The sequence below is a fragment of the Polyangium sp. 15x6 genome, assembly GCF_029960785.1.
Classification (GTDB): Bacteria; Myxococcota_A; Polyangia; order Polyangiales; family Polyangiaceae; genus Polyangium.
In genome coordinates, this window is the sequence record NZ_JASBQE010000027.1 from 1 (window position 1) to 56,377 (window position 56,377).

The window sequence follows — 56,377 nt, forward strand, 5'->3', positions numbered from 1 at the left end:
GGTGGCTCTGGTACGGGGTATGCCGAGCCGGCTGGCACGGTTTTCCCGGACCACGTGGCGCGGGATGTATCCGTATGAAATGCACGGTGTTGGGGTCGCGATCGGGGGCTCGTAGATCCACGGGCTGCTAGCGGGTCGCAGAGAAGCACGTAAGCTCGAAGGCATGACCTTCATGCGAGCTTCGTCCTTCGTCTTCTTTTTGTGCACCGCGGCCGCCTGCGGCGGCGGTCCAAACGATGGAATCAGCGGCGGAGCCGGCGGCGGCGGCTCCAGCCCCGGTCCGGCTCGTTGCGGAGGGGCCGTCAGCGCGGTGGATCTCGACGCCGGCGACTGGGATCGCCGCTTCACCATTGCTGGATTGACCGGACACGACGGCTTCGCGCCGGCCGTCCACGATTTCGCGCGCGAGCCGGACGGCTCGGTGATCGCGGCAGGTCGATTCCAGTGGCACGAGGGCAAGGCGGTCCCGCCGCTGATGCGCTTTCGCGACGGGGCGTGGGAGCCTGCGCGGACCACCTGGGAGCTCCCTGCTCCGCTCGACGGGTTCTCGGCGATCGCAATCGCAGAGAGCGGCGCTCTCGCGCTCGCGACGAACGACTCTTTCGGCGAGCGCGACGGCGAGATCTGGCTCGACGACGGATCCGGTTTGCAATCGATCGGCGCGTTCAAAGGACAGGTTCGCAGCCTCGCCTGGTTCGGCGGACACCTCTGGGTGGCGGGCCTGTTCCAGCTCGACGGCGCGAGCCCGATCGAGGGCCTCGCGACGTGGGATGGCACGAGCTGGAGCGCCGCGCCGGGCGGCGCGCTGCAAGGCTCCGCGTACGAGCTCCTGGTCGACGGCGATACGCTCTTCGTCGGCGGCACGTTCACCGAGATCGGGGGGCTCCCGGCGGCGAACGTCGCGTCGTACGACGGCGCCGCGTGGACGCCGCTCGACTTCGCCGACGCCCAGATCATTTACGCGCTCGCACGCACGGCGGGTGGAGCCCTCTACGCCGGCGGTGTCTACGGTGATTTCATGAAAGCGAGCGGCATTGCGCGGTGGAGCGGCACGGAATGGCAAACGGTGGGCGGCGGGCTCGCGCAGCATGCGACGCGCGGCGTCGTGACCGACCTCGTCGCGCACGGCGAGATCGTCGATGCCACCGGCTGCTTCACGACCGCGGGCGGCACCCCGGGCGAGCCCGGCGCCATTGCCTCGCGCGGCGTCGCTCGCTGGGACGGCAATGCATGGCAATCGCTGGACGAGGGCACCCGGGGCGTCGTGGCGCCCTGGTTCCAGCCGATGGTCTGCGGCGACGAAGGTCCGGCCGCGATCTGGGACGTGCCTCAGCAGAGGCTCGCGCACGACGGGCAGCGGCTGTTCGCGGGCGGCTTCTTCGCCGGCATCGACGGCGTGCTCTCGCAATCGCTCGCCGTGCACGACGGCAGCGGCTGGGTCGCCCAGGGCAAGAGCGGGATCGGGCTCGGCGGCTCGCTCGAGCTCATCGCTGCCGGCGGCGCGACGTGCGAGGTCTATGGCGTCGGCTCGTTCACCCATGTCGCCGGCGCGCCCGTCGCGACGCACGTGGTCCATTTCAATGGTGAAGGCTGGGACGTCCTCGACGATTCCTTGCCCTCGGACGGGGATGTCTGGTGTCCGGCGCTCGACGTCGGCGCCGAAGGACAGGTCGCGGTCGGCTGCGTGGTCATCCCGCCGAACGGGGAGCCCTACGGGCGGGTCCTTTTGCGTGAAGGCAATGCGCTCGTCCCCGTCGCCGTCGAGAATCTCGATCCGGTCTGGGGGCTCGCGTGGACGCCCGACGGCGTGCTCTGGATCGCGGGCGGAGGAACGAGTGGCTACCTCGCGCGCCTCGACGGCGACGAGCTGACCCTCGTCGAGGAGGGCTTCGACGGCGCCGTGCATCACCTCGGCATCGCCGCTGCGGACGACATCATCGTCACCGGCAATTTCGCCAAGGTCGGCGCCGTCGAGGCGTCGCGGATTGCGCGCTGGGACGGCAAGGCCTGGTCACCTCTCGGCGACGGTTTGCCCGGACAGGTGCTCGCGTTCGAGCGCGACGGGACCACCGTCTACGCCAGCACCTACGACGAGGGCAACGGCGCGTACCTGCTCGGCGCGTTCGACGGAACGTCGTGGCGCGAGCTCGCGACGCCCGAGGCGGGTTTGACCCCGCAGACGCATTTCTCGTTCAACGCGATCCTTGCCATCGACGGCGGCTTGATCGTCGCGGGCACGGCCGAGCTCGACGACGGCTCGGGCCGGGGCGCCCTCGTCTACCGTGACGGGAAATTGCGCGCGCTCGGCGGCGGCGTGGGCGCCATCGGTATCAGCGGCGCGGCCGTGATGGGCGACGCGGTCTGGGTCGCGGGCACCATCGCCGAGGCTGGCTTCGGCGCGAATCGTGTCCCGTCCATCGGGGTCGCGCGATATCGGCTCTCACCGTAATCCCTGCCATCTTCCCGACGGCGCACGGACAGACTGCATCAGCATGACAGGTGCAGTTGTACAGAAGCGTTGCGACCAGGTCTCGCGATGCTCCAGTGGCGCACGCAACCATGTCTGATGCAACAAAGTTGCAACTAACTTTCAGATGAGGTAGCAGAGAGCTCATGCGCGACACGATCAAGCTCGTCTCGTCGGCGGGCACCGGGTACTGCTACTACACGACGAAAAACAAGCGGACGACGACCGAGAAGCTCCAGATCAAGAAGTACGATCCGATCGCTCGCAAGCACGTCGTCTTCACCGAGGCGAAGATCTCCAAGGGCGGCGCGAAATGAGCGATCGCAGGCTCCCCGTCACCGTGCTCTCCGGCTTCCTCGGCGCCGGAAAGACGACGCTCCTCAACCACGTGCTCGGAAACCGCGAGGGCAAGCGGGTCGCGGTGATCGTGAACGACATGAGCGAGGTGAACATCGACGCCGAGCTCGTCCGGGGCGGCGGCGCCGCGCTGAGCCGCACCGAGGAGCGGCTCGTCGAGATGACGAACGGCTGCATCTGCTGCACGCTGCGCGAGGACCTCCTGCTCGAAGTGCAAGAGCTCGCGCGCGAGGGGCGCTTCGATTACCTGCTCATCGAGTCGACGGGGATCAGCGAGCCTCTCCCCGTGGCCGAGACGTTCGGCTTCGAGGACGACGCGGGCGCGCGGCTCTCGGACGTGGCGCGGCTCGATACGATGGTGACCGTCGTCGACGCATACAATTTTTCGAAGGATTTCGAGGCGGCCGAGGACCTCGCCGAGCGGGGCGTCGCGGCGTCCGCGGAGGACGATCGGAGCGTCGTCGATCTGCTCGTCGATCAGGTGGAGTTCTGCGACGTCATCGTCCTGAACAAGGTCGACCTCGTCTCGCGAGAGGAGCTCGGGCTCCTCGAGGCCACGCTGCACAGGCTGAACCCGCGCGCGCGGATCGTGCCGGCGAGTTTCGGCAAGGTGCCGATCGACACGATCATGGGCACGGGGCTCTTCGATATGGAAAAGGCGAAGGAGGCGCCGGGCTGGATGGCCGAGCTACGCGGCGAGCACGTGCCGGAGACGGAGACGTACGGGCTCGGGAGTTTCGTCTTTCGTGACAGGCGCCCCTTCCATCCTGCGCGTCTTTACGCGCTCATCCACGAGGAGTGGCCGGGCGTGATTCGATCGAAGGGCTTCTTCTGGCTCGCGACGCGGCCCGAATGGGTGGTGGAATGGTCACAGGCGGGCGGCGCGTACCGGTTCGGCGCCGTGGGGAAATGGTTGGCCGAATCGACGGACGATGGGCCCGAGGACGAGGTCTCGCGGCGTCGGCAAGAGATCGTGATCATCGGAACCGCGGAGCGCGAGGGGCTGCGGGCGCGGCTCGAGGCTTGCCTGCTCTCGGACGAGGAGATGGCGCTCGGACCCGAGGGCTTCCAACAATTCGAGGATCCGTTTCCGCCGTGGGATTGGCCGGAGGGCGAAGAGAACGACGGCTCGCCGCCCGGGGATCCCCGTTTCGCGTCGATGTGGACGAGGGAGGCGGTCGAGGACGCGCGCTGAGGCGGGCGCTCCGCGCGTGAGCTCTGCTCGTCCTTCGCGCCTGGTCGCCCTCAGGGCACGGCTCGTCCGTCGATCATGGCCATTCGTCCGATCGGGATGTCCGCGTCGACCGGTCGTACGGTAAACCGCTCGGGTATGAGCGTCCCTGTGCCCGAGCTGTCCAGAGGCGCGCCGTCCGTGGGCGCCTCGCCCCTGGATGCGCATTTCTTCGGCTGGAAGCGCTTCGTGGCGACGACGGCCGTCGTCCTGGCCATCCTCTTTTTCCCCTTCACGCCCTCCGACCGACAGCGGGACATCACGCCCAACCTGCTTTTCTCGCTCGTCAGCGTGCCCGCGCTCCTGCTCACGCTCTCGGCGGTTTTCCACTGGGCCACGCGCCGGAGCCTCGGCTCGGCGCAGACCCTGCTCGTCAGCCTCGCCGTCGCCTCCGTCGCCGGCGTCGTGTCCATCATGGGCTTCTGGGCCGTGCAGACGTGGCTGCACCTCCCGCGGGCCTCCGGGCAACCCGTGACGTATCCGCTCGCCATCCGGATCGGCGTCATCTTCGGACTCTTCATATGCGCCATCTGGGCGCTGGCGTTCATGTATCCCTTCGCCACGGAGGACGCCCGGCGGCGCGCGCTCGAAGCCGAAAAGCTCAAGCTCGAAGCCGACAGGCTACGAACGGCGGGCGAGCTCGCCCGGCTGCGCGCGCAGCTCGAACCGCATTTCCTGCTGAATACCCTCAACGCCATCGCGGGCCTCGTCACGCAGGATCCCGGCGAGGCCCGCCGCCTGCTCGCTTGCCTGGGCGACCTTTTGCGCGACGCGCTGCACGACGCCGACGAGATGCAGACGCTGGGCGAGGAGATCGCCTGGCTCCGCCGTTATGCCGAGATCCTCGAATCACGTCACGCCGGGACGCTGCGCTTTCAGTGGGACATCGCGGATCGGGCCGCCCAGGTCCTCATGCCCCGGCTGCTCCTGCAACCGCTGGTGGAGAATGCCGTGAAGCACGGCGCCTTGCGCCGACAGGGAGGCGGGCAGGTCGTCGTGCGCGCGACGCTCCGGGAGGCCGGGGGCGGGGCCCAGAGGCGCCTCGTCTGCACGGTCGAGGACAATGGTCCTGGCATGCCGGCGAAGCCGCTGCGCTCGGGGGCCTTTGGCCTGCACGCCGTGCGCCGGCGCCTCGAGCTCAAGTACACGGACGCGGGCTTGCAGATTGATTCTTCGCCCGACGGGACGCGATGCATCGTCGAGCTTCCCTGCCTCACGACGCCCCCGCGCCCCGCGACCCGAGCCACCCCGGAGATGGCATGATGCACGAAATCCCCGCGGCAGGTGATTCGTATCGGCTCCGTGCTCTCGTCGTCGAGGACGAGTGGCCCGCACGCAATTACCTGGTCGAGCTCGTCGAAGCGTCCCAGCTCGCCGAGGTCGTCGGCGCCGTCCCGAGCCTCGCCGAGGCCCGGCAGGCGCTGCAACTCGCGGCCGGCGGGCTCGAGATCGACGCCGTCTTCGTGGATATCACGCTCGGCGGGAGCGACGACGAGACGGGGCTCGATCTCGTGCGCGCCTCGGTGCATCACGCCCGGAGGCCGATGTTCGTACTGGCGACGGCATTCAAGGAGCACGCGATCGAGGCCTTCGAGCTCGGCGTCGACGATTACCTGCTGAAGCCTTTCACGCAAGAGCGCGTCGATCAATGTCTGCGCCGCCTCCACGCCCGGAAGCGCCCGTCGTCGCCTTCGAGCCCGCTGCGCATCGTCGCGCGTCGGGGCAAGAGCCTCGTGTTCCTCGAACCCAAGGAGGCCTGGGCGTTCGAGGCGGCCGATCGGCTCACCTCCGTGCATACGCCGCACGGCACGTTCGACCTCGACCTGTCCTTGTCGTCGATCGAAGCGTCCTTCGGGCGAGCGCTCACGCGTGTCCACAGAAACTGGCTCGTGAACGCGGCCTACATCAAGGAGCTCGAGCGCGAGGGGGGCGAAACACGGATCTTCGTCGGCTTCGGCATCGGTTCCGAGAGGCGGGGCGTGAGCGTCCCCGTCTCGCGCGACCGCGCGCAACCCGTGCGCGAGATGCTGCTCGCGAGCGCGACCGGGCTCCGCCGCGCTTGATCGACGCCCGCCTGGCGCGCGTCCACACCCGAGGCTAGACGAGCCGATGGACGCCACATGCCCTCTGCCATCGAAGCTCGCGACATCCGCGTGATCCGCGAAGGACGCACCATCGTCGACGGCGCGAGCCTCGTGGTCTCGTTCGGCGAGAAGATCGCCATCGCGGGCGCCTCCGGCAGCGGGAAGAGCACGTTTCTGCGGGCGATGGCCACGCTGATCCCGATCGATGGTGGGCACGTGCTGCTCGACGGCGTGGATGCGATCATGCTGCCTCCGACCGTCTTCCGGACCCGCGTCGCCTATCTGCCCCAGGCGCCGCCGATGCTGCCTGGCAGCGTGGCGGACAACGTCGCTGCCGGGCCGGCGCTGCGCGGCGAGACCCTCGCACCTGAGCGGCAGATCGAGCTCTTGCGAGCGGTGGGGCTCGACGAGGCGTTCCTCGCGCGCAGCGCGGCCGAGCTTTCGGGCGGAGAACGCCAGCGCGTCGCGCTCGCGCGCGCGCTCGCGAACGATCCGAAGGTGCTGCTCCTCGACGAACCCACGGCCGCGCTCGATCCGGAGACGGCCCTGCAAGTGATCGATCTCGTCCGCAACCTGGCGATCGCGGGACGCAGCGTGGTGATGGTCACGCACATCGCGGCGCACGCCGAGGCGCTCGCGGGCAAGCGCTACGTCTTTCATGCGGGAAAGCTCTTTGCCGGCGCGGAGAGGCCGTGAGCTACCTCGAGATCCCGCTCCCACGGCTCGCGATGACGCTTGGTCTCGTCGCGCTGGCGATCCTCGCCTCGCGCTGGAAGCGGCTCGACCTCGAGCGTGATCTCGCCTGGGGCGCGCTGCGCGGCGCCGTGCAGCTCCTGGCCATCGGTCACGTGCTGCTCCTGCTCTTCGAGCACGAGCGGCCCGCGTGGGTGGCGCTCGCCCTTTCGGTGATGGTCGGAGTCGCGGCGGCGACGAGCGCGCGGCGCGTGGAGCATGGGCCCTCGGCGCGCACGTTATTTCCTTATGCGCTCGCGGCCATCGTGCTCGGCTCCGTGGTGGCACTGGCGCCGGTTTTCCTGTTCGTGGTGCCTTTGCATCCGAGCTACGAGGCGAGGTACCTCGTGCCCATCAGCGGGATGATGATCGCCAGCGCGATGAATGTCGTGGCGCTGGTCTTCGAGCGTATCTTCGCCGCTGCGCATGCGCACGCGGACGAGATCGAGCAGCTCCTCGCGCTCGGGGCGACGCCCGAGCAGGCGCTCGCCCGGCACGTGCGGGCCTCGGTGCGCGCCGCGATGATCCCCACCATCAACGGCCTGCTCACGGTCGGGCTCGTCGCGCTGCCGGGGATGATGACCGGTCAAATCGTGAGCGGCACGGCGCCCGAGCAGGCGGTGCGCTACCAGATCGTGATTCTGTATCAGCTCGTCGCCGTGGCTGCGGTATCCGGCGTGCTCGCGGGGGGATTCGCGCGGCGCCTGCTCTTCACGCCGCGCGCGCAGCTTCGCCTGCCCCAGCGGGCGCGCAACGAAAAGAAGCGATGAATGCTCCGCCGCCTCCGTGGACAAACCCACGCCCCCACCATCGGCCTTCTCGGGCGCCGCGATTGTCCTTGACCACACGCGGAGCCCCCTGGCATCAACGAACCATTCCCGTGCCACTCGACACCCGCCTGCCGCTCGCCGCGCTCCTCGTCATCTGTGCAGCTTGCAATGGCGCGCGGCCCGCGCCGGCCTCGCCCCTGCCGGCCGCCCCGATTGCGACGGCCATAGCTCCTGCCGAGCCTCCTGTCCCTCCGCCGAGGCTCCTGCTTCGAGCACACCGACGCCCGCCGATCCTCCGCCCTACCCGGAGGCGTGGATCCGCGAAGCCGAGACCACGAACGAATCGCTGAGCTGCCGGGAGGTCATCTACAAGCAGGGCTGCTCGAATACGCGCGTCGGCTCGGTGACGGTGGCGATCACGCTCGCGCCCGACGGGAAGGTCCTGCGCTTGGATCAAATCGACAACACGGTGGAGAACGAGCCGGAGTTCGTATGGCGCTGCCTCGTGCGAAAGCTGCCGATGTGTGTGCGGCGGGCGGAGGTAAAACCTGGGACGCGGCTATGGACACTGTCGTTCGACGCCACCATGGGCACCCCATCGCACGCCGCAACGGACGCGGATGGCAATGTGCTCTGGACCTATCCGCTCTCCGGTTCGGTGAATCTCCCGACGGGCGTCATCTCCACGGATGTTTTCGATGTGCTCGTGGGAAAGGTGTCGCGTCAAGGCACCTTGCTCTGGGCGCGGCCCCTCGACCTGCCATCGCACGAAGTACGGGCCCTCGCCGTCGACGCGGGAGGAGGGCTCGTGCTCGCCGGCATGTTCACCGAGCGGCGTGCGCAGGGCCAGACCGATCAAGGCGGCTTCATCCTGCGCCTCTCCCCCGACGGCGGAATGGACTGGAAAATCGCATTCGACGGCAACGTGGTGCCGGACAACGTCGGTGTCGATGCGCGCGGCGAGGTCACCCTGACCGGTGGAATGCAGGAGACCGTCGATTTCGGCGGCGGGCCCCTCACGAGCCCCTTCTCCCGGAACAGCACGTCGTACACGTGGTTTCTCGCCCGATTCGGACGCGACGGCAGGCACGTCTGGAGCACGAAGACCGATTTCCACCGATTCCCGCCGCATGCGTTCACGTCCGATGGCTCGATCGTGCTCGCACCCGACGCGGCTGCCCCGATGACGCTCTTCGGCGCCACGCTCGATGCCGGTCCGCACCTCGTCCGCATCGACGCCGCTGGGAAGGTCGTCTCCAGCCGACCGCTTTCGGTCAGCGCGACCAAGCTCGCCGCGTCGGATAACCGCGTATGTGCGCTCGCCTGGGACCCACCGCTCACCGGGCTCGGCTACGCGGGCAAACCATCGTCGCGTCTCGCGCTCCAGTGCTTCGATGCTCGAGGCGCTCTGGTCTTCGACCGCACGCTGAGCGACCCCAAAAACCCTCAGACGCGCGACAAACACATCTCCGTGCACGATATGGTGCTCGACCCTTCGGGGTTTGTCGCCATCACCGGCTCGACGGTGGGCGATGCGCCGCTCGACGCCTTCACCCTGACGGGCGGGCAATTCATCGCGGGGCTTCGCCGCCGATGGGAAAATACGCTTCGTCATACAGGCCCCTTGCCCAGGGAGCTTCGGGCTGGGCCCTGATGCCGTGCTCTTCGGGTGGTGCAACGACGAGCGCGGTCGCGCGCGGCGTGACGGAAGCACCGTCGTCCTCACGCGATATGCGCGGTGAGAAACGCCCGCCGCGGGACGCATGCCATGGCTCGCTCGGCAGATCAGCGACGCCGTCCCCCGGGCTCCGTCTGGTCGGCGTGGACGCGGCCGATGGGCTCGACGTGCTCGCCGCCCGGTGGATGTGGAGGGGGCGGCGTGGGCTCGGCTTCCAGCTCTGCCTCGCGCAAGGACGGCCCCTCGGCCGGAGAGCCGATCGACGCCCATCCTTGCTCGCGCACCTCGGTCTCGTCGGCCGAGAGCTCGTGGTAATGCTCCCGGCTGAAGACGGTCTGGCCGGACGGTTTCTGCGGTTTCTGCGGATCCATATGTCGCAGAGCCCCTGGTGCCTCGAAGGCCTCGCGTCGAGCCCCGCCACGAGCGCTTCTGTGTGGCCGAGCGGAGCGGGCTGGTTCGCGCTATCTTTTCCGCATGTCTCGCGCCGCCCGCCTGCTCGATCTCCTGGAGCTCTTGCGCCGCCACCGCGCGCCGATCACGGGCCCGGCGCTGGCCGAGGAGCTCGGCATTTCGATTCGCACGCTTTATCGCGACATCGCGACGCTGCAGGCGCAGGGCGCCGATATCCAGGGCGAACCGGGCCTCGGGTACGTCCTGCGCCCCGGCTTCACCCTCCCGCCGCTGATGTTCTCGGCCGACGAGCTCGAGGCCCTGGTGCTCGGCTCGCGCTGGGTCGCGGTGCGGGGTGACGCGCGGCTCGCGGCTGCGGCGGGCAATGCCGTGGCGAAGCTCCGCGCCGTGCTGCCGGACGACCTCCGCGCGAGCGTCGATACGGCGACGCTCACCGTGCCGATGCTCCGCGGCGAGCCGGTCGCCGTCGACGCCTCGGTGATTCGCGCCGCGATCCGCAAGGAGCACAGGCTCGTCATCATGTACCAGGACCAGAACGGCGAAGGCACGACCCGCACGATCTGGCCCCTCTTGATCGGCTTCTTCGACAAGGTGCAGGTGCTCGCCGCGTGGTGCGAGCTCAGGCAGGACTATCGCGCCTTCCGCGTCGACCGCATCCAGTCGGTCGAGCCGAAGGACGAGCGTTATCCGCGCCGCCGTGCCGTGCTCGTCCAGGAATGGCGAGCCAGGCAGGCCACGCTTGCTCCTGCCGGAAACTGACAGTCGCAAGGCGCACACCCTCCGCGTCCACCACATGGAGATGCTGATGCGTACCCTCAACTACCTGCTGCTTGCCGTCCGTGATCCGCTCCGAAGCGCCGAGCTGTATTCGAAGCTCCTCGGCTGCGAGCCGGTCGAAACATCGAAGACCTTCGTTCTCTACGTGCTCTCGACCGGCATGAAAATCGGCCTCTGGCTCGCCGACGAGGTCGAGCCGACCCCGAAGCCCGCCGGCGGCATCGAGATCTCGTTCCGCGAAACGAGCAAGGACGCCGTCCTCGCGACCTATGCCGAGTGGACCAAGCTCGGGCTCACCGTGGTGCAGGAGCCGACCGACATGGATTTCGGCTTCACGTTCGTGGTCGAGGACCCGGACGGGCACCGCCTCCGCCCGTTCGTCCTCGCCGCGAATCCGCGGTAGTGTTATCCTCCACCAATGCGCGCCACGATCCTTTCGCTGCTCGGCTTCGTGTTCGTCCTCGGTTGTTCGTCCGGTCAGGGCACCGGTTCCCCGACGGGTGCAACGACTTCATCCTCCGGCTCGGGTTCGGGGGGTGGGGGAAGCGGCGGCGCGGGGAGCGGCGGCGCGGGTGGAGAAGGCGGCCTCAATCTCACGACCTCCAGCGGCACCGGCGGCGATACCGGCGAGGAGTGCTTGAGCACCTTGACCATGCGGGTGCGCGACTTCTCCGAGAGCCACCCCGACTTCCAGTGGAGCGGCCATCCCAATTTCAGTGACATCGTCGGTGTTCGCCCGGGCATCCTGGCGGCCGAGCTGGCCGAGCAGCCCGATGGCAGCTTCAAGCCGGTGTACGTCGCCGGGAACGAGGTCAGCCCCGACGGCCCAGCCTACGCGCCCTTCACCGGCGCCGCCCATTTCGATGCGTGGTACCGCGACACCCCCGGCGAAAACTTTGCCACGAACGTGCAGATCCCGCTCACGGGCAATGGCACCACGCTCGTCTACGACGACGCCGATTTTCATCCGATCGACGCGACGTTCGGCTTCGGGAACGAAGGTTTCGAGCTGAATGGCATGCCGAACAACTGGCACTTCACCACCGAAGCGCTCGTCTCCTTCCGTTACAAGGGCGGTGAGGTGTTCACGTTCCGCGGCGACGACGACATCTGGGTGTTCATCAATCACCGCCTCGCCATCGACCTCGGCGGCATCCACGGCCCCGAACTGGGCACCGTCGATCTCGACCAGCGCGCCTCGGATCTCGGCCTGGTCCTCGGCGGCGTGTACGATCTGCAAGTCTTCCACGCCGAGCGCAATTACTCGGGCTCGAATTACCGGTTCGAGACGAGCAACTTCTGCTTCTTGCCGGTGGACCCGCCCAAGTAGCGCTCTCAGGTCGGCTTCATGCGGCCGGGGTCAGGCGCTCCCCTCACGTACATCTTGCGTTTTCTCAGCATTGCGATCCCCGCGGGCGTCACCTGCGTGTCGTGAACGTCGACCCGCTTCAGGCCCGTTGAATCCGCCAGGCTGGCGACCCCTCGATCGGTGACGCCCGTGCCCGCGATCGACAGGCTCCGGAGGCGAGGCATGCCGGCGAGCTGTCGCATGCCGGCATCCGTCACGACCGTCCGATCGAGCGAGAGCATCTCCAGCGTGGTCATGCGGCCGAGATGAGCACAGGTTACATCGGTGATCGCCGTGCCTGCGAGACCGAGCTCACGGAGCGCCGGACAAACCACGAGAAGACGGGCTCCCTCGTCGGTGACGGACGTGTTTGCAAGCTCGAGCCCATGAAGCCTCGACAAACGCCGCACCTGGACCAGCTCCACCTCGACGAGCGGGCTCTGATCAAGCGCCAGCCAACCGAGCGATGGCTGGTTGTCCGGCAAGACCGCGAGCCCATCGATCCGCACGAGCGATCCCGATATCGTGAGATATTGGAGCGCCCCGTGAGGCACGTGGGCGAGACCTTCTCCGCGGACCGAGGTACCTTCGAGTCGGAGCGAGCGCAACCGACGCAGCGAAGCCAATCGCACCAAGGTGTGATCATGGATCCCGGCGCCGCGCAGGCATAACGTCTCTACTTGGTCGCGCCCCTCGAGCTTCTCGAGCTCGTCGTCATGGACGGCCATCGACCAGTAGAGGCTGTACCGCGAGCGGACCGGTGCATCGACATCGACGTCAGGCGGGATCGACGGGCCGAGCACGTGAAAAGGCGGATACCCCTCCCCCAGCATGATAAAACAGCGACTCGTTGGCGGTGAATCGACCGCAACAGAGCACCTCAACAAACGTTCGTCCCCCGCCTTCGTGCGTCACCGCGAGGTTGATCCATTCGGGGACCTTGCCGTCGCGAAAGAGAACGTCTATGACCGTGGCAGCATCGAGGCCCATCAGGTCGGAGCGCGAGAAGCGCTCACCGTCGTCGGGAAAGACAAACTCGTCCGGGTGAAGCGGGTTCTTGTCGTAGGACGCGTCGAGCACGACATCGAAGCGAATTTCGTCCGGCAGCGGCTCGACGACGAGCTCCCGCGCGAAATCGCGGGCCCGGCGGGAGGCGGAGTCGAGGCGAGAGGCGAAGGTTGCTCGGTCCATGGTTCAAGTCATTCCGTTTGCCGGAGTCGACCCCTCGCCCTCTCGGCGAGGATCACCGCGACATCATCATGGAAGTTTCCCGAAGGAAGCTTCACCGCCTCCACGAGCGCCTCGACAGCCGAGCGAACGTCTCCCGCCAAGGCGACCTCGGATAATTTCGGTCGAGGCAAATACTTCAAGAGACCATCCGACGCCAGGAGAAGGCGCCCCGAGAGAGACCGCCGCTCGATTCTCGTGGGCGTACATGCTCCGCTGCCAAGCAGCGGCTTGTGCTTCTGCATTGCGGTCAGCTCCACGACCTGCCCTGCCTCCACGAGCAGCGCGCCCGAATCTCCGATGCTCGCGCCCCAAAGCTCGTTGCCGCTCACCTGGACCACGACGAGCGTCGTCTCCCCGCACTTCGAATCCGCCTCCATTTCGCGGTCGAGCCGCGAGAGCCGTTCGCACCATGCCGCGGGCGTGAGCTCCTCCTCTGCCCCCAGCGCCGACGCCGCCTCTGCCGCCCAGCGCGCTGCGAGCGCGCCGCCGGAAAGCCCGCCTGCGCCGTCGGCGACGACCAGCGTCCACCGGCGGCCACGGCAGCTCGCTTCCAGGCGATCCTCGTTCGCGCGGCCGGCGCGCCGCTCGGACCAGACATGCAGCCATTCCCGCGGAGGAGCCATGGGGACGAAGTCGGCATTCTGCACGGGTACGCCCACGTCGATGCTCTCCACCACGTTGTCCCGGAACCATACGGTTGCCTCGTCCGGCTCGACACCACAGCGGCGGCATCCGCTTTCGGGCGCGCCCGCGACCGCAACCAGACCACCCACGTTTTCCCCCGCGTCGATCAGGGGCGCGCGGCGCCCGGGAGGATCGAACCAGCCAATGGCATCGCCGGGCGTGTACTCGTGCGATCGGCAATAGCCGTACTTGTACTGAATGCGCCATGGTTGCAGCTGGCCACAGCGCGGGCAGATCGCATCGGCGATGACGGTGTCGAAGATGCCCATGACGAGGACGGCGGAGCTCCTCCCCTACCCTCGTTGCGGCAGCCGGAAGCCCTGCTCCACCAGACGCGGCTCGCTCCCCGGAAAAAAACTCCTCTCGAGAAACCGGACTTCGCCCATGTTCGAGAAAGTCACCACCGAGCTCGATCGCGTCCCGTAAAAGGGGGGCGTCCGCGTATCCGAGATGAACAGCGGCGCGAGCATACGCTCCATCTCGAGCCCCACGCCCGTGTCCGGGAGCTCCGCGTCCGGGGCCCCCTGCTCCGAATGTAGCATCTGGAAGAACGCTTCCGCCGCCGGGAGCGGACGCTCCTCGACGAGCTTCGTGAAGGCGCCCTTGCCTTGCACGAGCTTCGGCCAGGGCGTGTCGAGCAGGTGATTGCTGAGCCCGTACACGCCGGGCGCGAGCCGACGCGACTCGCCCGTCTGGCTCGCGAAATAGGCCGCCTCGCCCCGCGTGCCCACGATCAGGTTGAACCCGTTGTATTCACGCGCGCGCGGCCGCAGGCTCTCCGTGTATTCATGCGGCGAGCCCTCGCCCAGGAGATACGCAACCACGAGCGCCCCGCGCGATTTCGCGTCCGCGTGATGCGCCCCGGGATCCCGGAAGTTCGTGATGGCCGCGAAGCGCCCGGACCTCGTCACGCCGAGCCACGTCCCGCCGCTCTGCAGGTCGCGCCCCGCGAGGATCTCGGGATGATCTTCCCAGAAATGCGTCTCCCGCGTCGGACGGGCGAATACCTCGTCGCGGTTGGCCGCCAGCACCACGTCGAAATCGGGATGGACCCCGAAGCCCAGGAACAGCACGCACATACGCGCGAGTCTAGCCGGGCGCGGGCGGATCCGACATCAGCAACGACTCGAGCACGTCGGTCAGCTCGTCCACGCGGACCGGCTTGGTCAGGTACCGGAAGAACCCGGCTTGCTCGGCCCGCTTCTTGTCCCGATCCATCGCCGCTGCGCTCAGCGCGATGACCGGGATCGCTCGCGTCTCCGGCCACTCGCGCAGCTTCCGCAGCGCGTCGAACCCGCTCATCCCGGGCAGGTTGATATCCATCAGGACGACCTCGGGCTTCCGCGCCCGCGCGAGCTCGATCCCGATCTCGGCGTTCGGCGCGGTGAACAGCTCGACGCGCTCGAGCTCCCCGACGAGGGCCTCCATGAACGCGATGTTCGAGGGATTGTCCTCCACGTACAGCACCGTGTACCGCGGCCCCTCGCCGTCCCGCAGCGGCGAACTCTCCTGCGTCGCCGGGTTCGTCGCCTCCACGAGCGCGTGCGCCGCCGCCTGCCGCGCCGGCAGCTCGACCCAGAACGTGGACCCCTCGCCGGCGACGCTGCGAAAGCCCACGCTCCCGCCCATCATCTCGGCGAGCCGCTTGGTGATCGTGAGCCCGATCCCCGTCCCTTCGATGGGCCCCGTCTCCTGACCGGCGCGCTGGAACGGCTGGAAGAGCTTCCCTTGTTTGTCCTCCGGGATGCCCATCCCGTCGTCGACGACGCTGATCCGCACGCGGCCCGCGGCCCCGACCTTCGACTCGAACACGGCGCGCCCGCCCTGCCGACCGTACTTGATCGCGTTCGACCCGAAGTTCATCAAGATCTGGGCGAAGCGCGTCCGATCCGCGCAGACCATCGGCAGATCGTCGGGCACGGGCGCGATCACGAGCTCGACGCCTGCCCGATCGGCCATCGGATCGAGCGCCGCCTTCGCCTCCAGGAGCACGCCGGCCACGCTCACCGGCTCCGGCGAGAGCGGCACGTTCCCCGCCTCGATCCGCGCCAGATCGAGCACATCGTCGATCAGGTGCAGCAGGTGCTCGCCGGCCTTGAGCACCTGGTCCACCATGCCCTTCTGACGCGCGTTGAGCGGCGTCTTCCGATCGCGCTGCAGGAGCTGACCGAACCCGAGGATGGCGTTCAGCGGCGTGCGCAGCTCGTGGCTCATCGACGCCAAGAACTCGCTCTTCGCGGCGCTCGCGGCCTCGGCCGTGGCGCGCGCCTGGCGCAGCTCGTCCTCGCGCTTCGCGTCGTCCGTCACGTCCCAGATCGTCGAGACGGTGCCGCCCTCGGCCGTTCTCCGATCGCTGATGCGCAAGGAGCGATGCTCCGTCGTCCGCACCTCGAGCACACCCTTCGGATCACGCCGATACGCGAGGCGCCGCGCGCGGAACGCGGCCGGCGACTCTTCGAGAGCGAAAAAGCCCCGCGTGAGCGCCTCGTCGAACAGCGCCTCGAAGGTCTTGCCGACCACCGGGCCGGCGACGTGGGGGACCGTCCGGCGAAACGCGCTGTTGCAGAGCACGAGCCGATCGTGCGCGTCGAAGAGGGCGAACGGGTTCTGCACACTCTCGACGGCGCTGAGCAGCCGATCCGAAGCGAGCTTCGCCGCGGCCTCGATCTCCCTGCGCTCGCGGATCTCGCGGATCACGGCGGAGACCACGATGCCGCGCGGCGTGGAGAGCGGGTTCAGGCTCACCTCGATCGCCATCTCGGAGCCGTTCTTGTGGCGGCCGGAGAGCGCCGTCCCGGCCCCCATCGGCCTGACCTTCGGCGCGGCGACGAACCCTGCGCGGTACCCCGCGTGGTTGGGTCGGAACCGCTCTGGAATGAGGATCTCGACGCGCTGACCGAGGAGCTCCGCGCGGTCGTAACCGAAGAGCTCCTCGGTCTGGGCGTTCACGAACTCGATGAGCCCATGCTCGTCCACGATGACCATGGCGTCGGGCGCGGTCTCGAAGAGCTGCCGAAACCGCGCATCGATGGGTTCGTCCTGGCCACCGTCATGCGTCATCACGCACGCATATCATGGCCCCCGGCGCCCTGCATCAGCGCTCCCGCTGCTCGTCCCCGAACCGCTCCAGGAACTCGTCGTACGTCCCATTGAAGAGCCGCGGCCCTTTGCGGGACAGCTCGAGCACGCGCGTCCCGAGCTTGCCGATGAAATGCCGATCGTGGCTCGTCACCACGACGGTCCCCTTGAATGCGATCAGCGCCTGCAGGAGCGCGTCGATGCTCTCCACGTCGAGGTGGTTCGTCGGCTCGTCCAGCACCACCACGTTGTTCTTCAGCAGGATGAGCTTCGCCAGGAGCAGCCGCGCCGCTTCCCCGCCCGACAGGCTCTCCGTCTTCTTGAGCCCCGCCTCTCCGCTGAAGAGCAGCTTCCCCAGCACCGAACGCACGTCCTCGAGCTGCGCCTCCGGATCGAAGCGGTGCAGCCATTCGTACGCGGAGTAGCCGGGTTCGAGCGCCTCGTGATGATCCTGCGCGAAATACCCCACGTTCGTATCGTGGCCCCACACGATGGTCCCCGCGTCCGGCGCGTGCTCCGCGACGAGCAGCTTGAGCAGCGTCGACTTGCCGATGCCGCTCGGCCCGATCACCGCGAGTTTGTCCCCGCGATTCAGGTTCAGACCGAGCCCATCGATCACCCGCAGATCGCCGAAGCTCTTCGCCAGGCCCTCCACGCGCAGCACGTCGCGGCCGGACGGTTTTTCGATCTCGAACTTGATGTAGGGCCGCACCACGCTCGATCGACGCACCTGGATGCTGCTTTCGAGCTTCTCCATCTCCTTCACGCGCGACTGCGCCTGGCTCGACCGGCTGGCGCTCGCGCCGAAGCGGGCCACGAAGTCCTTGAGCTCCGCGATCTTCTTCTTCTTCTGGGCCGCGTCGGCCTCCGATTGACGCTTCCCGGTCGTCTTCTGCTCGATGAAATCGTCGTAATCGCCCGTGTACACGGTGACCGTCTGGTAATCGACGTCGGCGACGTGCGTGGCGATCGCGTTCATGAAATGCCGATCGTGGCTCACGACGAGCAGCGTCCCGCGGAAATCGTGCGTCAGGTAGGATTCGAGCCAGCGAATGGAGTCGAGGTCGAGGTGGTTCGTCGGCTCGTCGAGGAGCAGGACGTCGGCGCCCGCGAACAGCGTCTGCGCGATGAGCACGCGCAGCTTGTACCCGCCCGCCAGCGTGCTGACGGTGTCGAGGTGCCGGGACGACGCGATTCCAAGGCCTTCCAGGATCTCCGCCGCGCGGGCCTCGGCCGTGTAACCGTCTTCCTCGCCGATCGTCCCCTCGAGTTCGGCGAGGCGCATGCCGACCTCGTCGTCCATCTCGCCCGCGAGCAGCCGTTCCTTCTCTTGCGTGGCGTCCCAGAGGATGCGGTTGCCCATGAGCACGGCGTCGAGGATGCGAACGGACTCGTACGCGAAGTGATCCTGCGAGAGCACGCCGACCTTGAGCTTTCCCGGGATCTCGACCGAGCCTTGATCGGACTCGTGCTCCCCCGAGATGACCTTGAGCAGCGTCGATTTTCCAGCGCCGTTCGCCCCGACGAGCGCGTACCGCTTGCCCGGATCGAACCGCATCGAGACGTTTTCGAAGAGAATTTTCGGGCCGAAGCGCTTGGAGAGCTTGTCGAGCGTGATCATCGCGGCGCCCGACCTAGCACGTGTTCCGGACGTTCGCCGCAGCCAACGATGAAGATGGGGAGGAACCTAGCCGGCGGACGTGGGCCGCAGTACGGGCTCAGCTGGACGGCAGGGCGGTCAGGGTTTGGAGAAACTTCTCCCGATCGTACCCCGTGATAATCCACACGCCCGAACCCGGCGACAATCGCGAGCCCCAGGCGCCTTTCTCGCGATAAAGCTCGACCTCGGCCCACTCTCCGATCGAGGGATCGATCGCGCAGCACGCCGCCAATGGATCATGAAACGCCTTGCCGCCCATGGCCTCCGGCGCCGACTCCTCGATCTCGGACGTCGACGGAGGAACGGGCCTCTTCGCCTGCTTCTTCTCCAGATAGACGTCCATCCCCTCCCAGATCAGGCGAAGGGACAGGCTCTTGTCTTTCGAGGTCTCGATCCGAGCGTGCAGCTCGTGGTCGTAGATCACGCCATGACAAACGTTTTTCGAAACGAACCTGCGGCTCCCGATGCCGGGGTACCGGAGCGCCTCCAGCGCCGACTTCGGATCCCCATTGAGGTTGTAGGTCGGGCAGGTGACCATCCCGCGGAACTTGGGGAGCTGGCGCTCCGGCGGCACGACGCCCTCGCCGGCAAAGCCTCCTTGCACGACGAGGCGGCCCACCTGGAAGCCGGGGAGCTTCATGGCGCCGCCCAGGTTCTTGAGCGGGGCGCCCGTGATCAGGGTGGTGTTTGCATCGCAGACGGCGCGCAAGACCTCGGGGCCCGGCGCGGCGTCGCGCGAGGGCGGGATCTCGCCATAGGCCTTGTAATGCCAGGAGGAGACACACACGCCTCGCGGCCCGTGCCGCCCCTCCCCCGGGCCCGTACCCTCCCGGACCGATTTGGGCTGATGATCGAGGTTGAACGCGCCCACCGGGATGTCCCTGCCAAACCACCCGAGGGCCTTTCGCACCACGCCGACCTGGTCGGGCGTGCCCGGGGTGATGGTCACTGCCTTGAGGTTGACCCCGGGATGGCCGAGCAGGAAGAGCAGCGTGATGAAATCATCCGGATCGCCGGTCTCCATGTCCCATACGACGTCGAGCATGTTGCCTCCGCTCCTGCGGGGTGAGATGGGTTCAATCCAATGAATTCCGCTTCAAGCGCGCCGGCGCCGCCGCGCGACGATGAGCGCGGCGAGGCCGAGCGCGGTGAGACCGAACGTGGACGGTTTTTCGGAGCCGATCATTCTGCAGCCGCAGTCACTTTCGGCGCTGGGCTCGCTGCCGCCGCTTCCGCCGACGCCTCCGCTTCCGCCGACGCCTCCGCTTCCGCCGACGCCTCCGCTTCCGCCGACGCCTCCGCTTCCGCCGACGCCTCCGCCGACGCCTCCGCTTCCGCCGACGCCTCCGCTTCCGCCGGCGCCTCCGCCTCCGCCCGCGCCTCCATTGCCGCCTCCGCCTCCGCTACCGCTTCCGTCGACGCAGACGCCGGCCTCACACGAGCCGCCGGGGCAGCTCGAGCCGTCGGGCGTGAACACGTCCGCTGGGCAATCGATCGCATCCCCCGGGCAAACCTCCTCGACATCGCAGGGTCCGTCCGTCGGACGGCAAACGACATCGGCACCTGCGAATGAATCGTCCGGACAAACGATGGTTATCCCATTGCACGTCTCTTCCACATCACACGGGCCTGCGGCGAAGCGGCACGTTGCGCCGGCGGGCGCGACGGCATCCGCAGGGCAGCTCGCCGACTGCCCGCTGCATGTCTCGTCCAGGTCGCAACCGGCCGCCGCGGGGCGGCACATCGAGCCGGCCGCGGCGAGCGCATCGGCGGGGCACGCCGTGCTCACGCCATCGCAAGCCTCCGCGACGTCGCACTCCCCGGCCGCCGCGCGGCATTCGGTGCCCGCAGCGCGGGGCGCACATACGCCGTCGGCCGTGGAGCCGGCCGCCACGCTGCAGGCGCTGCAATCGCTGGGATCGTCACCGCACGCCGCGTCGCAGCAGACGGAATCGGCGCAGTAGCCGCTCTGGCATTGTGCGGCAGCGGAACAGGGCGTGCCGTTCGGCAGGAGCGCGACCGGGAAGACGTACGCGGCGCCGGACGACGTGCCGAAGATCTGGGCGCCAGACGCGCCGGCCACGATCGTGTTTCCGTCGATGGCCACGGCGTCCCCGAGATCATTATTCGTGTAGGCGTTCTTGGCGACGAGCTTCGCCTGCTCGGTCCACACGGACCCGGTCCGCTTGAAAACGTAGGCCGAGCCGGCTGATGAGCTCCCCCCGACGTCGCTGTAACGCGCGCCGATGACGATGGTGTCGCCCTGAATGGCGACGGCCGCGCCGAAATGATCATCATCGTTGCCATCACTCGCGAGGAGCTTCGCTTCCTGCTGCCACATGCCGCCCACCTTGCGGAAGACGTAGGCGGCTCCGGAATCGAACCCCTTGTCGTCATTCCGGAGCTCGCCGACGACGACCGTGTCGCCGGAGACGGCCACGGCATACCCGAATTCGTCGCCAGCACCCGGAACACCCGCGAGCACCTTTGCCTCCTGCGTCCAGACGCCGCCGCTCCGCGTGAAGATGTAGGCCGAGCCGCACGGCGGGTTCGTGGCAATCGCATTGTCGTAAGGCGCGCCCACCACGGCGACGTCTCCGTCGATCGCGCTCGCAAGGCCAAATTGATCACTCGTGGCGCCGTCGCCGGCGAGGAGCTTCGCCTCCTGCGTCCACGTCCCAGCATTCCGGACGAACACGTAGGCCGAGCCGGAGCTCGTGCCCTTGTCGTCGTCCAAGTACGCCCCGATGATCGCAGTGTTCCCCGAGAGATCGGCCGAGCGGCCGAAGTTGTCGCCGATGGCGCCGTCGGCCGGCGAGAGCTTGGCCTCCTGCGTCCACGTACCGCCATTCCGGACGAACACGAGCGCCGATCCCGAATACGTCCCCTTCTCGTCGTCGAGGTTGGCGCCCCCGATGAGAATATCACCCGAAATGGCGACGGACGAGCCGAACCAATCACCGGCCACCGCGTCGGGCATCACGAGCTTCGCCTGCTGCGTCCAGACCCCGCCCCCGCCGGTGAACACGTACGCCGCACCGAGCGGCGAGTTTCCCGGCCCGTCGCCGGAGGCGCCCACGACGATCGTATTGCCCGAGACGTCGACCGCCGCACCGAAATAGTCGTACGACGCGCCCGTGGCGGGGATGAGCTTCGCGATATCGTTCGTGATCGTCGGATCGACGACGACGGGATACACCGCGTCCGACGTATCCACGTGAATCGAGAGCCGCTCCTCCCCCTCGACCTTCGAGAGCCGGATCGGCAGATCCCGGCCGCGCGCATCGAAGGCGTACAGATCACGATACGCGAGCCGCGCCGTCCCCTCGGCGTCGTGCAACGTCGCGCCGCGGCCCGAGGGCCAGACGCGCGCATCGAGCCCGCCGCGCAGCTCGACGTCGATCACGACGTCCCGGGCCCCCTCCCCTGCGCAATCGGGCGCCGAATCGAGCGTGAACCCCTGCTCGATGCCGCGAGAATCACTCACGTACCATTCGACGAGCCCCGGCCCCCCGCCCTGCTGCGCTCGTCTGTACTCGACGCGGCCCGCCTCCGCGACCGGCGCGGGCTTCGAGAGCGGCCAGCGATCGTCTCCACATCCGAGCCGGCTCGCCTCGAACACGGCCTTTTGCGCGAGCCCACGCGCCTCGACCGCGGCGCCGGACGCCGTGAACGTCGCCTCGACGGACACGTTCAGGTTTGTCGAGGCGAGCACGAGCCCCGCCTCGTTCGTGGCCCCGTCCGAAGGGGACGTCGAAGGCGCACACGCCGCAATACACCCCGAGAGGGTCAGCGTCCCAAAACGCAGCGACGCAGAAATCAAAGGAAAACGATCTCTCATGAACGGACGTCAACAGAGTGACGGACCTCTGTCAAGCGCGTGAAGCGCCTTATGCGCGGCGATATCTTGCGCCCGCGCGGCCGTTCAGTTCTGGCCCCAGCGACGCGGCCGGTCGAAGCGGAAGAAGCCGCTCTCCTCCTCGGCGGCGATGACCTCGGCCTCGTCGCCGAAGTACCGCCGCCGGAGCTCTGCGAGCTTCTGCTCCAGCACCTTGCCGCTATAGGCCTCGGTCAGCGCCTTTCGCTCGGCCATGTATTTCTTGCCGTTCTCCCAGCGCGCGTCGCGATCGTGGTCGAGCGTATCCCAGCGCGCGAGCGCCGCGTCGTCGAGGCCCATTCCCTTGCGAATCTCGCGCAGGCTCTCCGCCCGCGCCGCGGCGGACATCGCGTCGAGCTCGGCCTGCACCGATTCGAGCGAGAGGAAGCGGTTCATCACCTCGTGCCGGTGGTTCTCGAGGTACGTATCGTATTGCTCCTCGTAGATCTCCTCGAGGCGCTCCGTGTACGTCGTGAGCTTGTCGCCGAGGCCCTTTCCCGGAAGGCCGTCGATTTCCTTCAGCGTGTCCGCGACGGCCTGGTTCTTCTGCTCCGAGGCCCAGATCTCGTCGGCAGCTTCCTCGCCGAACAGGCGATTGCGCTCCTCCCGGATCGCCGCCCGGCGCTCCTCGGGATCGAGCCCGTCGAGGCGGGCGCGGTTTTCGTTGATCCAGCGCTCGTAGGCCAGGCGATTGTCGAGGTTCTTCGCGATCTCGTCGTACCGGTCGGGGAAGGCCGCGCGCACCGCCGCGAGCAGCGCCTCCCGCCAATGCAGCGGGTCCTGCTTCTGGAAATGGCGCACGAGCGCCTCGATGAGCTTGATCTGGACGTACGGACTGCGGATGTTCGCCCCGTAGCGCGAGCGCAACTGCGCCACGAGCTCGGCATCCGCCATCGGAACGGCGGTCGCGCTCGGCCGCGAGCCCCGCGGCGGCGCGGGGAGATCGGCGCCCGCGGTCTCGTCGGGGGTCGCCGCGGCCGTGGCCACGGGCTCCTGGATCTGCTCCGGGCGCAGCGCGAAATAAAGTGCAAGGACGAGCAGCGGCGCGCCGATCGCGAGGAGCGTCTTCCGCTTCTTCATGGGCGCCGCTTCTCAGTCGTAATACGCCATGTACTCGAAGAGCGCCGCGTAGAACTCCATCTCGTCGAACGTGTCGGGGCCGACGCCGACGACGTCGAGGTGATCCTGATCGATGACGCTCGACATCGAGGTCATCTGCGTCGAGGTCGGCGCATTCAGATCCCCCACGTATCCAGGGCCTGCGTCGTTCGAGATCGAGTCGAGGGCGAGGAGCGTCTCGGAGTATTTGAGCCGGTGGCCCATCTGCTGCGAGTTGACGCCCACGAGCCCGTCGTCGTCCCGCTCGTTACACGTGCCGTCGCCCATGCCGCTCGCGCCGTCGTTGTCGCAATCGCCGGAGCAATAGCCGTCGCCGTCGATGTCATAGACGAGCTCGCTCAACAGGAAGAGCGCCGGGTTCACGTTGACCCCGTTCTGCGCCGTCATGAGCGATCCGTATCGAAACGCGTATTTCGAGTCGACCGGGTAGAGGGCGTTGAACGCCTTCATCCCCGTGGTGACTCCGTCGCTGGCGGAATAGTCGTTGTAGACGAGCTGCTTGGCGCCCGCATACCCGTCATTGCCGGGCTCGTAGATGGTGTCGCCGTAATAACTCGCCAGCGCGGAGATGACGCTCGTCACGCCCGGGCGCAAATCGAGGATGTACTTGGCCACCGGCGAGCCGCGGTGGGGTGAGGAGATGCTGATGAGCACGCGCACCTTGGCGGTGCCGTACCGCTCGTAGAGCACGCGCGCAGCCTTGCGAATGTCGAGGCCGCCCTGCGAATGGCCGACGAGGTTCACCTTCGAGGCGCCCGAGGTCGCGAGGAAGCCCTCGATGTCGTCGGCGAGGTCGAGCCCACGCACGTCCGAGGTCTGAAACGCCGGCACCTGCGCCGCGTAGGCCTTCTGGCCCGCGTCGATGTCGCCATTGCAGTAGACTTCGAGAAATTCATTGCAGGGGTCGCCGACGAAGGTGCCGTAGTCGTCGCCCCAGTAATCGTACCCGAGCAGATCGTCGAAACCGCCCATGCCGTGCGCGAACACGACGGGATAGGTCGTCTTCGGAGCGGCCGCCGAGGCCGCGCCCGCGCTGCCCGCGAGGACGGATAGCGATGCCAACAGAGCGAGCGGCAGTCTACGCATCGACAACTCCTTGACGGCGAGGGGCGGCGCCTGCCAGCCCGGGAGCCCGAGGAGAGCCGATTTCCATACCCATTGTCAAGCACGAAAGCGCCGTTCGATGAACACCAGAAAAGTTCATCGCCCTCGCTTCGGCGGCGCCCTTCGCACCTGCAAAAAGGGCCCCTGTCGCGCGCTCGATGCCATTCACGACGACGTGATGCCGAGGTCCTGGCGCGATACCTCGATCCCCGTGCGGGCATCGAGCGCCACCTCGACCCAGCCTCCCGGCGGATCCATCTCCGCCGATACGACGACCGCGTCCCCTCGAACCTCGTGAAAGACGATCCCATCCACGGCGACGTCACGCGCAATCCAGCGGGTTTCCAGTCGACCATCGATTGCATGCACGTCTGTCCAGCCCAGAATGAAGAGGAGCTCTTCTTCGCCTCGACCCGGCGCGGGCACGGTCGTGAGCGCCAGATGGCCAAACAGCGACGGAACGGCGATCGCGGCGCGCCGGACGCCGGTTTCGATGTCGAGGACGAACACGGTATCCCCACCCCCGACAATCACCACGCCGGCGCTCTCCCAGACGAGCTCCTCCCGAAATGGCACTTGGGACGCGTCACCCAAATCGATGCCGACGCTCCACACGATCTCGCCCCCGCGTTCGAGGACATAAACCGGCTCCTCCAGGCGCTTCACGGTGTACATCGGCGGCTCCTGCACCGCAACATAGCCGACCCCGAGGCAGCGTGATACATGACCGCGACGTGAAGCTCGTTCTGCCGCGGTTCGATCGCGAGGACGCCGTCCTCTTCGTCGTGACGACGATCCTCGCGCTCGCCTACGGCATCACCCACGACCACCTGACCGCGACGCTCTCGCCGGAGTATTTTCTCCTCGGCAAGGATCTCGCGAGCGATCCACGCCCGTTCCGGTGGGCCGTGACCGTGCTCGGGGCGAAGGCGTCCTGGCCGCTGGGTTTGCTCGCCGGCATGGCGCTCCGCATTGCAAACGAGCCGTCGCGGCGGCTTCCGCAGCGCCTCCCCATTCGACGATTGCTCGGCTTCGTCGCCGTTCCGATGGCGACCGCGGTGCTCGTCGCGCTGCTCCTGGGGTCGTCGCCGCTACGCTTCGATCCGTGGAACCAACGCGTTGTCGCGGAGATGCTCGCCGGCCCGACGCACGCCCCAGCGTTCGTGCGGGTGTGGCGCATCCACATCGGTTCGTACCTCGGAGGCGCCCTCGGCTTGCTTCTCGCCGTGGCCCTCGTGAGGCGGCGACGGGCCCAGTGCATCGAGGCTCGAGACGGCCGCTGAAATACACTCTTCCGCCCGGCGCCGCGCTGCAGTATCACGTTCGCGGAGCCCTGCCGGAGCTCATCGCAGACACGCTCGTCGTGTCGCATTTTCACAATACGACCCGCTGGACGTGCGCTAGGACGGGCAGGGATTTCGGAAGGAGGACCGTATGCGAGCGGCGGAGGAACGAGAGCCGTCGAAGGAAACGGCGACGATGGCGGCGGATGCACGCCCGGAGGTGGTGAAAACGCGGCGCGGCGACGTCGAATGCGCCTTCCTCGGGAATGGACCGGCGGTGCTCTCGCTCCACGGCGCCATGGGTGGTTTCGATCAGGCGCTGCTCCTCGCGCGCACCGCGGGCGTTCCGGGCTTCCGTTATGTCGCACCCTCTCGCCCCGGCTACCTCGGCACGCGCCTTTCCATGGGCCGAACGCCCGTGGAGCAGGCCGACCTCTACCGCGATCTCCTCGATGCGCTCGGCATCGAGAAGGCCGCGGTGATGGCCATCTCGGGCGGCGGCCCGTCCGCGCTCCAGTTTGCCCTCGGCCATCCGGATCGGTGCTGGGGGCTCATCATCATTTCGTCCGTCTGCACCCGCGTCGAGACGCGGCTCCCGCTCGCGTGGTACATCCTGCGAATCACCGCGCGCTTCGACCCGCTCGTGGCCGTCATGCGGCGAAAAGCCGAGCGGGATCCCGAGCGATCGGCGCGCCGCTCGATCCCGGATCCGGAGGTACGCGCACGCACGCTCCGCGATCCCGAGGCAGGACCGCTCCTGCGTGAATTACAGCTCAGCACGTTCGATCGAATGCCGCTCCGGCTCCCGGGCACGGAGAACGACGTCGCCATCACGCGAAGCGATCAAGGGTTTGCCCTGGAACGAATCAAGGCGCCGCTCCTCGTCGTGCACGGCACGAATGACAAGGCGGCGCCCTTTGCGCAAGCGCAGATTCTCACGGCCCGCGTCCCCGGCGCCGAGCTCCTCGCCATCGAGAAAGGCGAGCACGTGAGTATTTTTACCGATCGCGACAGGGTCCGGTCGCGTGTGGGGCAGTTTCTCCGGGCACACGCGCCCACGGAATCGGCTACGCCGCCCGTCTCCTCATGAACGGACGAGCGCCTGGATCACCTCGTCGATGGGCGTCTTTCGGCGCCCTTGACCGCGTCGCACACGAGGACCTTTACTTGCTTGACCGTGGCGACCGGGCTTGATGTACTGCCTGGACCGCGATCCCGCGCACAGCAGCCGGAGGCGACGATGGACACGAACAGAGTGCGTCTGACGAAGGACAAGGAGACGTACCTCGCCACGCTGTACGGCAAAGCGCTCGACGCCGCGGCCCCGAATACGATCCTCGGCGATCGATTCGCCGCGGACGCCGTCGCGCGAATCGACTACGATTTCGAGCAGTTGAAGCTCCCGAGCGGCGGCGCGGTCACCTTGCCGCTGCGGGCGCGGCACTTCGACGAGTGGACACGCGCGTTCCTCGCCGAACACCCCGCCTCGACGGTCCTCCATCTCGGCTGCGGCCTCGACACGCGCGTGTATCGAATCGATCCGGGCCCCGAGGTCCGCTGGTACGACGTCGACTTTCCCGACGTCATCGCCCTGCGCGAGAAACTCTATCCGGAGCGCGAAGGATATCGCCGGATCGGCACCTCCGTGACGGATCTCGCCTGGCTCGACGCGATCCCGGGAGACACGCCGGTCCTCGTCGTCGCCGAGGGCCTTTTCATGTACCTGCATGAAAAAGACGGAGCGGCGATGCTGCGGCGGATCACCGAGCAGTTTCCGAGCGGACAGGTCGTATTCGACGGCTACAGCGCCGCGATGGTACGCCTGGTCTCCCGCCTGGCGACGGTGCGCGGCGCCAAGGTCGAGCTCGTCTGGGGGATCGATGATCCATATGACCTCGAAAAGCAGGTCCCGAAGCTTCGGCTCGTCGAAAGCGTCGCGTTCCTGACGATGCCCGATCTCGTCGAACGGCTCTCGAAAAGCCGGTTCTCCAGCTTGATGCACGGGGTCATGGGCCGGCTACCGTTCTATCGGCACCTCGTGCGCCACCTGCGTTATGCGTTTTAGGCCTCGGCTGGCCATTGTCTTCTCCGAGCCATCCTGATAATGGCGGACGCCAATGACGAGCGAAGCCGCATTCGAACGCATCCGCGCGATCTGTCTTGCCTTGCCCGGCACGGCCGAGGTGACGAAGCACGCACGCCCCTGCTTCGCCGTGCACGACAAAACGTTCGTCATGTTCATGGACAACCACCACGGCGACGGGCGCCTCGCGCTCTGGTGCAAAGCGACGCCCGACGCGCAACAAATGGTGATCGATTCCGATCCCTCCCGATTCTTCGTCCCGCCCTACGTGGGCCGGCAGGGCTGGATCGGCGCGCGGCTCGATCGCGACCCCGACTGGGGGGCGATCACGGCCATCGTCGAGGAGGCCCATCGACTCGCGGCGCCACGCTCGACGCGCAAAAGCGTTCCCCGCAAGCGGCGTCCTCGTCTATAACGATGCCGTGAGCAAAGCCGAACACGGCTCTCCGGCCCCTGACCCGTCGAGCACGCTCGCCGCGCTCTATGCGGATGATAGCCGCGAGCACGCCGCGGTCCCTCCGGTCGATACGCCAGATTACCACGCGCTTCGAGGACGCGACCGCGCGCGTCGTGTCCAGGCGGAATCCGCGCTCGCCTTCTTGCGCGAGCGCGGAGGAGCCTCCGCCGAGGACTTGTTTCATGCGGCGTGGTTGTTCAACCATGGCGATCATCCCGATGAGGCACGACGCGCACACGAGCTCGCGCGTGAAGCGGCCGAGCGCGGATACCGACGGGCGCGCTGGCTCGCGGCCGCCGCTTACGACCGATGGTGCATGTACGAGGGTCGGCCGCAGAAATACGGGACGCAGTTCGTCCCCGATGGCGTGCGTCATCGACTCTGGGACGTCGACCCGACGATGACGGACGCGGAGCGCGCTGCGTGGGACGTGCCGCCGCTCGCCGAGCAGCTTCGTCGCGCGGAAGAAATGACGCGCACCGAGCCGCAGCCACCGATGGCCTTCGCGCCGGCGTGGCTGAAGGCCGCGATCGAACGCTGGGGAAAATCCGGTTGAGGGAGCACCGTTCTTCGCGGTATCCTCGCTCTGCCCATTCTCGTTTCCTCGGAGTCCCGACGAATTGGAGCCTCCCAACCTGCGCACCCCGACGAGTCATCCCGACGTTTGGGTCGAGCAGCCGGACATTCTGCACGTCACCATGCGGGGCACCATCGACGTGGCGGAGGCGACGCCCCTCCTCGCGGCGCAAATCGCGGCCGCCGAAACATGGTCGCATGGGATCGTGCTCTGCGACGTTTCCCAGCTCGAATGGATGTCGATGGGGGCTCGCCGCGCGTTCGCCGAGACGCGCGACATCGGGCCTCGGCGGGCCGTCGTCGTGATCGGGGCCAATGCGACGTTACGGACCGTCGCCGATCTCCTGTTTCGCGCGGTCCAGGCGCTCCGCCCCACGCATCCGAGCCCCACCCGCTTCGTGCGTGATCTCGACGAGGCCCGCGCCCTCGTGCCCGAGCTCCGCCGATTGCTCGGTGCTCACTCCGATCCCTGATCCTCCGCCGCCCGCGCGCACGCGTCCTTGTCCGTCGCGGCCGATAACCAGCTCGTCAAGCATCGATCCGCGTCGTCCCCGGGAACGATACGCGCGCCGCCCTTGTGCGCCTCCTCGCCGCGCGCCTTTCGAACCAGCGAGAGACGCTCCGGCGCGCGGCCTCCCTCCTCGCAGACCAGGCTGAGCACCTCGGGCTCGAGGCCAATCACGGAGCGATAACTCGCGTCGTGTTCTGCTTCGGTCGTCTCGCCATCCCCCGGCACGTCGTCCGCGAGGAGCCGCATCCCGGAGCTGCCGTACAGCCGCAGATTTCGCTCGGGTTTTCCATGACAATCGAGCGTCGCGCAGCGGTACTCCAGCGCGCCGCCGACGCTCGGATAGGTGGCGCGGCTCGGAACGAGCAATACGTCTGCCGGCTCGGCCTCCGGGGCACAAGCGCCGACGAGCACGGGGAGCACGAATCGAGACAAAGACAGGAGCATTCGCCTCACGGACAACGGTCCTCCAGGTTCGCGGCGACGGAGAGCAAAAAGACGCGGCCGGCCGAGCGTGGACCGGGCTTCGTCGTGTGGCAGACCGCGCACGAGCCCTCGCCGTTCACCGGCGACTCCATTTCCTGCCGGAATCCGTCGCGCTCGATCGACACCCGCATCGGGTATTCGGGGCTGAAATCCCCCGGACGCACGAAGAAATTCCCGGCGCAATTCGTGGCCGTCACATAGGCCGTCCCGCGCGCGTCGACGAGGTGCACGAGCACGTCGGGGATCGGCGTCGTCGAATCGGCGCGCTCGTAGATCGTCCCTGCGACGGTCAGCTCGGTCGCCTCGGCGCCGTCGTGACATACGAGGCACGGTTGCCCGGGACGGTGCAATGGGCCGAGAGGAATGGCCGGGGACTCGGGACCGAGCGCGGCAATGGCGTCCTCCTGGAGCGGGTTCGTGCAGCCCAGACCCACGACGCAAAAACAAGCACCCGCCAATCGCGCTGCGGAGGACCAGCGAGGGCTCGATCTTCGTGGGGCGAAATTCGGTGTCAGCGTAGACACGAACAACTTTCCTCTTGTCTCCAGGGTGCGATCTCTCTAAGCTGAAGATGAAAGTAGAAGTCAACATCAACAGGGTAGCCGGCGTCGATGGTCAGGTCAATGAGAAATGCGAAACGTCTCGCCCTCGTCTGGGCGGCGCGCCTCCTCCCGTCCATGTTGCTCGCTTGTGGCCCCGCGACCCGTAGCGACCCCGCATTCTGGGTGCCTTATGGCGGAGATGGCAGCGGCGGCGCGGCCGCCGACGCGGCGAGCAGCACGGGCACGGGCGGCACGGGCGGCGCGGGGGGGACGGGCGGCGCGGCGCCTGCGGGCAGCAGACTCGAATATCGATTCACCACCGTCTCCCTCGACGGCGAGTATGCCCCGAAAAACATCGGCGCCGTGTGGATCACGGACGCGCAGGATACATTCGTGAAGACGCTCGAAGTATGGGCAGCGAAGCGCGTGGAGCACCTCGTGCGCTGGGGCGCCGCGTCCGGCACGAATGTGGTCGATGCGGTGACCGGAGCCACGCGAAAATCGCACATCGAGCACATGCCAACCTGGAATGGCACGGACACGGCGGGCCTCGTGGTCCCGGACGGCCCCTATCGCGTGCACGTCGAGTTCACGGAATGGAACTCGTCGGACTCGGACGAGGAGCCTGGGCCCTGGACCGTGGTCGATTTCGTGAAGGGCCCCGACGCCCAGGAAATGACATTGCCGGACGAACCGGCCTTCATCGGAAGGCACCTTTCCTGGACCCCCTGATGAAGGTCGATCCCTCGAATACATTATTTTTCGACATGAGGTCTCCATGCTCCTGCGAATCACGCAGCTCGTATGCCTCCTCGGGCTCCTGCACGGGCTCGCGGCCTGCACGCACGTCGCGCCTTACGAACGCGGGCACCTCGCGCATCCGACGATGTCCGTCAGCCCGATCTCCAGCCCCGGCGAATCCCACATGCAAGCCGTGCACGAAGGCGCGAGCGGAGGGTCGGCGAGCGCCGAGGGCGGCTGCGGCTGCAATTGATGCGCGCCCTTGGCTGCTCGTCGCTGCGCTCCTGTTTTTTCCGAGAGAAGCCCTGGCCGCCGACGCGCCCTCGAAAACCGCTCCCTCGCTCGGCAATGGCCTCTCCCTGTCGCTCGTCCAGGATCTGGGGCTCCACGCGGGCACCGACGTCTGCTCGCCCGAGAACCAGCTCTACGGCGATTACGCCTGCTTCCGGGACTCGGGCACGCAATACCACGGCAAGCCGCTCGCCATGCGCGGCGGCGAGGTGCGCCCCGGTCTCCAGCTCTCGACGACGCGGCTCCTTCTCGGCTACGACCGCGTGGTTTTCGAGAACGTCACGCTCGGCGTGCGCCTCGGCTGGGTGCTCCGGGGAGGCGGGCCGCGGCCGAGCGGCGCCGAGGCGCCGGAATTCTTGCCTTTTCACGGCGAGGTCCGCGCGGGATACACGTTCGGCGCCCGGCCTTTTGCCAGGCCGGGGTTCCGTGGCTCCCTCTTCGTCTTTGGGGGTATTGCTCAGTTCGACACCGAGTACCAGGTCTTCGTGGAAGAAGACACGACGAAGCCGCCGCCCGCGAGCCAGCTCGACAACCCTCCGTCGCAGACGCTCAGCGCCTATCGCAAATCCGGCACGGGCTTCGTCGGCCTCGGGGCCGCGGCGACCTACGCATTCTCGCCCTCGCTCGCGCTCTCGGCCGCCTTGAAGTTCACGAAGCCCTTTCCCTCGACCGGCACGGTCCTCTCGCCCGAGCTCTCGTTTTCGTACGCTTTCTGAGCTGTCGGCGTTCAATCGAACGCCGCTTGCAAGGCCAGCGCCGAGAACAAGGCATTTCGCCGCGTGAGGTACAGCGCATCGAGGTAATGCGTGAAGACGCCGTCGATCTGGAAGCTCGCGGTGAACCTCGCGCCGAGCTTCACGGACACGCCTCCGCCGCCCGTCAGCGTCCAGAGCGGCCCGAGCTCGCGATCCCCGGTCCGGACCGCGGGGATCGTGACCGCTCCGTCCTGCGCGACGGACACCACGGTCGCGCGCTGCCAGAAATCAGCGCCGGTCTGCGCATGGAAGCGCAGGCGCGGCCATACCGTGACGAACCGCCCGATATCGATCGAATACCGCACGTCCGTCGTGCTCGCGGCCATTCCCCACGTATCCGTGTAGAGCCTCTCCTCGAGGCGCAGCGTGCCGCTCGCGCGGCGGTGCGCGAGGCGCCCGGTGAGCGCGAATCGATCTCGCACGAGAGGCAGCGCCTCCAGCGGACGCGCGTGCAGGCGAAGCGCGCTGACGAGCTCGACGCTCGCGCCCGCGGTGATCTGCTCCGCGGCGTCCGCCGCGAAGAGGGGCACGTACCGATAGGGTTTGGCCTGGTTTCCCCGTTCGAACATGCCGTCGAGCTGAAGGGCGCCGATCGTCGAGCGGTTCACCACGATCGTGAGCCCGACGTTCACGTCGTGCCGCTGGAGGGTCCATCCGAACACGTCGAACGGAGTCCCCGCGCGCCCTGCCGTATCGTGCCGGTACGCATACCCGAGCAGCAGCCCGTAGTTCTTCTCGTCGAGGTCGAGCGTCCCGTGCAGACCTGCCGAGAGCGACCGATAATCCGGCTCGCGCGAGATCGACGCATGCGCGCCCACTCCGAGATCGCCTTTCTCATAGGCGCCTTCGAGGGATCCGGCATGACGAACCTCCGTCCAGGGAGGTGACGCGGTGGCCACGATATCGGCCGACGCGGCGGTCACGACGTCCACGAGATACCGGCCGCTCACGGACCAGCCTGCCGTTGGGCTTTTGATCGTGCCTGCAATCGTCGGCGTCACGACCTCGACGTGGGTATCGTCGAGGTACACCGACGTCTCGGCGCTGGCGCTTGCATCGAGGCTCGACGTGGCCCGACGCTTCGACGCGGCCGGTGCTTTCGGATCGTCCGCAAACGAAAGGGGAAGGTGAATACCCGACGCAAGGAGAGCGCAGAGGAGCGCAATCTCACGATGCTTGGAAACCATCAATGCTCGTCGTCGTCGTCGTCGTCCTCATCCTCGTCGTCGTCGTCGTCGTCGTCGTCCTCATCCTCCTCGTCGTCGTCATCCTCGTCGTCGTCATCCTCGTCGTCGTCATCCTCGTCGTCGTCGTCCTCATCGTCCTCATCGTCCTCGTCGTCGTCCTCGTCGTCCTCATCGGGCGGCGGAAACGACCCCGATCCCGTCGAGCTGCTGGACGTGGTCACGCCGCTGCCGCCGGCCCCGCCCGCACCGGATCCGGTATTCGTGGTCGCCTCGTCGTCCGCGCCCTCGTCCAATACCTCCGTCGTTTGCCGCGCCTGATCGTGGCTATCGACCCCCGCGCAGGCAGGCACGGAGGCGGCGAGGACCCCGACCATCACGAGAGCTCCTCCAGTGAAACGGCCTAGATCACGTGGTTTTTCTGACACCATGCTGAGCTTCTACCGGAAGGAACATGAAAATGCAAGTGACTTTCAACAACGAGTACCTTGCCCGCGGTGCGCTCGGACCGTGATATCCTCCCGTCATGAACGATCTCCCGGCGCGTCTCCTCGCCTCGCCCGTTCCCGTGTTGCTGATTGCTTCCGTGGCGATCGTGAGCCTGCTCGGGTGGGTCTCCGAGCCGGTACGGCGAGCGCTGATCCTGGTTCCCTACCAGGTGCGCAAGAACGGGCACATCCATCGCCTGCTCACCGCGGGGTGGGTGCACGCCGATTTCTCGCATCTGGCGTTCAACATGTTCTCTCTGTACTTTTTCACGGAGCAAACCATTCGCGTGCTCGGCGTAACGCGTTACCTCGTGCTGTACGTGACCGCGGTGATCGTCGGGTTCATCCCCACGACGTTGCGGTACATGCGAAAACCGAATTACAGCTCGCTCGGGGCCTCCGGGGCGGTGGCCGCCGTCATGTTCAGCGCCGTCCTCCTGGTCCCCAAGCTCAAGCTCCAGCTCATGTTCCTGCCGATTCCGGTGCCGGGCATCGTCTTCGCCGTGGCCTATCTCGCCTACAGCGCTTGGCACTCCTATACGGCCGGCGACGATATCAACCACGACGCCCATTTCTCGGGCGCGGTCTACGGAGCCCTGCTCACGTACCTCTTCGAGCCGACGCGTGTCGAGCGCACGCTGAAGAACTTCTTTTGAGGGCCAAACTTCCCTCTTGTATCGTCCGCGCCGTGGTGGAATGCTCGCGGGTCATGGGGACCCTTTCCCGCCTCGTTCGGCTCGGAACTCGCCTCGTGCTCGGCCTTTCGGTCTCGGCCTGCGCGATCGACGATTACACGCCCCCGACCCCGTCGGGCCCGGACGCGGGGGACGCTTGCACGTCGCTCACCGAGATCGCGCTGGGCGAGTCCTTGTCCCTCTTCGACGACACGAGCCGCGGGACGGACTTGACGACATCGAGCCCGATGTTCAGCGAATGCATGCCCGACGAGAGAATCGGCAAGGAGCTCGTCTTTCCCGTCCGGCCCTCGTCGTCGGGCACGCTCGTCGCGACGCTCCATCCCCAGTACGCGCACCACTGGCTGCACACGTGGACCGCGTGCCCCGGCAGCGGAGGCGATGTGCTCGATTGCTCGTTCGGATCGATGATCGAGGACGCTGACGTCAATCAGATCGACGAGGTCCAGGCAGGCACGACCTATTACGTCGTCGTCGACGGGTGGATGGACGAGGCGGGCGAGTTCGAGCTCATGCTCGCGCTCGAGTGAGGACTACTCGACGACCGCCTGCATGAATCCCTTCATGAACGCGCGATATTCGCGCGTCGGGATCATGTCCATCATGCGAGGCACGCGGGCCTTCAGCCATTGCAGGATCGCCAGGGTGTCGCGCTTCATGACGAGCACGACGAGCTCACCGAGCACGTCTTCTCCGAGCTCGTTTCCCACGATGGAGAAGATCTGCCGGCCGAGCTCGTAGCCGCAATCGGTGAAGCTCTTCTCGCCCGATCGCGCCTCGTACACGAGGACGCGGAAAAACAGCGGGCAGGCGTTCGAGGCGGGGGCGCGTCCCGGGAGCGTCCGCGGGCGAGCGGGGCTCGGGGGGCGGCTGTCGTTCTTCGCTTTCGGGGTCATGCCGATACGCGCGTGCGAGGATCGTACCCGGAGCACCTGCAACTTCGGCGCCCACCATCAATGGATGGGCCTGACCGCCGCCGCGAAACCTTCGGGGCCGAGCGCATTGAGCACTTCGCTCTTGCGGAGCCCGCCTCGCCGCGCCACACCCACGCCGAAACGCAGGGACGAGAGGCCCTTCGTCGAATGCGCGTCCGTCGAGATGACGAAGCGGATCCCCCGCTTCCGCGCCTCCTTCAGCCAGCGCGGCTCCATGTCGAGCCGGTACGGGTCCCCGTTGATCTCGATCGCGGCCCGCGACGAGGCGATCACATCGAGCACCTCCTCGACCCGGCAGGCGAAGGGCTCGCGCCGCAAAAGCAGCCGGCCGAGCGGGTGGCCCCAGATCTTGAAGATGGGCTGCCGCATCGCCTCCACGAGCCTTTGCGTCATGGCCGCCTCGTCCATCTTCATGCGCGAATGGACGCTGGCGATCACCACGTCGAGCTGTTCCAGGATGGCGTCCGGGTAATCGAGCGCGCCCGTCGCGAGGATGTCCGACTCCGTCCCGCGCAGAAGCTTGATCTTGACCCGCTCCTGCACGCGCGCGATCTCGTCCCATTGCGACTTGAGGCGATCGAGCTCCACGCCCCTCGCGTAATGCGCCGTCGGCGAATGATCCGTGATTGTGAGGTACTTCATCCCCATCGCCTCGGCTGCGCGCGCCATGTCCTCGATGGTGTCGTTGCCGTCCGAAAAGACGGTGTGGCAATGCACCATGCCCTGGATGTCGGCTTGCGTGACGAGGTCGGCGAAATCGTCGTGCCGCGCCGCCTCGATTTCTCCGTCACCCTCGCGCAGCTCGGGCGGCACGGGATTCAGGCCGAGCGCCCGGTAAATCTGCTCCTCGCTCTCGATGCTCGCGAGCGCGCGCACCCCGTCGAGGCCGTGCTCGGCGGCGGTTTTTCCGAGCTCGACGAGGTGCGCCGGCGCGCCGGTCAGCGTCAAGAGCGCCGCAGCGTAATGGGCGCGCGGCGCCACGTGCACCGACGCGCGGACGTCTCCCGCGAGAAACAGCTCGACCCGCTCTGCGTCTCGGCTGCGTACCCGCAGAACCCGCGGAAATCGCTCGGCGTGATCGAGCACCGCATGGGCTTCGTCGCTCGCCGCGACGAGCTGCACCTCGGAGACCGTCTCGCAAAAACGACGTACCTCGCCGGCGAGATCCGCTCGCTCTACCGCGGAAAAGGCGCGCAGGTGGTCGAGCAGCGGCTCCGCCACGGCGAGCGCGTCGACCAGCAGCACCCGCTCCACGCGGGTCTCGCGCTGCGCGATGGCTTCGAGCAGGCTCTCCTGCGTCTTCGGGCCGAATCCTTTCACCGAGCGGACGCGGCCCGCGAGGCACGCCTGCCGCAGGTCCTCCACGCTCGTGATCCCCAGCGCGTCGTGGAGCACCTGGATTTTCTTCGGGCTGAGCCCTGGGAGCTCGCAAAGCTCGAGCACGCCGGGCGGCAGCGACGCGCGGAGCTTCGTGAGCAACTCCGATTGCCCCGTACGGACGATCTCGGTGATGACGGAAGCGAGCGACGCGCCAATGCCGGGCACCTGGGTCAGGCGCGCCTCCTCGACCAGCCGGCCGAGGTCCTCGGAGAGCGCCTCGACCGCGGAAGCGCCATTCTCGTAGGCCTGCACCTTGAACGAGCTCTCCCCTTTGCATCGGAGCAAGGCCCCGATCTCACGAAGCGCTCGGGCGACATCGAGCTTGTCCACCATCGTGCTCATCTCTCCAGCCACTACCAAAGGGCACAGGACCGACGCCCTGTCAAGCCTGGGACAACCAATGTCCGATCGAACGTTCTTTTCCCGTGGACGCCGACGCCCCCGAGCGGCAATCCTTGCTTTCCTTACGAGGAGGTCCCCTTGCCTCATGCGCTCTTGCAGGCGAAGCCGCATCCACTCGCCGTCGTCGTGGTGGCCGTGACGTGTTTGCTCGGCGCGTACGCGCTCCTTTCTCGCTCGCCCGTCCTCGTGCATCCATCGACGCTCGAAATGGCCCCCGCGCGCGATTCCGACGAAATGAAGGCCCCGCCCCGACGTCCCGCCCCGCATGATACCGCCGCTCCGGGGCGACGATATTGAGCGATTCCAGCTATCGTTTTTCCTTCTAAGACATTCCTGAACGTACCCGGTCGCGCTCGTGCCCAGCGGGTCGAGCGCAGGCAAGGCACATCCGTCATCCCGCTGACGCGCCGCTTCGAGGTAATACGGCTCGCCCGGACGAGCACGCGTTGCACGCCTTTTTTGCTTGGTTTCACCTATCGGTTTCGGCACGATCTCCGCTCGAACGTGTCGCGAGACACCCGATGAGGGAGAAGCATACGGTATTTTTCGAGCCGCCAGATACCGCCGTGTGGAGGTTCGCCGGGGACATCAGCGAGGCGGAGATGCGCGAGCTGACGTCGCAGGAGAAGTCCTTCATCGGTGGCCGTCCTTATCTGCTGAAGCTCGTGGATCTATCGCGCATCGGAGCCGTCAGCGCCGGCGCGCGCAAGGCGGGGGCGGAGAAGGTGCACGACGTCCCCGTGCTCGGCGTGGCCGTCTTCGGTGCGCACTTCGCGATCCGCGTCCTCGCGGACCTCGTCGTGCGCGCCGGCAGTTTCATCCGTCGAATCGACGCGGTACCCACCCGCTATTTCGCGACCGAAGCCGAGGCCCGCGCCTGGCTCGCGGAGCGACGCGCCGTCATCGCGACCGGAAAACAAAGCTGATCGTCGCAATGGCGGGCGCCCGCCCATTTCGGTCACTCGAGTGACCACCCGTCGGTATCACCGCGCCTCATTTCCCTGCCTCGTGCGATTTTCGATTTCATTTCGAAAACGAAAATGATAGGGTCGATGGTCAGTGAGGAGTCCTCCTTGTCGGGCTGTCACCGCCGGTCGCTCCTCCTGTCCAGGGGTCCAACGATGAGCAAGAAGCTTCCTTTCAAGTGGCTGGCTCTGGGTGCTGCGAGCGCGATGCTGCTCGGCGCGTGCGTCGTAAAGGACGACGAGGACGGGACCGGCAGCGAGGTCGTGATCGAAGACGGAATGGATCCTGCCGCGGGGGACATCGCGGTCGAGCTCTCCGTCGACAAGGCATCCGTGAGCCAGACCGAGAGCGTGACGGTCACGGTGAAGCTCACCAACACCACGAAACGCTCGATCCGCCTGCCTGCGTGGTATGCGCCGGGCGAGGACCTCGAAGAGGATCTCTTCCTCGTGATGCGGGGCGGGCAGCCGGTGGAGTTCACCGGCCCGCATTACAAGCGCCCGGCGATGTCGGAGGAGGACTACGTCGTGCTCGGTCCGGGCAAGAGCGTGACGCGCACGGCCACGCTCTCGGGCTTCTACGATCTGACGCAGACGGGCACGTACACGGTCCGGTACGCGGCCGACATGCCGACGTCCGTGACGCAGCAGGCGGTCTCGCTCGATTCGAACGAGGTGAGCCTGTGGATCGAGGGCCGCGCGAGCGCGCCGTCTCCCCAGTTCCTCAGCGCCCCGGGCCCGCAGAACTTCGGGAGCCTCGGCTTCAGCAAGTGCTCCGCGGATCAGCAGACCACGGTCACGCAGGCGCTAGGCGCGGCGAGCACCATGGCCGACGGCGCAGTCCTTTACCTCGGCGGCACGCCCGCGACGAATCCGCGGTACACCACGTGGTTCGGCGCGTTCTCGACGAACGGCTGGAACACCGCGAAGAGCCATTACGTGGCCATCAAGGACGCGGTCGATTCGAAACCCTTGAACTTCGATTGCGGCTGCAAGAAGAAATACTACGCGTACGTGTATCCGAACCAGCCGTACAACGTGTATCTCTGCAGCGTCTTCTGGAGCGCGCCGTTGTCCGGTACGGACTCCAAGGGCGGGACGATCATCCACGAACTCTCGCACTTCGACGTCATCGCCGGTACGGACGACTGGGTATACGGCCAGTCCGGCGCGAAGTCGCTTGCGATCTCGGATCCGGCGAAGGCGCTGAACAACGCCGACAACCACGAATACTTCGCCGAGAACACCCCCGCCCTCCAGTGATGGAACGACGCTCGCGCCCTTCCCGCATCATGGGCAGAGGGAGGGGTCTGCGAGCCGTGCAGCGGCGTTCGGAGCGAGTTGGGCGTCCTTCACGCCCTCGGCGAACGCATCCCAGGCCATAACGTCACCCGCAGTCAGCTTGAACGCCGCGCACACGGCGCGCAAGTGTGCCACCCGCGTCCACGGCGAGTGAAGCAGCACGTCGAGGCCAGCCAATGCGTCTGCATTCTCGGCCGCCGTGGGTCCCATCGTCGTGACGACCGCGCGGATGGCTTGCTGAAGCACATCGGTGTCCTCGGTCGTGCTCAGCATCTCGACGAAGAATGCCCGCCACGTGGGGATGTCCGCAGGCTCGAGCCCGCTCAGATACGACCTGAGCTTGATGGTCGCGAGCCAGCGCGCTCGGGCCATGTTCGCTTGTTTTGCGACGCGTCCCCACGTCGTCATCGCGAGCGGCGCTGGGATGTCGAACGCGGTCAGGAAGCTCAGCCGGAGATAATCGACTTCGCCGGATGCGAGCCCTGTCTGCAGGCTCGTCCAGTCGTCCGCGAAGGCGGTCACCGGATCGAACATGCTGCACGCCCCATAACCGTAGACCTGGATCAAATCGAGCACGAACGGCGGCGGTGGGATCGGGAGCGTCTGGTTCAGCGCGGTCGCCCAGGCCTCCGCCGTCGCCGGGTCGTGGCTCGGGTCGATGGCCACCGAGCAAGCGGTGCTCATGGCATTGGCCTGGGTCCACTCCGAGTCGAGCCCTGCGACGAACGCCACGAACCCCTCCGGCGTTGCGCCCGGTAGCGATGACGACGTGAAGAGCACTTCATCCTGGGCTGCCGCGCCGATTTCGAGAAAATGGGCCTCCGCTGCCGGAGTCGTGGGCACGAGGAGCGGCAGAACGTTCGTGTAGTAGGCATTCATGGATTCCTCGTCCACCACGAACGAATCCCAGGTGAAGTGGTGGTCTTTCGGATCCAGCACGAGGAACTCGCCGCTCGTCTGCGGTGCCACGTCGAAAGGCTCTCCGATCGGGAGCGTCTCCGTCCGCATCGAGCCGTCCTCCGCGACCCAGCCGATATCGAACGGGACGAGCAGCGCTCCGTCGGGGTCGTGCAGCGTCACGGTGGCGCCTCCCGAGGGCAAAGGGGCAATCGTCAGCGTGGGAAGCCCCTTGGCGTCGACCGCGTGTTTTGCTCGCGCCGTGGCCTCCGGACCGAGCGCCTCCGCGAACGCTTCGAGGACATCATCCGTCCCGATCGACCCGAAACGATGCTCTTCGAGGATATTTCGCCACGTCGCCCAGAAGGCCTCCTCACCCACGAGACCACGTATTTGCGTCAAGAGCCATGCCGCGCGGGTGTAGGGCCCCGTGTTGTACTTTTCCGCGATCGTCAGCGACGTGTCGCGGATGGCTTCGCCTTCCGTCGCGAAAAACTCGTTGCCGTTCAGCGTGAACGGGCCGTCCTTGTCCGTGTGCGCGCGAAGCCCCTCCGGCTCGAGGAGCGTCGCCATTCCTTCCTTGATCCAGAGATCGTCCCAGCTCTCGAGCGTCACGAGATCCCCGACCCACTGGTGCGCGATCTCGTGCGCCGTCAGCGAGAGCTCGGCGGCGAGCGGCTCCGTGCCCGCGCCTTCGTAGTGGAACGAAATGCTCGCGTTCTCGATGCCGGTGGCCGGCAGGTTCGGCAGGTGCACCACCGCGTATTTTTCGAATGGATAGGGACCGAGCAACCCCTCGAAATGGTCGAGCATGCCCACCATCTCCCCGAGCACCGCTTCGTAATGCCCCTGGAGCCCGCGCCTGTGCCAGATCGAGACGGGCAGGTCGCCCTTCATCGTGCTCTCCACCTCGAAATCGCTGATCGCGAAGGCCATCAGGTAGGTGGGCAGCGTGTACGTGGTCTCGTACTTCATTCTGTGCGCCCCGTCCCCGTCCGGTTCATCGGAGACGAGGTCTCCGTTGGCGATCATCTTCTCGGCGTCGTCCATGCGCATGGAGACGGAGAAAATCGCTCGGTCCGAAGGTGTGTCATGACAAGGCATCCAGCGCCTCGCGCCGACCGGCTCCGACATCGTGAAGACCGCGCGAACGTTCAAGGGATCACCCTTGCGATCTTCGATCACGGGAACCAACGAGTCGCTCGGCGCGGCCTCGTAATCAATCTCCAGAGTGATGGCCGCACCCGTTCCGAGACCGGGTACCGCGGACACGTCCACCTCGAGCTGCTCCGCGCTCGCGTTCGCCGAGAAAGGCAGGGCTCCGCCGCCGGCGAGCCGCACGGATTTCACCTCGGCCACGGCGCTATCGAGCGAGATGGTCTTCGTGCCCTGGGGCAAGGGTGAGAGGGTGATATCGACCGTCGCGGCGAGGCGGCCTCGAGCCCAGTCGTAATCACCCTTCAATTCGTAACGCTGGACGTCGACCTCGGCCGTTTCGGGCCCGGGCGGCTCTGCCGCCGTCGAGCATCCGGCGGCGAGCGAGGACGAAAGGAGAAAACATGACGTCCAGCGCAGGCCGGAATGCGAGGACCATCTCGTGAAGCTCATTGATTCTCCTCGAAGAGGCAAGGAACGACGCCCCCCCGACGCCGATGTGCGACCGGTCGAGGCGCGGTTCGTCACGCGCGCGCGCCCGATTGCAGAGGGCATGCCAGGACACGGCTGGCGTCATGGGCCAGGAAAGGAGCGGGGCCACGCGCGGCCAGTTCGTGCAAGCTTGCGCGAACTGTGAGGCCCGCTTGCGCGATCTGCGCAACGCAAGGATCCCTGGCGATCCGTCCGGCGCCTTCGCCTACTCGAAGATATCGGGCTCCGGCTCGTACAAGAAGACCCTTGCGCGTGGCTCCGGCTCGACCGACGTCTGGCTCACGGCGACGGCTCCCGGCTGCGCCGGCGGCAGTTTTTCCTGGTTCTTCGGGGGAAACCACCGCCGCAGCCAGCGGCTCATGATCACGAACGTCCCGACCCCGCTGCGCCCCGGTCCCACGGGGATCGTGTACGTGGTGAATGTCTCCGTCGTCTCGCCGCGCACGAGCAAAAACCCACCCGCGACCTTCGTCTCCTTCGCCTCGAATCCAAGGAGCACCTCCGGCAGGACGAATACGACACGCGCCTCGTCCCCCTGTTTGTCTTGGTATGCGTTCACGCGGCCCGGCAGGATCGTCGCGGCCACGACGCGCGCCCTGCGCGTCACGCGGAGGTCGGGCGTCCCTTCGAGGATTCCTTCCACGCGCTCCACGACGATTCCATCGCCGTCGGCGCGATCGAAGGACAGATACGAAAGCTGCCCCGTGAGCAGGCTGCGCCCCTTGTCGACCGGTTTTTCCGTGAAGCGACCGAGCACGCGCCCGCTGCCCATGCCCTGGAACTCCGGCTCGGCATAAAACGGCGAGGGCCAGTCGTCTTTGCCGATCTTGAACTCGCCGCATTGCCCCGGCGGCATCAAGCGGATCTCGCCCACGGGCCCGTCGAGCCACGGAAAGGCCCTACCATTGCCGTCCACGATGTGAAGCGGCCGCACGCCCGCGATCCCCGGACCGTCCTTCGGCGCTTCCTGCACCTCCTCCTTCGGCAGGTCGGCGATACGCACCTCGATCATCCGCGCGACGCGGCGGATCCGCGCCTGGTCGATCGAAGTTTGTCGTGAGCAACAGATCGGATCGTACTGGCAACACGCGGCCGCCTTCGGGGCCTTCGCCGGCTTCGCGACGAGCGGCGGAGGCGCCTCCCAGCCCGGCGGCGGCGCGGGTTCGTCGGCCGCGCGCGCGGGCCCTCCCTGGGTGGAGAGCAGCATCGCCCCGAGCGCGAACGAAGCCACGTTTCGCATTCCGAACCTCATCACAACGTCTCCAGGTAGGCGAGCAGCGCCTTCTTGTCCGCGCCGCTCAGCGTGCCGGGGAACATGCGTTGATCCTTCGCCGAGAGCATCTCGTCGAGCGTCGAGTATCGCCCGTCGTGGTAATACGGCGCGGTCCCGCGCACGCCGAGCAGCGACGGTGTATCGAAATCGGCGCGGCGCTCGCCTTTTTGCCCGCTGCCCACGTCGTGTGACTTCCCGTCCGTGCCCCCGTCCTTGTGGCAGCCATTGCAGCCATAGGCCACGTAGACCTGCTTCCCGCGCTCCGCGAGGTCCGGTTCCTTCGGCTTCGTCTGCGGCGGCGGCGGCAGCGACGACACGTACGCGAGCAGCGCCTCGTGATCCTCCTCCGAATGCGGGGAGAGTCCGGTCCCGCCGAGCCGCGTGAACGTCTCGTTCAAGTGGTCGCGCACCGCCCTGTGCTCCCCGAACCATCCATAAGGCCCCGTGCCCGCGATGCGCCCCGCGAGCATCGGCGTTTGCCGGAGCCCGTCGGGGCTCGTCCACGCGAGCCCGTCCTCGCGCCCTTCCGGATGACAGCTCGCGCAGCCGCGGCCCATGCCGAGGCGCGCATCGCGCGTCGTATGAAACAGCCGTCGACCTCGGTCGATCTTCGGGTCCCGCGTCACGCTCGATCGACGCCACAACGGCACGCTCGTCACGCCGAACGATTCACGCTCGATACACGAGAGCGCTCGATCCATCTCCGACCAGACGAAGACTCGTTTTCCCTCATCGGAGAGCACGAGCGAGCTCGGCCCCGCGGGCAGCGCGATCCGCCGCCGCTCCGCGACGCTCGGATCCCCGACCCACGGATCCATCTCGATCACCGCGTCGATGTCGAGGCACGCGACGAACAGGCCATTTTCGTCCGCCGCCGCGCTCCGCGGCAAGATGCAATCCTGCCCGAACGCCGCGTTGAACACGCCCGCCACGTGGTTCGTGATCGATCGCTTCGTGCCCGGATCGACCACGCTCACGAGCTGCGCCATCGTCCGCGGCCCCTGGCCGGATCCACCGTATCCGATCGTCATACCGACGGCCGGCGCGCCTGGATCCACGCTCGTGTGCGGGGCGAAGATCCGGAGCGCATCACGCGTCCCGTCGCTGCGCAGCCCGACCACGCGCGCGAGCGCATACCCTTGCGAGGCTGCGCGAGGTGTTTTGTCGTCGAACGTTCCATCCGCGCCCACGCGCCGCCCCGCGTGCAGCGAGATCGTCTCGGGCGCCTTCGCCGCGTCTTTGAGGTCCACCACCGACACGACGCCCCCCACGGCGTGCGTGACGAACGCTGCGCCGCCTGCATTCGCCACGATCACCGCGCGTGGCTCGCGGGAGAGCGGCACCACACGCGAAACCGAGAGATCGGCCGTCGCGAGCACCGTCAACGCGCCGCCGAATCCGCTCGTCACGAGGAGGGATCCGCCCTCCTCCGCGAACGCCCACGGCTCGGCCGCCACGTCCACCGCGCATCGCTCGTCGAAGGGTTTTGCGAGCGCCTCGTCAGCAGGCTCGAGCAAGAGCACGCGTGACGTGTCGCGCAGGCCCACGGCGACGAGGCCGCCTTCGAGCGCGAGTACGTGCCCCGGCCGGCCTTCGAGCGGCGTCACGGACACCTGTCGCATCGAACCCGTGTCCACCACGTGGAGCGCCCGCTCGTCGTGATCGGCGACGATCGCGAGCGTCTTTTCTCCTGCGCGCACGAGCGTCACCGCCGAGCTCGCACCGCCGACCGCCGCGCGCTCGAAGCGCCGCGGTGATCGTGCCGCGCAACGCGGTGGTCCGCTCGCAACCGGGGCCACGGGCGCAGCCAACGTCGCGGACGCGCTCGGCGCGGCGCTGACGTTCTCCCCACTACGATCTTTGGAGCTGCAACTACTTCCGACGATCCCGAGCGAGGCGAGGAGCGCGGCGAGCGCCGCGTGTTTCCAGGGAGAGCGACGGTTCATCTCGATCGCGGCCTTTCGTGTCCGCGTGACCAGCGAGATTTTTTCGCGCTGCCTGCCTCGTGCGTCAAGGACCACGCGCGAAACCCTCTTGGGGCGAGCGCGTCCCCTCTGCTAGGATGCTCCTCGTGACGACGCCGAACGACGTGATGGACGACGCCCCGAGCACGCGGCGGGTCCTCCCCGATACGCTGGAGCGCGAGCGGGCCGAGCGCACTTCCCAGAGCGCGCCCGCCCCGAGCGGCGCTCTCTACGAGATCGTCATATCGTACAAGGAGCCGACATTCGCCGAGCACGCGGGCCAGGAGGCCCGGACCTTCCGCGGCACGTTCCGTATCGAGGCCGCCGACGAGGACGACGCGCGTGTCCGCGCCGTCGCCGAGTTCCGCCGGATCCAGGCGAGCTCGTCGGTTGGCTGGCCGCGCGAAATCGTCGACGTCACCTGTCGCCGCGCCGACACCTGACGCCCCGCGCGCCGTGCGACGCGCGGGATGTATACACCCCGCGTGACTCCCGATATGCTCATCCGAGCAAGCCCGGCGCAGTCGAAAACACCTCGCGCGGGCCGCACGGCGCGACGTCATGCGAACCCTCCTCCGCGGCCTCACGGCGCTCATCCTGCTCTCGCTCTCCCTGCCCGCGCGCGCCGCCGACGCCGACGAGCCCCGTCGAAAGGACGACGCCCCGGAGGCCTCGGACAAACCCGCCCCAGACAAACCTACCCCAGACAAACCTGCGGAGGCGAAGCCCGCGGAAACGCCCGCGCCGCCCGACGAGCGCCGCCCGCGCTCGCTCGACCTCAGCGCCTTCTGGGTCGCGTGGGGGATGCACTACACACGCGCGGCCATCGGCACGACGTTCGGATATAAAATTCCGCTCGTGCAAAAGAAGGGGATCCTGTGGGATTCGACGAACGTCACGGTCGGCGTGCGTGACGTTTACGGCTTCGTCAACAATACCGTCGGGCCCTTCATCGACATCACGCCGATTGCCTTCTTCCGGCTGCAGGTCCAGGGCGCCTATGATTATTTCATCAAGGAGCCGTTCAACGGCGGCATGCGCGTCATGACCCCGCTCGGCCGCCAGCGCCTCGCCGCGGGGCAGATCCGGCGCGGCAGGCTGACCGCCATCGACTGGGTCAACCAGGAGGACGGCGAGGGAATGGATAACCCCGCCCATTTCCTCCCCGCCATCAATCACGGAGGCCTCCGTCTCCGCGTCCTCCCCACCCTGCAGGGCAAGGTCGGCCCGATCGCCTTTCAATACAACTTCACCGGGGACTGGAACTACTACACCGCCCCGGGCGCGACCGCGGACGACGTTTATCACGACAATTTTACCTTCACCCTGCGCAAGCTCCAGGATTTCAGCCACGCGCACGAGGTTCTCGTGGCCTACACGGCCCCCGTACCCAAGCCCGGCGAGCTCATGCTCGGCTTGAGCGGACGATATCAGCGTGTCCTCGGCACGGGCCTCGAGCAGCTCACGCTGCATGCGGTCGCCTTCGGCCGGTGGCCGAAGAAATTCCTCTCGGATCGCATGTCACCTTTTGCCATCGCGCAGCTCGGCACGAACCTCATCGACCCGATGTGGCAATACGCCTTCTCCTGGATCTTCGTCGTGGGCGCCGACTTCAACCTGCACAAATCGAAGACCTGAAGCCCGAAATTGGTCCTCCGCGCGCATGAGAGACACAGCCGACCTCCGGTCCAGGTTCCACGCCCGCTTCGGCGCCAAAACCCCCGCGCCCCGGGCATTCTTCGCCCCCGGCCGCGTCAACCTCATCGGCGAGCACACCGATTACAACGACGGGTTCGTCCTGCCGGTCGCCCTCGAGCTCGGCATCACCCTCATCGCCGCGCCCCGCGACGATCGCCGCATTCGCGTGCATACCCTGAATCTCGACCAGACCGCCGAGATCGACCTCGACCGGCCCGGGACTGGAAACACCGGCCGGTGGATCGATTACATCGAAGGCGTCGCGCACATGGTCGATACGAGGATCCAGCCGATCCGCGGCGCGGACCTCTTCGTCGGGGGCGACGTACCGCGGGGCGCAGGCCTCTCGTCGTCGGCGGCGCTCGAAGTGGGGACCGGCTTTGCCTTGCTCTCGCTCGCGGGCGCGACGATCGACCGCGTGGCCCTCGCCCTCGCCGGTCAAGCCGCCGAGCATACCTTCGTGGGCACGCGCTGCGGCATCATGGACCAGCTCGTCTCCGCGTGCGCCCGCGCGGGGTCGGCGTTGCTCGTCGATTGCCGATCCCTCGCGACCGAGGCCGTCCCCTTGCCCGGCGGCCCCGTCGCGATCCTCGTCACCGATACCCGCAAAAAACACGCCCTCGCCACGTCCGAATACAACACGCGCCGCGCCGAATGCGAGCGCAGCGTTACGCTCCTGCAGAGCGCCCTGCCCGATGTCCGCTCACTCCGCGACGTCACGGAAGAGGCCTTCGCGGGGCACGCCTCGCTCCTGCCCGAGCCCATTCTCCGCCGCGCGCGTCACGTCGTCACCGAGAATGCCCGGACACAATCCGCCGCCGACGCGCTCCGCCGTGGCGACATCGCGGCCGTCGGAGCCTCGTTCATCGCGTCGCACCGATCCTTGCAGCACGACTACGAGGTGAGCTGCCCGGAGCTCGATACGCTCGTCGACCTCGCCGTCGCGCAGCCGGGCGTTTACGGCGCTCGCATGACCGGCGGCGGGTTCGGCGGCTCGACCGTATCCCTCGTCGACGAATCCGCGCTCGACGCGGTCATGGCTGCGGTCCGCGACGCCTACCAGCGCCGCTTCGGCGTCGAGCCCGGCTTCCTCGTCACGCGCGGCGGGGCCGGCGCGCGCGAGATCCAGATCTGAGCTGCAAGCCCCTTTCCGCCCGAGCGCGGCCGGCTTATAAAGCCGCCGGCCTCATGAAGCTCGCCCGCCTCGCCCGCCTCGGTCACGCCGCGCTGACGAAAGATCCGCACCCGCCCCCGTGCATTCTCGGCGCGGAGGACGCGCTCTCTTCGCTGCGCTCGGCCTTGCCTGCGGGGTTCTTGCTCGGCACGGCCACGGCGTCGCACCAGATCGAGGGCGGCCTCGACAACGACTGGACCGACTGGGAACGGGGAGCATTTCGCGACGGCGAGCCACACATCAAGGATCGCACGGTCTCGGGCGCCGCGTGTGATTCGTGGAATCGCATCGACGACGACATCGCGCTCCTGCGCCGGCTCGGCGCGAATGCGTATCGATTCAGCGTCGAATGGAGCCGCCTCGAGCCCACGGAGGGCGCCTGGAACGAGGAGGCCGCGGATCGATACCTCGCGTGGGCGCTCGCCCTCCGCGCGGCCGGAATCGAGCCGATGGTCACGCTCCACCATTTCACCTTGCCGCGCTGGGTCGCGACGCAGGGCGGATGGATGAAGGATCGGACGATCGAGCTCCTCGCAGCATTCTCGCGCAGGATCGCGAAGAAGCTCGGATCGGCGGTCGATCTCTGGTGCACGATCAACGAACCCAACGTGCTCGCGACGATGTCGTACGTGAAGGGGGTCTTTCCTCCGGGGCTCTCGGATTCGAGAATCGCCGCGCAGGTGCTTTCACGTATGCTCAAGGCCCACGCGCGCATGACCGAGGCGATCCGCGAGGCGGATACCACGGACGCGGACGGCGACGGGCACGCCACGCGGATCGGCATCGCGCACCACGTCCGGATCTTCCAGCCGGCAACGCGCTCTCCGCTCGATCGGCTGATCGCCGGCTTCACGGACCGTTTCTTCAACGAAGCCATCGCCGCCGCGCCGTTCACGGGTCGCATCGAGCTCGGCATCCCCGGCGTCGTCGAGATCGACGAAGTGGTCCCCGGCCTGCTCGGATCCTTCGATTACATGGGCATCAATTACTACGGCCGCGACCACGTGCGGGCCGACCTCCGGGACCCTTCGCTCTCCAAGCAATACGTACCCGCGGATCGGCCCGTCAGCGACCTCGGCTGGGACATCTACCCGGAGGGCCTCTACCAGGTGCTCAAGCGGTATGGCGCGCTCGGCTTGCCGGTGTACGTCACGGAGAACGGCATCGCGGACAAGGGCGGCGAGGTTCGCCCCTCGTTCCTGCGCTCCCATTTCGAGGCGCTCGTGCGCGCCGCGCGCGAGGGCGTCGACGTGCGGGGGTATTTCCACTGGTCACTCCTCGACAACTTCGAATGGGCCGAGGGCTACGAGCCCCGCTTCGGCCTCTTTCGCGTCGATTTCGATAGCCCCGACAAACGCCGTACGCCCACGCCCGCGGTCGAGACGTTCAAAGAAATCGCGCGCGGGCTCGGGCTCCGGCCCGAAGCCGGTTAAGTCCTTCGGGGAAACTGCCGAAACGTCATCCGTGTTTCTTCTGGTGCCACGCCCATGCATGGGCGATGATCGTTTCGAGCTCCGGGAACCGCGGGGACCAGCCGAGCAGCTTGCGCGCGCGCTCGCTCGATCCCACGAGCGCCGGTGAATCCCCGGGCCTGCGCGCGGCCTTCTCCACGGCGATCGCGCAGCCCGTGACGCGCGTCGCCGCCGCGATGACCTCCTTCACGGAAAAACCACGCCCATTGCCCAGGTTCACGACCGTGCTCGCTCCGCCGCCGAGGAGATGATCGACCCCGAGGACGTGCGCGTCCGCCAGATCCGAGACGTGGATGTAATCACGGAGGCACGTTCCATCCGGTGTGTCGTAATCCTCGCCGAAGATCCGGATCGACGGGCGTTTGCCGAGGGCCACGGAAAGGACGAGCGGAATCAAGTGCGTCTCGGGGTCGTGATCCTCGCCGAGGAGACCGCTCGGATGCGCGCCGGCTGCATTGAAATAACGAAAGCTCACGGACCGAAGGCCCCACGCGGTCTCGCACTCCGCGAGGATCTTCTCCACGAGGAGCTTGGACCGGCCATACGGGTTCAGCGGGTTCTGCGGGTGATCCTCGGGAATCGGGGTGACCTCCGGCACGCCGTACGTCGCGCACGTCGAGGAGAAGACGAACTTCGAGACGCCGGCCGCCTGCATGGCCTGGAGCAAGGTGACCGTGCCGTGAACGTTGTTCTCGTAATACGCGAGAGGATCCGCGACGGACTCGCCGACCTCGGCGAACGCGGCGAAATGCATGACGGCGTCGATGCGCTCGCGCGAAAAGATCACGTCGAGGGCGGCGCGGTCCCGCGTATCGGCCTGGATGACGGGCGCGCCGAGCGCTCGCGCGATCGGCTCGCGGTGGCCTTTGCTCAGGTTGTCGAGCACGAGGGGCCGGTGGCCGCGCTCCGCGAGGGCGAGGGCCGCGTGCGAGCCGATGTATCCGGCGCCGCCGGTGACGAGAATGGTCCGCTGTTCGGTGGTCATGGGACGCGGCGCGCGCTCAGCGGAGCACGTTCAAGGCTTGCGTGACGAGGAGCGCATTGATGAAGTCGATGAGGAAGGCCCCCACGATGCTGACCGCGAAGAACGCCTGCGGCGCCGGCCCCGATTTGCGCACGATCTCGTTCATGCAGGCGAGCGAGTTCGCCGTCGTGCCGAGCATGAACCCGCAATACCCGCCCGCCATGACCGCCGAGGTGTAGCTCCGGCCCATCATCCAGTAAATGGCCGTCCAGCAGAGCCCGATCGTGAGCACCACCTGGCCGACCAGGATGAAGAGCACGGGAAGCGCCAGCGTCCGGAGCTGCCAGAGCTCCAGCGTGAGCAGCGCCATCACGATGAAGAGCTCGAGCGCGACGGCGCCGATGTCCTCCATCTTCTTCTGATCGATGCCCGCGAATTGCAGACGATCGTCGAGGTTTCGCACCACGCCGGCCACGATCATCGCCCCGATGTACGCCGGGAGCGTGAGCTTCCAGGCCGTGAACTGCGCGGAGAGCAGCGAGCCGAGCGCCATCGCCACGCCGAGCACGATGATGTGCGCGAGGTAATCGCCGTGCTTCTCGGAGGGCCCCGCGTCGATGTCGATCTCGGGCGCCGGCATGGCGTCGCTCTCCCCCGAGCGCAAGCTGTGGCGTCGAATCAAGAAGCTGCCGACGAACCCGCCGAGCAGGCCGCTCACGATGATCCCGAAGACAGCCGACGCGAGGCCAATCGCGGTCGCGCCGGGGACGCCCGCCTGCTCGAAGACGGGGCCGAACGCGAGCGCGGTCGCGGGACCGCCCGTGAGGGACACGGCGCCCGGAATGGCGCCGAGCAGCGGCGGCAAACCCATCACCTTCGCCGCCCCCGCGCCCCAGCCCATCTGCGCGAGCAAGCCGAGGACCGCAGCGCCGAGGAAAATGGCGACGCGCTTGCCGCCGAGCGCGAGCAGCCGGAGGCTCGCCGTCATTCCCACGGTCGTGAAGAACGCGATCATGAGGATGTCGCGCAGGGCGAGATCGAACTTGAAATTGCAGACGCGATCCCGCAACGCGAGGCCGACGATCGCATAGACGAGGCCGCCGAGGATCGACGCGGGAATGCTGAGCCGCTCGAGGATGGGCAGGGCGCGCCGGATGCCGCGGCCGAGAACGAGCCCGAAGCAGGCGAGGCCGAGGACCTGAATGGCCGAGACTTGAATGGTAGGGACATCCATGGCGGGGCCGCGCGCGCCTCAGGGCGAGAGGACGCCGGTGAGCGCCTCGGCATAGACACGGCTCTCCTGGACCTGGAGCGGCGCCGCGTTGTCGAATTCCTCCCGCACGCCGATGCGGAGATAATAATAATACCCGACGTCGAGCAAGCCGTCCGGAATGCGCAGCACGGGCTCCGTCGTCGAGAAGGAAGCCATGGTCCGCGTGAGTTGTCCTCCCGGGTCGAGCCGCCGCAGCGTGATGACGTACGCCGCGGCTTTGCCGAGCGAAGGCGCGCTCCAGGTCACCGTGGGCGTGTTGCCGATGCCGAGGAGCTCGCCATACGCAGGCTGATCGTTCACGCGAATGTCGAGCGGAGGGCCGAGCGTCGGCGCGATCGCGCCGGAGAACGAAGAAACGGGGCCCGTGCGGCCGATGGCGATCGCCGTGGTCTTCGGGATTCCCGTGGGCATGACGTGCGTCACGGCATAAGCAACCTCGACGGCGGCGACCTCGGCCCAGCCCGCGGGGAAGGGATTGCCATACACGAGCTCGGCCGGGGGCTGTGCCGCAGGAAGCGCGGAGAGCAAGAGCAAATCGGGCGTGGGGGAGACGGACGTTCGACCCGCGCCGCCCGGCTCCACGCCGATGCGAATGTCCTTGCCCGCAATCGTCGCTTCAGGATGAACGCTCGCGGCGAGGGCCTGGAAAGCCGCATCGTCGAAGGAGACGGCGAGTTTCTTCGGAGGCGCAGCCACGAACGTGCCCTCGACGGGCGTGGCCGCGCCGTCGGCGAGCGTGAACGACGTCGGCCCGAAGGCCCGGCGCACCGAGCGATAAGGCGCGCCGGCGCCGGCAATGCCGACCATTTGCGTGAAATACGCCTGGTCCCCGGCCTCGGCCGCGACGAGGTTCGGCACGACGAGCTCCGAGGTGGCCACGCGAAAATCGGTGATCTGCGTGGCGTCCATGGCGGGCGCCATGCCGTCCGCCGGGGGAAGCGTCCCGATCGTGCCCGCGCCGAGCGAGAACACCTCGATGCTCGACCCCTCCCCCCACGGGTTCAATCCATCGAACGTCAGCTCGAGCTCCGTCGTGTTCGCCGTCGCGATGGGCTCGGCGTCGGGGCGGCCCACGAAGACGCGGCCGAGGTCGATCGTACGCGGGGCGTTCATGATGAACCGCGGCGGCCGCGTCCCCGTGCCGAAGAGCTCAGTGAAGCGCAGATCGTATGGCCCCTCGGGGAGGTCACGAATGCGGAACGTGCCGTCCTCCGCCACCTCGGCGATGAACTCCCGCGGGGCGCCGTCGTCCCCGGGGACGATCGCGGCAATCTCGAATTGCCCGGGATCCCGGACGTTCGTCACGTCCCCACCGTCGGTCAGGTGGAGATCGACGATCGTGCCGGTGACGTCGAAAATCGTCGGTTTGGGGGTCTCGCCGCCGCCGCCGCAGCCGAGCGCGCCGAGGAGGCATATCGAGGAAGCACCGAGGAAGGACCGCATGGCCCGGCGTACCACGGCGCGGCCGCCGCGAGAAGCCCCGATCGCCGGGCGAAACGCCCGATCAGTCGCGCATTACGACCTCGAGCTCCAGGACGACGAGCGACATCGACCCCGCGAGGCCCTCGCGGCGGAACGATTGCAACGTGACGGTCGAGCCCGGCTTGCCCATCGCCGCCATGAGGCCCGAGAAGTAGCCGATCTGCATCGGGACGAACCACGGCATGATCCAGATGGGCAGCGCCCGCTCGACGACGCGGAGCCGGTTCAGCCCCGCCCGCTCGACGTCCCATTCGCCGAAATCATAATATCGGCCGGCGAGCGGGCGGAGGCGCGAGTGCACATCGTCGGTCGAACGGCCCTGGAGCAAGGCGCGGTACTGGTGCTCCACGTCGTACGAGGCCTGCGCGCGCCCCTGCTGATGCGCGAACGTGTCGAGCTGGGAGCGCGCGAGCGAGGCGAGGACGCCGCTGCCCGCCACGAGCGGGAACATGTCGTAAAAGCTGCTCGCGAGAAACGGCTGGCCGAAGAAGCCTTGCAACGCGGGCGTCGGCAATGCCGCGGCGAACGCCGCCAGGCCTCCTTCGACGCGGCACGTCACGAGGTGCGTGAGGCCGCGATACGCGATCCCTTTGACCCGAAACGATCCTTCCCCGGGCGGAGAAGGAAGATCCAGGTACCACGTGCGCATGTCTCCGGTCCCGGTCGGCGGGCGCGTCGAGGGGCGCGAGGAGGGGCGATCCGAAGAACTCGGCCCCCAGGTGTCCGTCAAGCGAGGCGCGCCTTCGCTCGACGGCGGCGGCCAGCTTGGCCGCCCGATGCCGCTGCTGATCGGGGGACCCGCGGGCGCGCGCTCACTCGGACGCTCGGGCGCGACGGACGGCGGCGGTGGAGTCGTGCGACGTGGAGGCGTTTGCATGCCAGAACCCGGGCGCGATCGGCCGGACGATCCGTAGGGTAAACGATCCCGGCCGCCGTGGCGAGAGAATCGAAGCGCGCCCACGCGCGCGGCTCACGCGGGTTCGAGGAGCTTCGACCCCACGTACATCCGCGCCATGCTCTCGATGCGCTCGGCCTGCTTGGCGTCGAAGAAGGGGGGAACGCCGGTACGCGAATAACTCATCACGTTGTCGGTCACGTCGCTGTGACCGAGCCCGAAGAAATGGCCCAGCTCGTGTGCCAGCGTGCTCGGTCGTGCGCTCGCCGCGACGATCACCCAATGCTTCGCCGGCGTCTTTCTGTGCCGCCAGTGCACGCCCATCCGGAAGAGCTTCGGATCGTCCACGTCTCGCAGGGATGCCACGATCATCACGTTGATCCGCTTTGCCTCGAGGTGCGCGGCGAGCGCGTCCCTGTCGGCGCGCGTCTCGAGCCTGGCGAGCGCCTCCGGGAGAGCGCGCGCGGCGGCCTTGCGCAGCGTCACGCCGATCGGCGTGAAGAGCCGCGTGGCCTCGGCGATCTGCTCCGCGATCCACACCTCGTTCTGGACCGCGACGCCGTCCTCCTCGGCGACGGCGAACGAGAGCGGGAGCGCGGGGATCGGCTCTTTTTCGGTCTTCTTCGCGAGCGAGGGCCGCGAAAGCAGGAACGAACCGGCGAAACCAAGACCCGAACCGAGGATGGCGCGACGGGAAAGCATGGCGAGGTCGATCAGCATAATCGATCCGGGCGGACGCCGCGAGCGTGCGAGCGCGACGCGGCGGGAAGCAGGCACGCGCCCTGCCTCGGATCGCGTTCATGCAGCAACCTGACGTCGTGGCCATCATTCACGAAGACGAAGCAGTGGCGAGGTCGCTCGCCGAGGAGATCGAGGCGACGGGCCTCCGCGTGGTCACGGCCGCGCTGGGCTCGCTCGTCGCGGCGCCCGAGGCGGCGCTCGCGCTCTTCGCCCGGCACGATCCACGCGTCGTCGTGTACGACGTGTCTCCGCATGACGAGAGCGTCCCGTTCCTCACGTTCCTGCGCAAAACCAAGATCGGCTCGCGCCCCGCGTTCGTCCTCACGACAACGGCGGCGCACGACCACGAGCCGCTGCTGCGCGAGGCGATCGACCTCCGGAGCTGCCCGCACGCGGTCGATGCCCTCGTCTCCGCCGTGACGCGCGCCGCCTCCGCCCGCCGCGCCGCCTGATCCGCCCGATCCAGGCCCAGCCTGGAAATCAACGCGCCGCGTCTTGACATGTAACACGACGCGTCATAAAAGCGAACACATCCGAACGATGTCCGGGGCGGGCTTGCGAGCTCGGAGGGCGATGCATTGCGGAGCGATTCGCACGGTCCTTCGAGCGCCGTATGCACCACCATGGCCCTGCCGGACGAGGGCTTTCCAGACGAACAGGAGGCATCCCTTATGACGACGCAAACCCAGAGCGAGACGAAGATCCCGAGCCTGAAGGACGTGAAGGCCGCGTCGGCCCGCGTCGAGCAGAAGGCGCGCGAGATGTATGACGTGCTGGTCGATGCTTCCGTGAAATGGGCGGGCTTCAGCCTCGGTTACGGGCGCTCCGCGCTCACGACGAGCGCGCGCGCCCTCGAGCGCGCGGCCGAGCGGCTCGCGACGCTCGAGGAAAAGCTGCCCAAGAAGGCGCCCGAGGGGCCCGCCGAGGCGCAGGCGGCCGAGACCGCCACGCCGGATCCGAACGTGAACTGAGCCCCCCCGCTCCCTATTCGAGGAAGCTCTCCTCGAACGTCATCCCGATCGGCAGCGGCGCCGCGGCGCCGCTCTCGATCATCCCCGCCACCGGATACGCGCAATAGTCCAGGCTGAAGGCCCCCGCGGGCCGATGGTTCCCGGACAAACCAATCCCGCCGAACGGGAGCTTGCTGCTCGCGCCCGCGGTGCCGGTGTTGACGTTCACGCAGCCGGCGCGCGCCTCGGCGAGGAATCGGTCGATGA

General features: G+C 67.5%; 57 protein-coding genes (1 of these 57 cut by a window edge). 30 read left to right on the forward strand and 27 right to left on the reverse strand.

All coding sequences use genetic code 11. From position 1 onward, the window contains the following. The first annotated feature begins 172 nt into the window (after positions 1-172). The 8 genes from QHF83_RS20875 (at position 173) to QHF83_RS20910 (ending at position 9,295) form a co-directional block, all read left to right on the forward strand. A complete protein-coding gene (locus QHF83_RS20875) occupies positions 173-2,449 on the forward strand; it encodes a hypothetical protein (RefSeq protein ID WP_282419638.1) in 2,277 nt (758 codons plus the stop codon). 164 nt (positions 2,450-2,613) lie between these two features. Next, positions 2,614-2,784, forward strand: coding sequence for a 50S ribosomal protein L33 (gene rpmG / locus QHF83_RS20880; protein ID WP_282419639.1), 171 nt, complete (start codon positions 2,614-2,616; stop codon positions 2,782-2,784). Beyond that, positions 2,781-4,019: a GTP-binding protein gene (locus QHF83_RS20885; protein WP_282419640.1), complete on the forward strand. Its 1,239-nt coding sequence runs from the start codon at positions 2,781-2,783 to the stop codon at positions 4,017-4,019. Before rpmG ends, QHF83_RS20885 begins: the two co-directional genes overlap by 4 nt. A gap of 147 nt (positions 4,020-4,166) precedes the next feature. Next, positions 4,167-5,318, forward strand: a complete 1,152-nt coding sequence (locus QHF83_RS20890; RefSeq protein WP_282419641.1) for a histidine kinase — start codon at positions 4,167-4,169, stop codon at positions 5,316-5,318. Then, complete coding sequence (locus tag QHF83_RS20895; protein WP_282419642.1) at positions 5,315-6,118, forward strand: LytTR family DNA-binding domain-containing protein; 804 nt, start codon at positions 5,315-5,317, stop codon at positions 6,116-6,118. Before QHF83_RS20890 ends, QHF83_RS20895 begins: the two co-directional genes overlap by 4 nt. Before the next feature lie 57 nt (positions 6,119-6,175). After that, positions 6,176-6,835 (forward strand): ABC transporter ATP-binding protein, encoded by a 660-nt coding sequence (locus QHF83_RS20900; protein WP_282419643.1) that lies wholly within the window; start codon positions 6,176-6,178, stop codon positions 6,833-6,835. After that, the gene (gene fetB / locus QHF83_RS20905; RefSeq protein WP_282419644.1) at positions 6,832-7,641 is read left to right on the forward strand and encodes an iron export ABC transporter permease subunit FetB; all 810 of its coding nucleotides are present in this window, start codon (positions 6,832-6,834) and stop codon (positions 7,639-7,641) included. Before QHF83_RS20900 ends, fetB begins: the two co-directional genes overlap by 4 nt. A 163-nt stretch (positions 7,642-7,804) precedes the next feature. Continuing rightward, complete coding sequence (locus tag QHF83_RS20910) at positions 7,805-9,295, forward strand: hypothetical protein (protein WP_282419645.1); 1,491 nt, start codon at positions 7,805-7,807, stop codon at positions 9,293-9,295. Positions 9,296-9,426: 131 nt separating this feature from the next. On the opposite strand, the gene QHF83_RS20915 is transcribed toward QHF83_RS20910, so the two are convergent. Then, positions 9,427-9,690: a hypothetical protein gene (locus QHF83_RS20915; RefSeq protein WP_282419646.1), complete on the reverse strand. Its 264-nt coding sequence runs from the start codon at positions 9,688-9,690 to the stop codon at positions 9,427-9,429. Between the two features lie 103 nt (positions 9,691-9,793). Between QHF83_RS20915 and QHF83_RS20920 the strand changes: the two genes are divergently transcribed. The 3 genes from QHF83_RS20920 to QHF83_RS20930 are packed head-to-tail and all read left to right on the forward strand — an operon-like array spanning position 9,794 to position 11,837. Beyond that, positions 9,794-10,489, forward strand: a complete 696-nt coding sequence (locus tag QHF83_RS20920; RefSeq protein ID WP_282419647.1) for a YafY family protein — start codon at positions 9,794-9,796, stop codon at positions 10,487-10,489. Positions 10,490-10,535: 46 nt separating this feature from the next. After that, positions 10,536-10,910, forward strand: coding sequence for a VOC family protein (locus QHF83_RS20925; protein ID WP_282419648.1), 375 nt, complete (start codon positions 10,536-10,538; stop codon positions 10,908-10,910). A gap of 15 nt (positions 10,911-10,925) precedes the next feature. Further along, a complete protein-coding gene (locus QHF83_RS20930; protein WP_282419649.1) occupies positions 10,926-11,837 on the forward strand; it encodes a fibro-slime domain-containing protein in 912 nt (303 codons plus the stop codon). Positions 11,838-11,842: 5 nt separating this feature from the next. On the opposite strand, the gene QHF83_RS20935 is transcribed toward QHF83_RS20930, so the two are convergent. The 11 genes from QHF83_RS20935 to QHF83_RS20985 all read right to left on the reverse strand — a co-directional run bounded on the left by QHF83_RS20935 (position 11,843) and on the right by QHF83_RS20985 (position 25,282). Next, positions 11,843-12,658, reverse strand: a complete 816-nt coding sequence (locus QHF83_RS20935) for a hypothetical protein (protein WP_282419650.1) — start codon at positions 12,656-12,658, stop codon at positions 11,843-11,845. Further along, positions 12,633-13,046, reverse strand: coding sequence for a hypothetical protein (locus QHF83_RS20940; protein WP_282419651.1), 414 nt, complete (start codon positions 13,044-13,046; stop codon positions 12,633-12,635). The genes QHF83_RS20935 and QHF83_RS20940 overlap by 26 nt, the downstream gene beginning before the upstream one ends. A gap of 8 nt (positions 13,047-13,054) precedes the next feature. Then, positions 13,055-14,038 carry a protein phosphatase 2C domain-containing protein gene (locus tag QHF83_RS20945; protein ID WP_282419652.1) on the reverse strand — a complete coding sequence of 328 codons (984 nt, stop codon included), beginning with the start codon at positions 14,036-14,038 and terminating at the stop codon, positions 13,055-13,057. Positions 14,039-14,062: 24 nt separating this feature from the next. After that, complete coding sequence (locus QHF83_RS20950; RefSeq protein ID WP_282419653.1) at positions 14,063-14,848, reverse strand: NRDE family protein; 786 nt, start codon at positions 14,846-14,848, stop codon at positions 14,063-14,065. 10 nt (positions 14,849-14,858) lie between these two features. Further along, complete coding sequence (locus QHF83_RS20955) at positions 14,859-16,829, reverse strand: PAS domain S-box protein (RefSeq protein WP_282419654.1); 1,971 nt, start codon at positions 16,827-16,829, stop codon at positions 14,859-14,861. A gap of 34 nt (positions 16,830-16,863) precedes the next feature. Beyond that, complete coding sequence (locus tag QHF83_RS20960) at positions 16,864-18,468, reverse strand: ATP-binding cassette domain-containing protein (protein ID WP_282419655.1); 1,605 nt, start codon at positions 18,466-18,468, stop codon at positions 16,864-16,866. Between the two features lie 97 nt (positions 18,469-18,565). Beyond that, a complete protein-coding gene (locus tag QHF83_RS20965; protein WP_282419656.1) occupies positions 18,566-19,552 on the reverse strand; it encodes a nucleoside hydrolase in 987 nt (328 codons plus the stop codon). A gap of 51 nt (positions 19,553-19,603) precedes the next feature. After that, a complete protein-coding gene (locus tag QHF83_RS20970; protein ID WP_282419657.1) occupies positions 19,604-22,222 on the reverse strand; it encodes a hypothetical protein in 2,619 nt (872 codons plus the stop codon). A gap of 210 nt (positions 22,223-22,432) precedes the next feature. Next, a complete protein-coding gene (locus QHF83_RS20975) occupies positions 22,433-23,464 on the reverse strand; it encodes a hypothetical protein (RefSeq protein ID WP_282419658.1) in 1,032 nt (343 codons plus the stop codon). Positions 23,465-23,476: 12 nt separating this feature from the next. Continuing rightward, positions 23,477-24,589, reverse strand: coding sequence for an acetyltransferase (locus tag QHF83_RS20980; RefSeq protein WP_348980454.1), 1,113 nt, complete (start codon positions 24,587-24,589; stop codon positions 23,477-23,479). A 183-nt stretch (positions 24,590-24,772) separates the two neighbouring features. Next, positions 24,773-25,282: a hypothetical protein gene (locus tag QHF83_RS20985; RefSeq protein ID WP_282419660.1), complete on the reverse strand. Its 510-nt coding sequence runs from the start codon at positions 25,280-25,282 to the stop codon at positions 24,773-24,775. A gap of 59 nt (positions 25,283-25,341) precedes the next feature. Here QHF83_RS20985 and QHF83_RS20990 point away from each other — a divergent pair, with 59 nt between their 5' ends. The 6 genes from QHF83_RS20990 to QHF83_RS21015 all read left to right on the forward strand — a co-directional run bounded on the left by QHF83_RS20990 (position 25,342) and on the right by QHF83_RS21015 (position 29,479). Further along, the gene (locus QHF83_RS20990) at positions 25,342-25,890 is read left to right on the forward strand and encodes a hypothetical protein (RefSeq protein ID WP_282419661.1); all 549 of its coding nucleotides are present in this window, start codon (positions 25,342-25,344) and stop codon (positions 25,888-25,890) included. A gap of 151 nt (positions 25,891-26,041) precedes the next feature. Further along, positions 26,042-26,980, forward strand: coding sequence for an alpha/beta hydrolase (locus QHF83_RS20995; RefSeq protein ID WP_282419662.1), 939 nt, complete (start codon positions 26,042-26,044; stop codon positions 26,978-26,980). Between the two features lie 150 nt (positions 26,981-27,130). Continuing rightward, on the forward strand, positions 27,131-27,955 hold the full coding sequence (locus QHF83_RS21000) for a class I SAM-dependent methyltransferase (RefSeq protein ID WP_282419663.1): 825 nt from the start codon (positions 27,131-27,133) through the stop codon (positions 27,953-27,955). A gap of 52 nt (positions 27,956-28,007) precedes the next feature. Beyond that, positions 28,008-28,388, forward strand: a complete 381-nt coding sequence (locus QHF83_RS21005; RefSeq protein WP_282419664.1) for an MmcQ/YjbR family DNA-binding protein — start codon at positions 28,008-28,010, stop codon at positions 28,386-28,388. A 7-nt stretch (positions 28,389-28,395) separates the two neighbouring features. After that, entirely contained in the window at positions 28,396-28,986 is a 591-nt protein-coding gene (locus QHF83_RS21010) for a hypothetical protein (protein WP_282419665.1), read from the forward strand. Positions 28,987-29,050: 64 nt separating this feature from the next. Beyond that, entirely contained in the window at positions 29,051-29,479 is a 429-nt protein-coding gene (locus tag QHF83_RS21015) for a hypothetical protein (protein ID WP_282419666.1), read from the forward strand. Here QHF83_RS21015 and QHF83_RS21020 read toward each other — a convergent pair. Then, a complete protein-coding gene (locus QHF83_RS21020) occupies positions 29,464-29,970 on the reverse strand; it encodes a hypothetical protein (RefSeq protein WP_282419667.1) in 507 nt (168 codons plus the stop codon). The genes QHF83_RS21015 and QHF83_RS21020 overlap by 16 nt on opposite strands. Next, a complete protein-coding gene (locus QHF83_RS21025; protein ID WP_282419668.1) occupies positions 29,967-30,434 on the reverse strand; it encodes a hypothetical protein in 468 nt (155 codons plus the stop codon). Before QHF83_RS21025 ends, QHF83_RS21020 begins: the two co-directional genes overlap by 4 nt. A 189-nt stretch (positions 30,435-30,623) precedes the next feature. On the opposite strand from QHF83_RS21025, the gene QHF83_RS21030 reads away from it, so the two are divergent. The 3 genes from QHF83_RS21030 to QHF83_RS21040 all read left to right on the forward strand — a co-directional run bounded on the left by QHF83_RS21030 (position 30,624) and on the right by QHF83_RS21040 (position 32,290). Continuing rightward, a complete protein-coding gene (locus QHF83_RS21030; protein ID WP_282419669.1) occupies positions 30,624-31,274 on the forward strand; it encodes a DUF2271 domain-containing protein in 651 nt (216 codons plus the stop codon). Between the two features lie 46 nt (positions 31,275-31,320). Next, a complete protein-coding gene (locus tag QHF83_RS21035; RefSeq protein WP_282419670.1) occupies positions 31,321-31,536 on the forward strand; it encodes a DUF4266 domain-containing protein in 216 nt (71 codons plus the stop codon). A 232-nt stretch (positions 31,537-31,768) separates the two neighbouring features. After that, positions 31,769-32,290: a hypothetical protein gene (locus tag QHF83_RS21040; RefSeq protein ID WP_282419671.1), complete on the forward strand. Its 522-nt coding sequence runs from the start codon at positions 31,769-31,771 to the stop codon at positions 32,288-32,290. Positions 32,291-32,301: 11 nt separating this feature from the next. On the opposite strand, the gene QHF83_RS21045 is transcribed toward QHF83_RS21040, so the two are convergent. Together QHF83_RS21045 and QHF83_RS21050 are read right to left on the reverse strand one after the other, a co-directional pair. Next, the gene (locus tag QHF83_RS21045; RefSeq protein WP_282419672.1) at positions 32,302-33,516 is read right to left on the reverse strand and encodes a DUF3570 domain-containing protein; all 1,215 of its coding nucleotides are present in this window, start codon (positions 33,514-33,516) and stop codon (positions 32,302-32,304) included. Further along, entirely contained in the window at positions 33,516-33,890 is a 375-nt protein-coding gene (locus QHF83_RS21050) for a hypothetical protein (protein ID WP_282419673.1), read from the reverse strand. The genes QHF83_RS21045 and QHF83_RS21050 overlap by 1 nt, the downstream gene beginning before the upstream one ends. 149 nt (positions 33,891-34,039) lie before the next feature. Here QHF83_RS21050 and QHF83_RS21055 point away from each other — a divergent pair, with 149 nt between their 5' ends. Continuing rightward, complete coding sequence (locus QHF83_RS21055) at positions 34,040-34,657, forward strand: rhomboid family intramembrane serine protease (RefSeq protein ID WP_282419674.1); 618 nt, start codon at positions 34,040-34,042, stop codon at positions 34,655-34,657. A gap of 53 nt (positions 34,658-34,710) precedes the next feature. Then, complete coding sequence (locus tag QHF83_RS21060) at positions 34,711-35,226, forward strand: hypothetical protein (RefSeq protein ID WP_282419675.1); 516 nt, start codon at positions 34,711-34,713, stop codon at positions 35,224-35,226. A gap of 3 nt (positions 35,227-35,229) precedes the next feature. On the opposite strand, the gene QHF83_RS21065 is transcribed toward QHF83_RS21060, so the two are convergent. Both QHF83_RS21065 and QHF83_RS21070 read right to left on the reverse strand, forming a co-directional pair. Next, positions 35,230-35,592 carry a hypothetical protein gene (locus QHF83_RS21065; RefSeq protein WP_282419676.1) on the reverse strand — a complete coding sequence of 121 codons (363 nt, stop codon included), beginning with the start codon at positions 35,590-35,592 and terminating at the stop codon, positions 35,230-35,232. Positions 35,593-35,649: 57 nt separating this feature from the next. After that, positions 35,650-37,353: a PHP domain-containing protein gene (locus QHF83_RS21070; RefSeq protein ID WP_282419677.1), complete on the reverse strand. Its 1,704-nt coding sequence runs from the start codon at positions 37,351-37,353 to the stop codon at positions 35,650-35,652. Between the two features lie 581 nt (positions 37,354-37,934). Between QHF83_RS21070 and QHF83_RS21075 the strand changes: the two genes are divergently transcribed. Further along, positions 37,935-38,339 (forward strand): STAS/SEC14 domain-containing protein, encoded by a 405-nt coding sequence (locus tag QHF83_RS21075; RefSeq protein ID WP_282419678.1) that lies wholly within the window; start codon positions 37,935-37,937, stop codon positions 38,337-38,339. A 195-nt stretch (positions 38,340-38,534) separates the two neighbouring features. Then, positions 38,535-39,641, forward strand: coding sequence for a M35 family metallo-endopeptidase (locus tag QHF83_RS21080; protein WP_282419679.1), 1,107 nt, complete (start codon positions 38,535-38,537; stop codon positions 39,639-39,641). Positions 39,642-39,668: 27 nt separating this feature from the next. On the opposite strand, the gene QHF83_RS21085 is transcribed toward QHF83_RS21080, so the two are convergent. The 3 genes from QHF83_RS21085 to QHF83_RS21095 all read right to left on the reverse strand — a co-directional run bounded on the left by QHF83_RS21085 (position 39,669) and on the right by QHF83_RS21095 (position 45,443). Further along, positions 39,669-42,185: a M1 family aminopeptidase gene (locus QHF83_RS21085; RefSeq protein WP_282419680.1), complete on the reverse strand. Its 2,517-nt coding sequence runs from the start codon at positions 42,183-42,185 to the stop codon at positions 39,669-39,671. 244 nt (positions 42,186-42,429) lie between these two features. Further along, positions 42,430-43,464, reverse strand: coding sequence for a hypothetical protein (locus tag QHF83_RS21090; RefSeq protein ID WP_282419681.1), 1,035 nt, complete (start codon positions 43,462-43,464; stop codon positions 42,430-42,432). A gap of 11 nt (positions 43,465-43,475) precedes the next feature. Further along, positions 43,476-45,443, reverse strand: a complete 1,968-nt coding sequence (locus QHF83_RS21095) for a c-type cytochrome (RefSeq protein WP_282419682.1) — start codon at positions 45,441-45,443, stop codon at positions 43,476-43,478. A gap of 125 nt (positions 45,444-45,568) precedes the next feature. On the opposite strand from QHF83_RS21095, the gene QHF83_RS21100 reads away from it, so the two are divergent. The 4 genes from QHF83_RS21100 (at position 45,569) to QHF83_RS21115 (ending at position 49,766) form a co-directional block, all read left to right on the forward strand. Next, on the forward strand, positions 45,569-45,904 hold the full coding sequence (locus tag QHF83_RS21100; protein WP_282419683.1) for a hypothetical protein: 336 nt from the start codon (positions 45,569-45,571) through the stop codon (positions 45,902-45,904). Positions 45,905-46,022: 118 nt separating this feature from the next. Next, positions 46,023-47,099, forward strand: coding sequence for a hypothetical protein (locus QHF83_RS21105; RefSeq protein ID WP_282419684.1), 1,077 nt, complete (start codon positions 46,023-46,025; stop codon positions 47,097-47,099). Positions 47,100-47,124: 25 nt separating this feature from the next. After that, positions 47,125-48,294 carry a galactokinase gene (gene galK / locus QHF83_RS21110; RefSeq protein ID WP_282419685.1) on the forward strand — a complete coding sequence of 390 codons (1,170 nt, stop codon included), beginning with the start codon at positions 47,125-47,127 and terminating at the stop codon, positions 48,292-48,294. A gap of 53 nt (positions 48,295-48,347) precedes the next feature. Beyond that, on the forward strand, positions 48,348-49,766 hold the full coding sequence (locus tag QHF83_RS21115) for a glycoside hydrolase family 1 protein (protein WP_282419686.1): 1,419 nt from the start codon (positions 48,348-48,350) through the stop codon (positions 49,764-49,766). A 25-nt stretch (positions 49,767-49,791) separates the two neighbouring features. Here QHF83_RS21115 and galE read toward each other — a convergent pair whose 3' ends face one another. From galE to QHF83_RS21140, 5 genes are all read right to left on the reverse strand, one after another. Further along, on the reverse strand, positions 49,792-50,790 hold the full coding sequence (gene galE, locus QHF83_RS21120) for a UDP-glucose 4-epimerase GalE (RefSeq protein ID WP_282419687.1): 999 nt from the start codon (positions 50,788-50,790) through the stop codon (positions 49,792-49,794). 16 nt (positions 50,791-50,806) lie between these two features. Next, positions 50,807-52,003, reverse strand: a complete 1,197-nt coding sequence (locus QHF83_RS21125) for a sodium/glutamate symporter (protein ID WP_282419688.1) — start codon at positions 52,001-52,003, stop codon at positions 50,807-50,809. An 18-nt stretch (positions 52,004-52,021) separates the two neighbouring features. Next, the gene (locus QHF83_RS21130) at positions 52,022-53,485 is read right to left on the reverse strand and encodes a hypothetical protein (RefSeq protein WP_282419689.1); all 1,464 of its coding nucleotides are present in this window, start codon (positions 53,483-53,485) and stop codon (positions 52,022-52,024) included. Positions 53,486-53,546: 61 nt separating this feature from the next. Beyond that, a complete protein-coding gene (locus QHF83_RS21135) occupies positions 53,547-54,173 on the reverse strand; it encodes a hypothetical protein (RefSeq protein ID WP_282419690.1) in 627 nt (208 codons plus the stop codon). A 321-nt stretch (positions 54,174-54,494) separates the two neighbouring features. Next, a complete protein-coding gene (locus QHF83_RS21140) occupies positions 54,495-55,121 on the reverse strand; it encodes a hypothetical protein (RefSeq protein WP_282419691.1) in 627 nt (208 codons plus the stop codon). Between the two features lie 98 nt (positions 55,122-55,219). On the opposite strand from QHF83_RS21140, the gene QHF83_RS21145 reads away from it, so the two are divergent. Then, positions 55,220-55,612, forward strand: coding sequence for a hypothetical protein (locus QHF83_RS21145; RefSeq protein ID WP_282419692.1), 393 nt, complete (start codon positions 55,220-55,222; stop codon positions 55,610-55,612). A gap of 219 nt (positions 55,613-55,831) precedes the next feature. After that, entirely contained in the window at positions 55,832-56,131 is a 300-nt protein-coding gene (locus QHF83_RS21150; protein ID WP_282419693.1) for a hypothetical protein, read from the forward strand. 13 nt (positions 56,132-56,144) lie between these two features. Here the strand turns inward: QHF83_RS21150 and QHF83_RS21155 are convergent, their stop codons facing one another. Next, positions 56,145-56,377, reverse strand: the 3' end of a protein-coding gene (locus QHF83_RS21155; RefSeq protein WP_282419694.1) for an aldehyde dehydrogenase family protein. The gene runs 1,309 nt beyond the window's last position; 233 of the gene's 1,542 nt are visible here — the last part of the coding sequence; its start codon lies beyond the right edge, outside the window — the gene reads right to left on this strand; its stop codon occupies positions 56,145-56,147.

Coding starts and splice junctions, on each gene's coding strand:
- QHF83_RS20900 (WP_282419643.1), top strand. CDS start 6,176: ATGCCCTCTGCCATCGAAGCTCGCGACATCCGCGTGATCCGCGAAGGA.
- QHF83_RS21045 (WP_282419672.1), bottom strand. CDS start 33,516: ATGGTTTCCAAGCATCGTGAGATTGCGCTCCTCTGCGCTCTCCTTGCG.
- QHF83_RS20940 (WP_282419651.1), bottom strand. CDS start 13,046: ATGGACCGAGCAACCTTCGCCTCTCGCCTCGACTCCGCCTCCCGCCGG.
- QHF83_RS21060 (WP_282419675.1), top strand. CDS start 34,711: ATGGGGACCCTTTCCCGCCTCGTTCGGCTCGGAACTCGCCTCGTGCTC.
- QHF83_RS21050 (WP_282419673.1), bottom strand. CDS start 33,890: ATGGTCGGGGTCCTCGCCGCCTCCGTGCCTGCCTGCGCGGGGGTCGAT.
- QHF83_RS21040 (WP_282419671.1), top strand. CDS start 31,769: ATGCGCGGCGGCGAGGTGCGCCCCGGTCTCCAGCTCTCGACGACGCGG.
- galK (WP_282419685.1), top strand. CDS start 47,125: ATGAGAGACACAGCCGACCTCCGGTCCAGGTTCCACGCCCGCTTCGGC.
- QHF83_RS20885 (WP_282419640.1), top strand. CDS start 2,781: ATGAGCGATCGCAGGCTCCCCGTCACCGTGCTCTCCGGCTTCCTCGGC.
- QHF83_RS21000 (WP_282419663.1), top strand. CDS start 27,131: ATGGACACGAACAGAGTGCGTCTGACGAAGGACAAGGAGACGTACCTC.
- QHF83_RS21130 (WP_282419689.1), bottom strand. CDS start 53,485: ATGCGGTCCTTCCTCGGTGCTTCCTCGATATGCCTCCTCGGCGCGCTC.
- QHF83_RS20955 (WP_282419654.1), bottom strand. CDS start 16,829: ATGACGCATGACGGTGGCCAGGACGAACCCATCGATGCGCGGTTTCGG.
- QHF83_RS20960 (WP_282419655.1), bottom strand. CDS start 18,468: ATGATCACGCTCGACAAGCTCTCCAAGCGCTTCGGCCCGAAAATTCTC.
- QHF83_RS21115 (WP_282419686.1), top strand. CDS start 48,348: ATGAAGCTCGCCCGCCTCGCCCGCCTCGGTCACGCCGCGCTGACGAAA.
- QHF83_RS21080 (WP_282419679.1), top strand. CDS start 38,535: ATGAGCAAGAAGCTTCCTTTCAAGTGGCTGGCTCTGGGTGCTGCGAGC.
- QHF83_RS21005 (WP_282419664.1), top strand. CDS start 28,008: ATGACGAGCGAAGCCGCATTCGAACGCATCCGCGCGATCTGTCTTGCC.
- QHF83_RS21125 (WP_282419688.1), bottom strand. CDS start 52,003: ATGGATGTCCCTACCATTCAAGTCTCGGCCATTCAGGTCCTCGGCCTC.
- QHF83_RS20975 (WP_282419658.1), bottom strand. CDS start 23,464: ATGAAGAAGCGGAAGACGCTCCTCGCGATCGGCGCGCCGCTGCTCGTC.
- QHF83_RS21145 (WP_282419692.1), top strand. CDS start 55,220: ATGCAGCAACCTGACGTCGTGGCCATCATTCACGAAGACGAAGCAGTG.
- QHF83_RS21030 (WP_282419669.1), top strand. CDS start 30,624: ATGAGAAATGCGAAACGTCTCGCCCTCGTCTGGGCGGCGCGCCTCCTC.
- QHF83_RS20995 (WP_282419662.1), top strand. CDS start 26,042: ATGCGAGCGGCGGAGGAACGAGAGCCGTCGAAGGAAACGGCGACGATG.
- QHF83_RS20915 (WP_282419646.1), bottom strand. CDS start 9,690: ATGGATCCGCAGAAACCGCAGAAACCGTCCGGCCAGACCGTCTTCAGC.
- QHF83_RS21075 (WP_282419678.1), top strand. CDS start 37,935: ATGAGGGAGAAGCATACGGTATTTTTCGAGCCGCCAGATACCGCCGTG.
- QHF83_RS21085 (WP_282419680.1), bottom strand. CDS start 42,185: ATGAGCTTCACGAGATGGTCCTCGCATTCCGGCCTGCGCTGGACGTCA.
- QHF83_RS21055 (WP_282419674.1), top strand. CDS start 34,040: ATGAACGATCTCCCGGCGCGTCTCCTCGCCTCGCCCGTTCCCGTGTTG.
- QHF83_RS20985 (WP_282419660.1), bottom strand. CDS start 25,282: ATGTACACCGTGAAGCGCCTGGAGGAGCCGGTTTATGTCCTCGAACGC.
- QHF83_RS21105 (WP_282419684.1), top strand. CDS start 46,023: ATGCGAACCCTCCTCCGCGGCCTCACGGCGCTCATCCTGCTCTCGCTC.
- rpmG (WP_282419639.1), top strand. CDS start 2,614: ATGCGCGACACGATCAAGCTCGTCTCGTCGGCGGGCACCGGGTACTGC.
- QHF83_RS20895 (WP_282419642.1), top strand. CDS start 5,315: ATGATGCACGAAATCCCCGCGGCAGGTGATTCGTATCGGCTCCGTGCT.
- QHF83_RS20945 (WP_282419652.1), bottom strand. CDS start 14,038: ATGGGCATCTTCGACACCGTCATCGCCGATGCGATCTGCCCGCGCTGT.
- QHF83_RS21135 (WP_282419690.1), bottom strand. CDS start 54,173: ATGCGCACGTGGTACCTGGATCTTCCTTCTCCGCCCGGGGAAGGATCG.
- QHF83_RS21070 (WP_282419677.1), bottom strand. CDS start 37,353: ATGAGCACGATGGTGGACAAGCTCGATGTCGCCCGAGCGCTTCGTGAG.
- QHF83_RS21150 (WP_282419693.1), top strand. CDS start 55,832: ATGACGACGCAAACCCAGAGCGAGACGAAGATCCCGAGCCTGAAGGAC.
- QHF83_RS20925 (WP_282419648.1), top strand. CDS start 10,536: ATGCGTACCCTCAACTACCTGCTGCTTGCCGTCCGTGATCCGCTCCGA.
- QHF83_RS20920 (WP_282419647.1), top strand. CDS start 9,794: ATGTCTCGCGCCGCCCGCCTGCTCGATCTCCTGGAGCTCTTGCGCCGC.
- QHF83_RS20875 (WP_282419638.1), top strand. CDS start 173: ATGCGAGCTTCGTCCTTCGTCTTCTTTTTGTGCACCGCGGCCGCCTGC.
- QHF83_RS21140 (WP_282419691.1), bottom strand. CDS start 55,121: ATGCTTTCCCGTCGCGCCATCCTCGGTTCGGGTCTTGGTTTCGCCGGT.
- galE (WP_282419687.1), bottom strand. CDS start 50,790: ATGACCACCGAACAGCGGACCATTCTCGTCACCGGCGGCGCCGGATAC.
- QHF83_RS21095 (WP_282419682.1), bottom strand. CDS start 45,443: ATGAACCGTCGCTCTCCCTGGAAACACGCGGCGCTCGCCGCGCTCCTC.
- QHF83_RS21090 (WP_282419681.1), bottom strand. CDS start 43,464: ATGCGAAACGTGGCTTCGTTCGCGCTCGGGGCGATGCTGCTCTCCACC.
- QHF83_RS20930 (WP_282419649.1), top strand. CDS start 10,926: ATGCGCGCCACGATCCTTTCGCTGCTCGGCTTCGTGTTCGTCCTCGGT.
- QHF83_RS20980 (WP_348980454.1), bottom strand. CDS start 24,589: ATGCGTAGACTGCCGCTCGCTCTGTTGGCATCGCTATCCGTCCTCGCG.
- QHF83_RS21035 (WP_282419670.1), top strand. CDS start 31,321: ATGCTCCTGCGAATCACGCAGCTCGTATGCCTCCTCGGGCTCCTGCAC.
- QHF83_RS20950 (WP_282419653.1), bottom strand. CDS start 14,848: ATGTGCGTGCTGTTCCTGGGCTTCGGGGTCCATCCCGATTTCGACGTG.
- QHF83_RS21065 (WP_282419676.1), bottom strand. CDS start 35,592: ATGACCCCGAAAGCGAAGAACGACAGCCGCCCCCCGAGCCCCGCTCGC.
- QHF83_RS20965 (WP_282419656.1), bottom strand. CDS start 19,552: ATGCTCGACGTCGTATGGGACATGGAGACCGGCGATCCGGATGATTTC.